The sequence below is a fragment of the Porphyromonas gulae DSM 15663 genome (genome assembly GCF_000378065.1).
GTDB lineage: Bacteria > Bacteroidota > Bacteroidia > Bacteroidales > Porphyromonadaceae > Porphyromonas > Porphyromonas gulae.
In genome coordinates, this window is record NZ_KB899148.1 from 1 (window position 1) to 57,671 (window position 57,671).

General features: G+C 48.3%; 40 protein-coding genes, 2 tRNA genes and 1 pseudogene (1 of these 43 running past the window's edge). 19 read left to right on the plus strand and 24 right to left on the minus strand.

Annotated features, from left to right (window positions below; all coding sequences use genetic code 11):
• Nucleotides 1-197 precede the first annotated feature (197 nt).
• From cbiB to F452_RS0100690, 6 genes are all read right to left on the minus strand, one after another.
• Nucleotides 198-1,211 carry an adenosylcobinamide-phosphate synthase CbiB gene (cbiB, locus tag F452_RS0100665; RefSeq protein ID WP_018964340.1) on the minus strand — a complete coding sequence of 338 codons (1,014 nt, stop codon included), beginning with the start codon at nucleotides 1,209-1,211 and terminating at the stop codon, nucleotides 198-200.
• Between the two features lie 19 nt (nucleotides 1,212-1,230).
• On the minus strand, nucleotides 1,231-2,238 hold the full coding sequence (gene cobD / locus F452_RS0100670; protein ID WP_018964341.1) for a threonine-phosphate decarboxylase CobD: 1,008 nt from the start codon (nucleotides 2,236-2,238) through the stop codon (nucleotides 1,231-1,233).
• The gene (locus F452_RS0100675) at nucleotides 2,231-3,727 is read right to left on the minus strand and encodes a cobyric acid synthase (RefSeq protein ID WP_018964342.1); all 1,497 of its coding nucleotides are present in this window, start codon (nucleotides 3,725-3,727) and stop codon (nucleotides 2,231-2,233) included. Before F452_RS0100675 ends, cobD begins: the two co-directional genes overlap by 8 nt.
• Nucleotides 3,724-4,290, minus strand: coding sequence for a cob(I)yrinic acid a,c-diamide adenosyltransferase (locus tag F452_RS0100680; protein WP_018964343.1), 567 nt, complete (start codon nucleotides 4,288-4,290; stop codon nucleotides 3,724-3,726). Before F452_RS0100680 ends, F452_RS0100675 begins: the two co-directional genes overlap by 4 nt.
• Nucleotides 4,291-4,312: 22 nt before the next feature.
• The gene (locus tag F452_RS0100685; protein WP_018964344.1) at nucleotides 4,313-5,632 is read right to left on the minus strand and encodes a cobyrinate a,c-diamide synthase; all 1,320 of its coding nucleotides are present in this window, start codon (nucleotides 5,630-5,632) and stop codon (nucleotides 4,313-4,315) included.
• Between the two features lie 249 nt (nucleotides 5,633-5,881).
• On the minus strand, nucleotides 5,882-7,228 hold the full coding sequence (locus F452_RS0100690; protein ID WP_026292069.1) for an ATP-binding protein: 1,347 nt from the start codon (nucleotides 7,226-7,228) through the stop codon (nucleotides 5,882-5,884).
• A gap of 919 nt (nucleotides 7,229-8,147) precedes the next feature.
• Between F452_RS0100690 and serB the strand changes: the two genes are divergently transcribed.
• The 4 genes from serB to F452_RS0100725 all read left to right on the plus strand — a co-directional run bounded on the left by serB (nucleotide 8,148) and on the right by F452_RS0100725 (nucleotide 12,009).
• Nucleotides 8,148-8,993, plus strand: coding sequence for a phosphoserine phosphatase SerB (gene serB, locus F452_RS0100710; RefSeq protein WP_235290085.1), 846 nt, complete (start codon nucleotides 8,148-8,150; stop codon nucleotides 8,991-8,993).
• A 321-nt stretch (nucleotides 8,994-9,314) separates the two neighbouring features.
• Nucleotides 9,315-10,055 (plus strand): (Fe-S)-binding protein, encoded by a 741-nt coding sequence (locus F452_RS0100715; protein ID WP_026292070.1) that lies wholly within the window; start codon nucleotides 9,315-9,317, stop codon nucleotides 10,053-10,055.
• Nucleotides 10,052-11,419, plus strand: coding sequence for a lactate utilization protein B (locus tag F452_RS0100720; RefSeq protein ID WP_018964349.1), 1,368 nt, complete (start codon nucleotides 10,052-10,054; stop codon nucleotides 11,417-11,419). The genes F452_RS0100715 and F452_RS0100720 overlap by 4 nt, the downstream gene beginning before the upstream one ends.
• Nucleotides 11,420-11,424: 5 nt before the next feature.
• The gene (locus F452_RS0100725; RefSeq protein WP_026292071.1) at nucleotides 11,425-12,009 is read left to right on the plus strand and encodes a LutC/YkgG family protein; all 585 of its coding nucleotides are present in this window, start codon (nucleotides 11,425-11,427) and stop codon (nucleotides 12,007-12,009) included.
• 110 nt (nucleotides 12,010-12,119) lie between these two features.
• Here the strand turns inward: F452_RS0100725 and F452_RS0100730 are convergent, their stop codons facing one another.
• From F452_RS0100730 to F452_RS0100745, 4 genes are all read right to left on the minus strand, one after another.
• Nucleotides 12,120-12,593: a PaaI family thioesterase gene (locus F452_RS0100730; RefSeq protein ID WP_018964351.1), complete on the minus strand. Its 474-nt coding sequence runs from the start codon at nucleotides 12,591-12,593 to the stop codon at nucleotides 12,120-12,122.
• A 268-nt stretch (nucleotides 12,594-12,861) separates the two neighbouring features.
• Nucleotides 12,862-14,880: a PorE family type IX secretion system protein gene (porE, locus tag F452_RS0100735; protein ID WP_018964352.1), complete on the minus strand. Its 2,019-nt coding sequence runs from the start codon at nucleotides 14,878-14,880 to the stop codon at nucleotides 12,862-12,864.
• A 21-nt stretch (nucleotides 14,881-14,901) separates the two neighbouring features.
• Complete coding sequence (locus tag F452_RS0100740) at nucleotides 14,902-15,495, minus strand: 7-carboxy-7-deazaguanine synthase QueE (RefSeq protein ID WP_018964353.1); 594 nt, start codon at nucleotides 15,493-15,495, stop codon at nucleotides 14,902-14,904.
• Nucleotides 15,496-15,519: 24 nt separating this feature from the next.
• Nucleotides 15,520-15,939 carry a 6-pyruvoyl trahydropterin synthase family protein gene (locus F452_RS0100745; RefSeq protein WP_018964354.1) on the minus strand — a complete coding sequence of 140 codons (420 nt, stop codon included), beginning with the start codon at nucleotides 15,937-15,939 and terminating at the stop codon, nucleotides 15,520-15,522.
• Nucleotides 15,940-16,473: 534 nt separating this feature from the next.
• Between F452_RS0100745 and F452_RS0100750 the strand changes: the two genes are divergently transcribed.
• From F452_RS0100750 to F452_RS0100770, 4 genes are all read left to right on the plus strand, one after another.
• Complete coding sequence (locus tag F452_RS0100750; RefSeq protein ID WP_018964355.1) at nucleotides 16,474-18,126, plus strand: S8 family peptidase; 1,653 nt, start codon at nucleotides 16,474-16,476, stop codon at nucleotides 18,124-18,126.
• A 93-nt stretch (nucleotides 18,127-18,219) separates the two neighbouring features.
• On the plus strand, nucleotides 18,220-18,456 hold the full coding sequence (locus F452_RS0100755; protein WP_018964356.1) for a protease inhibitor I9 family protein: 237 nt from the start codon (nucleotides 18,220-18,222) through the stop codon (nucleotides 18,454-18,456).
• A gap of 613 nt (nucleotides 18,457-19,069) precedes the next feature.
• Nucleotides 19,070-20,530: a C2 family cysteine protease gene (locus F452_RS0100765; RefSeq protein ID WP_018964358.1), complete on the plus strand. Its 1,461-nt coding sequence runs from the start codon at nucleotides 19,070-19,072 to the stop codon at nucleotides 20,528-20,530.
• A 579-nt stretch (nucleotides 20,531-21,109) separates the two neighbouring features.
• Nucleotides 21,110-21,529 (plus strand): HU family DNA-binding protein, encoded by a 420-nt coding sequence (locus F452_RS0100770; RefSeq protein ID WP_018964359.1) that lies wholly within the window; start codon nucleotides 21,110-21,112, stop codon nucleotides 21,527-21,529.
• Between the two features lie 41 nt (nucleotides 21,530-21,570).
• On the opposite strand, the gene F452_RS0100775 is transcribed toward F452_RS0100770, so the two are convergent.
• Together F452_RS0100775 and F452_RS0100780 are read right to left on the minus strand one after the other, a co-directional pair.
• The gene (locus F452_RS0100775) at nucleotides 21,571-24,777 is read right to left on the minus strand and encodes a glycoside hydrolase family 2 TIM barrel-domain containing protein (RefSeq protein WP_018964360.1); all 3,207 of its coding nucleotides are present in this window, start codon (nucleotides 24,775-24,777) and stop codon (nucleotides 21,571-21,573) included.
• 126 nt (nucleotides 24,778-24,903) lie between these two features.
• Nucleotides 24,904-24,977 (minus strand) — tRNA-Ile (locus F452_RS0100780).
• A gap of 176 nt (nucleotides 24,978-25,153) precedes the next feature.
• Here F452_RS0100780 and radC point away from each other — a divergent pair.
• The gene (radC, locus tag F452_RS0100785; RefSeq protein ID WP_018964361.1) at nucleotides 25,154-25,846 is read left to right on the plus strand and encodes a RadC family protein; all 693 of its coding nucleotides are present in this window, start codon (nucleotides 25,154-25,156) and stop codon (nucleotides 25,844-25,846) included.
• Nucleotides 25,847-26,015: 169 nt separating this feature from the next.
• Here radC and F452_RS0100790 read toward each other — a convergent pair whose 3' ends face one another.
• Nucleotides 26,016-26,534 (minus strand): hypothetical protein, encoded by a 519-nt coding sequence (locus F452_RS0100790; protein ID WP_018964362.1) that lies wholly within the window; start codon nucleotides 26,532-26,534, stop codon nucleotides 26,016-26,018.
• Nucleotides 26,535-26,902: 368 nt separating this feature from the next.
• Here F452_RS0100790 and F452_RS13140 point away from each other — a divergent pair.
• The 5 genes and pseudogenes from F452_RS13140 to rlmD form a co-directional block, all read left to right on the plus strand.
• Nucleotides 26,903-27,117, plus strand: a pseudogene (locus F452_RS13140) (hypothetical protein); the annotation flags it as partial.
• A 207-nt stretch (nucleotides 27,118-27,324) separates the two neighbouring features.
• Complete coding sequence (locus F452_RS0100800; RefSeq protein ID WP_033317098.1) at nucleotides 27,325-28,368, plus strand: DHH family phosphoesterase; 1,044 nt, start codon at nucleotides 27,325-27,327, stop codon at nucleotides 28,366-28,368.
• 83 nt (nucleotides 28,369-28,451) lie between these two features.
• Nucleotides 28,452-29,048, plus strand: coding sequence for a DUF4827 domain-containing protein (locus F452_RS0100805; protein ID WP_018964366.1), 597 nt, complete (start codon nucleotides 28,452-28,454; stop codon nucleotides 29,046-29,048).
• 53 nt (nucleotides 29,049-29,101) lie between these two features.
• Nucleotides 29,102-30,490 carry a phosphoglucosamine mutase gene (gene glmM, locus F452_RS0100810; RefSeq protein WP_018964367.1) on the plus strand — a complete coding sequence of 463 codons (1,389 nt, stop codon included), beginning with the start codon at nucleotides 29,102-29,104 and terminating at the stop codon, nucleotides 30,488-30,490.
• A gap of 46 nt (nucleotides 30,491-30,536) precedes the next feature.
• Nucleotides 30,537-31,973: a 23S rRNA (uracil(1939)-C(5))-methyltransferase RlmD gene (rlmD, locus tag F452_RS0100815; protein ID WP_018964368.1), complete on the plus strand. Its 1,437-nt coding sequence runs from the start codon at nucleotides 30,537-30,539 to the stop codon at nucleotides 31,971-31,973.
• Nucleotides 31,974-32,221: 248 nt separating this feature from the next.
• On the opposite strand, the gene tamL is transcribed toward rlmD, so the two are convergent.
• The 6 genes from tamL to F452_RS0100845 all read right to left on the minus strand — a co-directional run bounded on the left by tamL (nucleotide 32,222) and on the right by F452_RS0100845 (nucleotide 41,225).
• The gene (gene tamL, locus F452_RS0100820; RefSeq protein WP_033317099.1) at nucleotides 32,222-34,546 is read right to left on the minus strand and encodes a translocation and assembly module lipoprotein TamL; all 2,325 of its coding nucleotides are present in this window, start codon (nucleotides 34,544-34,546) and stop codon (nucleotides 32,222-32,224) included.
• A 25-nt stretch (nucleotides 34,547-34,571) separates the two neighbouring features.
• Nucleotides 34,572-35,321, minus strand: a complete 750-nt coding sequence (locus tag F452_RS0100825) for a shikimate dehydrogenase family protein (protein WP_018964370.1) — start codon at nucleotides 35,319-35,321, stop codon at nucleotides 34,572-34,574.
• Entirely contained in the window at nucleotides 35,318-36,055 is a 738-nt protein-coding gene (ubiE, locus tag F452_RS0100830) for a bifunctional demethylmenaquinone methyltransferase/2-methoxy-6-polyprenyl-1,4-benzoquinol methylase UbiE (protein WP_018964371.1), read from the minus strand. The genes F452_RS0100825 and ubiE overlap by 4 nt, the downstream gene beginning before the upstream one ends.
• Nucleotides 36,056-36,086: 31 nt before the next feature.
• On the minus strand, nucleotides 36,087-37,028 hold the full coding sequence (locus F452_RS0100835; protein ID WP_018964372.1) for a phosphoribosylaminoimidazolesuccinocarboxamide synthase: 942 nt from the start codon (nucleotides 37,026-37,028) through the stop codon (nucleotides 36,087-36,089).
• Nucleotides 37,029-37,077: 49 nt separating this feature from the next.
• The gene (locus F452_RS0100840; protein ID WP_018964373.1) at nucleotides 37,078-38,070 is read right to left on the minus strand and encodes a PhoH family protein; all 993 of its coding nucleotides are present in this window, start codon (nucleotides 38,068-38,070) and stop codon (nucleotides 37,078-37,080) included.
• Between the two features lie 839 nt (nucleotides 38,071-38,909).
• A complete protein-coding gene (locus F452_RS0100845; protein WP_018964374.1) occupies nucleotides 38,910-41,225 on the minus strand; it encodes a GH92 family glycosyl hydrolase in 2,316 nt (771 codons plus the stop codon).
• A 137-nt stretch (nucleotides 41,226-41,362) separates the two neighbouring features.
• Between F452_RS0100845 and F452_RS0100850 the strand changes: the two genes are divergently transcribed.
• The gene (locus F452_RS0100850) at nucleotides 41,363-42,580 is read left to right on the plus strand and encodes an S-adenosylmethionine:tRNA ribosyltransferase-isomerase (RefSeq protein WP_018964375.1); all 1,218 of its coding nucleotides are present in this window, start codon (nucleotides 41,363-41,365) and stop codon (nucleotides 42,578-42,580) included.
• 185 nt (nucleotides 42,581-42,765) lie between these two features.
• Here F452_RS0100850 and F452_RS0100855 read toward each other — a convergent pair.
• The 5 genes from F452_RS0100855 to F452_RS13150 all read right to left on the minus strand — a co-directional run bounded on the left by F452_RS0100855 (nucleotide 42,766) and on the right by F452_RS13150 (nucleotide 46,806).
• A tRNA-Leu gene (locus F452_RS0100855) sits at nucleotides 42,766-42,847 on the minus strand.
• Nucleotides 42,848-43,108: 261 nt separating this feature from the next.
• Complete coding sequence (locus tag F452_RS0100860; RefSeq protein ID WP_018964376.1) at nucleotides 43,109-43,777, minus strand: hypothetical protein; 669 nt, start codon at nucleotides 43,775-43,777, stop codon at nucleotides 43,109-43,111.
• 2 nt (nucleotides 43,778-43,779) lie between these two features.
• The gene (locus F452_RS0100865; protein WP_018964377.1) at nucleotides 43,780-44,904 is read right to left on the minus strand and encodes an AAA family ATPase; all 1,125 of its coding nucleotides are present in this window, start codon (nucleotides 44,902-44,904) and stop codon (nucleotides 43,780-43,782) included.
• A gap of 1,490 nt (nucleotides 44,905-46,394) precedes the next feature.
• Entirely contained in the window at nucleotides 46,395-46,700 is a 306-nt protein-coding gene (locus F452_RS13145) for an IS30 family transposase (protein WP_155259033.1), read from the minus strand.
• Nucleotides 46,633-46,806, minus strand: a complete 174-nt coding sequence (locus F452_RS13150; protein ID WP_018964381.1) for a helix-turn-helix domain-containing protein — start codon at nucleotides 46,804-46,806, stop codon at nucleotides 46,633-46,635. Before F452_RS13150 ends, F452_RS13145 begins: the two co-directional genes overlap by 68 nt.
• A 147-nt stretch (nucleotides 46,807-46,953) precedes the next feature.
• On the opposite strand from F452_RS13150, the gene F452_RS0100895 reads away from it, so the two are divergent.
• The 4 genes from F452_RS0100895 to nusB form a co-directional block, all read left to right on the plus strand.
• Nucleotides 46,954-47,469, plus strand: coding sequence for a pyridoxamine 5'-phosphate oxidase family protein (locus F452_RS0100895; protein ID WP_230587233.1), 516 nt, complete (start codon nucleotides 46,954-46,956; stop codon nucleotides 47,467-47,469).
• 369 nt (nucleotides 47,470-47,838) lie between these two features.
• Entirely contained in the window at nucleotides 47,839-48,447 is a 609-nt protein-coding gene (gene ruvA / locus F452_RS0100900; RefSeq protein ID WP_018964383.1) for a Holliday junction branch migration protein RuvA, read from the plus strand.
• A gap of 39 nt (nucleotides 48,448-48,486) precedes the next feature.
• The gene (gene sov, locus F452_RS0100905; RefSeq protein ID WP_018964384.1) at nucleotides 48,487-55,986 is read left to right on the plus strand and encodes a T9SS outer membrane translocon Sov/SprA; all 7,500 of its coding nucleotides are present in this window, start codon (nucleotides 48,487-48,489) and stop codon (nucleotides 55,984-55,986) included.
• Nucleotides 55,987-56,698: 712 nt separating this feature from the next.
• Nucleotides 56,699-57,671 carry the 5' portion of a transcription antitermination factor NusB gene (gene nusB, locus F452_RS0100910; RefSeq protein WP_235317515.1) on the plus strand. Its footprint extends 41 nt past the window's final position, so 973 of the gene's 1,014 nt are visible here — the first part of the coding sequence; its start codon is at nucleotides 56,699-56,701; its stop codon lies off the right edge, out of view.

Below are 57,671 nucleotides of genomic sequence, written 5' to 3' on the forward strand. Positions count from 1 at the left end.
GTCAGCTGATTCTTGCTTCCTGCACGATGCAGGACGCGATTGTCGGCTGATTCTTGCTTCCTGCACGATGCAGGACGCGATTGTCAGCTGATTCTGCTCCCATCAATGCGCTAACTATCAGCTATTTGTGTCCGTTTTATGGGATTTTCGTTGAAGTCTTTCGCTGCAGAGCTTATTCTTAGTTTTTTTTTCAGAGATCAGGCAAAAAGAAAGAGCGAGGAGGTAATCCAACTCACTACGAGTGTCATCAACAGCATCACCAGCTCTACGCGCCGATTGATACGAATAGCAATCTGCATATCTGCCGTTGTCAGTTCACGTTCGTTATGGCCGATATAAGGCTTGCTGATGCTTTCTCCAAAATAATCGTGTGTGCCACCGAAACGGCAATTCAATATACCTGCAAGAGCTGCCTCGGGATAACCGGAGTTAGGACTTGCATGTTGCCGACCATAACGACGAACAAAAGAGAACAGGTGGAGCTTCCCACTCACGAGAATCATCAGCCAAGCCGTAAGCCTTGCAGGAATATAGTTGGCGACATCGTCGATTTTGGCAGCTATCCGCCCGAAAAGAAGATACCGCTCCGTCTTATAGCCAATCATCGAATCAAGGGTATTGACCATCTTATAGGCCATCATCCCCGGCAATCCCAGCCACATATACCAGAACATAGGAGCTACAACTCCATCGCTCAGATTCTCCGACAAAGTCTCCAGAGCTGCCGTCCTGACTTCCTGCGCCGACAGAGCTACCGTATCGCGTCCTACGATGCGGGCCACTTGCCTGCGCCCCTCTTCAAGCGAACGATCGACTGCTTGGAATACCATACGTACCTCACGAATAAGGGTAGTGCCGGCCAAACAGAAGAAAATGCCGACAGCCGAAATAAGAGAAGCCACAGCAAATGCCAGAGCAATCCACAAAGAATCGTCCATCAAAATGGCATAGATACAGACAAAAGCAAGCCCCAAGAGGATCAATAGGGTCAAAAGAAAAACGGCTATGATATAGACCACCGACATCAAGCCGCCTTTCGCCTTGCGGTAGTTGCCTCTATTAAACCTTTTCTCTCCGAATGCAATCATACGACCGAAGCCGACTACAGGATGCGGAAGAGAAAGAGGATCTCCTAAAAAATAGTCTGCCAACCATCCCAGCAACAGTGGCAATAAAAAAAGAAGAAGAATGATTAAAACAGATTCCTGCATACCGAACAGAAAAAAGGAATTAGAAAGAAATCGATCGAAGTGCATCGATCAGCCAATCGTTCTGCTCGCGCGTCTGTGTAGCTATACGAATGCAATGGGCATCCAAGCCCTCGAAGTTGGAGGCATCCCGAATCAGCAGACCGTATTGATCGGCCAAAACAGCTTTCAGGTCGGCAGCCGAATGATGACGACAGCGAACCAGCATAAAATGGGTATCAGTCGGCTCCACCTCATAACCGGCGATTGAGCCGATAGCCATGCGTAGCCGTTCGGTTTCCGCATGCAACTCGGCCAAAGGTACAGAAGCAGGAAATCCCTGCTGCACCAAATACTCACCGGCGGCAATGGCCAGGGCATTCACCGACCACGGCATGCGGCAAGCTCTGATCCTTTCGGTCAGAGAAACGTGGGCTGCCAGGTATCCGAGGCGTAAGCCCGGTATGGCAAAACGCTTGGTAAGCGAATGCAGCAGCAAAAGATTGGGGAGAGAAACCGCCTCTTTCGTATCGAGTACTTCGGCCGTGGAAAAGTATTCGTAAGACTGATCCACAATGAAAATCGTGGACGGATACTCTCGAACGATACGATACAATTCGCTTGCCTTCCAAACGCGCCCCGTCGGATTGTTCGGATTACAGAGCCAGACCATATCATATCGAGAAGAAGCCTCTTCGGGCTTGGAAATGAAATCCACACGATGGCCATGTAGCCGGCAAGCATCGGCATATTCGCTGAAAGTGGGAGCCACCACGGCCGAAGAAGATCCACGGAAAGCCTGTGCTATGAGATAAATAGCTTCCGTGGCACCAGCGGTCACACTGATAGAGTCGGCAGCTATGCCGTGATAATCGGCCAAACCTTTCTCCAAAGAATAAGGTTCCGGTTCCGGATAAGAGCCGATGCTATCCAGTCTCTGATGAAGGTAATCCAGCAGACCCTGACGCTCGGTGGCGTTATATACATTCGAACTGAAATTAGCCCGAATGGGTCCATGACGATAGAGATCGTCTCCGTGTCCTTTAATCATCGTTTTTCATCAGTTGGTAAATCAGCGGAACATCGGCATATCGACGCAGATGGTCAGCCAATTTATCGTATTGCTCATCCTTATAGCGGGCATAGTCGAAGCTCTTCCGTTCTTCCATTTTGTCTGCATACGGCGAGAGCAGATAGTCTATTACGGTCGGATTGTCGAGGATACCATGCACATAAGTACCCATACAAGTAGCATCCACGAAATATCCGTCCTCTGTTCCATCCGAGAGTCGATTCAGTGGAGAAGATGCTGCACCTTCGACAGGCATCGTCCGTCCCATATGAATCTCATATCCCTCGCACTCATCCGTATGATCCAGAAAGCGAAATGCCGTACGACGCGTAACCTTCTCGCCCGTCATCACAGTCGTTACAGGCAGCAGGCCGAGACCGGGCAGGCGTTCTATATCGCCCTCTATATGGTCGGGATCGCACACTTCCATGCCCATGAGTTGGAATCCGCCACATATCCCCAATACCGTTGTCCCGTCGCGATGTGCCTGCACGATAGCCTGTGCCGCACCATTGCGCCGCAACTCATAGAGATCGGCCAAAGTACTCTTGCTGCCGGGTAGAATGATAATATCGGCCTTGCGCAGCTCTTCCGTATTGTTCGTATAGTAAAGGTGTACGCGAGGATCGCGTTCCAAAATGTTGAAGTCCGTATAGTTCGACAAGTATCGCAGCAGGACTACAGCCACATTCACCCGTCCCTGTCCGGCAGCATACTGCTTGACCGACAGTGCTACGGAGTCTTCCTCCTCGATATGAATATCCTTATAATAAGGTATTACTCCCACAACGGGAATGCCGCACAATTCCTCAAGGATCTTTTTCCCTTCATCGAAAAGGCGAAGATCGCCCCGAAACTTATTGATCATGATGCCTCGCACATGCTTTCGCTCCTCGGCCGAGAGCAGCATGATAGAACCATAGACCGAAGCGAACACGCCTCCACGGTCGATGTCGGCCACAAGGATCACACATGCACCTGCATGGATAGCCATCGGCATATTGACTATATCGGTATCGCGCAGATTCAATTCGGATATACTACCCGCCCCTTCCATGACGATGGGGCTGAAACGAGAAGCCAAGCGATCGAAAGCGGCGTACACCTCCGTACGCAGTTCGTCCCTTCCCTCTCGTCGAAAGTATTCGTAAGCATCCCGATTGCCTATCGGACGGCCGTTGAGTACGACCTGTGAAGTACGATCCGAACTCGGCTTGAGCAGCACGGGATTCATATCCGTATGGCACGGAATGCCCGCAGCTTCGGCCTGCACGGCCTGCGCTCGTCCGATCTCCAAACCTTCGGGCGTGACGAACGAATTCAAAGCCATATTCTGGGCTTTGAATGGGGCCGGATGATAGCCGTCCTGCCGAAAAATGCGACAGAAGCCCGTAGCGATGATACTCTTGCCTACATCGCTGCCTGTGCCGACAAACATAATCGGCCGTAGCTTTCCGCCTTCCGTCATTTCTTCTTTCTCTTATAGGCGAATCTATGCCACTTCTCCTCGCTCCAACCCTGCTGCTGCATTTCGTGCCGAGCCATCACGAAGAAAAGATCAGACAGGCGATTCATCCACTTCAAGATTGCATCCGGAACTTCATCGGACCGGTGTAATGTCCACAACCTTCTTTCCGCTCGGCGTGCTATCGTACGAGCCAACTGCAAATGAGCGGAAAGCGGCGTACCACCCGGAAGGATGAAATAGCCGTTGTCGGCTGTCTCGGCCAAAAGCTTGTCGATAAAAGCCTCGCAGTCGGCTGCGGCATCTTCGGGGAAATGATTGGGATTCTGCTCACGCTTGCCGGCAGGAGTAGCCACGATACTCATCGCTGCCATCATCCGCATCTGCATGTCGTACAGCATGGTCTGACGCTCATCTTCCTCCGGCAGGAATGTCCGAATAATGCCGATGGCAGCATTCAGCTCATCCATCGTGCCGTAGGCTTCCACCCGTATATCATCTTTGGGGACGCGCTCCCCACCGAATATGCCGGTCGTTCCTTTGTCTCCTGTCTTCGTATATATCATAGATTACATCGTTTCGCTTCCATCAGTCGAACCACGTCCACAGATCGTCATGCTCACCCCAGTAGAGATGCGTGTATCCGGCCAAGAGATTCTTGTATCGGTATAGCGGAGTCTCCACGGCTTCGCCTCGCACATTGTACTGCTGTGCCACGGATGGCGTAGAGCCGATAGTCGAAGAGTAGTGAAATTCATGTCCGCGTAGCTCTTTCCCCTTGTACACCATCCACCTGTAGCCGAGGTGCAGGCGCATTCCTTCCATCGTAGCCGCTTCAGGCAATACGCCACACATGGGATAGTCCCGTCCGTCCATGCCCCGTATCGTATCGCAAAGGTACATCATACCGCCACACTCGGCCAGAGCATGACCTCCCGACTCGATATAGTCCCGTACCGACCGCTTCATGGATTCGTTGGCACTCAATGCCGGCAGGTAAAACTCCGGATAACCACCGGGCAGATACAGGAAATTGCAATCATCGGGCAGACGATTGTCCCACAAAGGACTGAATCGAACAACCCTTCCCCGGCTTTCGAGCCGACGAATATTCTCCCGATAGGTGAAGTTAAATGCTTCGTCATCCGCCACCGCAATGCATTTCCTCCCGTGCAAAGAAGATTCCGTAAAGCTCTCTTCTTCGATAACCGGATCGACATCGGAGGCCATCAGACCAAGCAATCTCTCCACATCCACATACTTCTCGATGGCATCTGCCACCCTGTCCGGCAAATAATCATAACGGGCTAAATCCTCCACAGACAAACCCAAATGCCGCGACGGTACTTCCAAATCTTTCATTTTCGGCAAGTAACCGAGGCTGACCACACCGGCATCCGCAGCCGCTTCCTCCAGATAGCGATAATGCGAAGCGGAGCCAACCTTATTGAAAACGACACCCACCGGAGCCACACCCGGGCGGAAGTGTTTGAAGCCATACAGTATCGGAGCCACAGAATAGGCCGTGCTGCCTGCATGGATCAGAAGCAATACGGGAATGCGCAGATTTTCGGCCAAAAGGGCACTGCTACCCGTCATACGGTCGTACCCGTCGAAGAAACCCATCACCCCCTCCACAATAGAAACATCGGCTTCACTGCCGTAGCGATCATAGAGTCGGGCGATATGCTCCCGACTCATCATGAAAGCATCCAGATTCACCGTTTCCGTGCCACATGCAAGGCGGTGATACTTAGGATCGATATAGTCGGGACCGCATTTGAAAGGCTGCACTTTGAGACCGCGCCTTCGAAGCAATCGTAGCAATCCGAGCGTGAAAGTAGTCTTTCCACCACCCGATGAAGCAGCACTGATAAGGAGATGAGAGCGTTTGATAGGAACAGACAATTATATGAGTTAAGGAAATCGGGATTTACAGACAAAAGCCAAAGAAGAGAACGAAAGGCCTCCCGATCGAATGGATAACTGCACACAAACACTGTCGGCTACAACCCTCCCCTCCGAACACGATCCTCCTATCCATCTTCCATCACTTTAGCGATCGCTAATTTAGGAATACTTCCCCATCAACGGCACAACCTCCGCTCTTTCTCCTTTCGGAATACATCTGCCAATATGAAATATAGCCTGATGACTTTATTGCAAAGCCGATAGGTCCACTTTATAGTAAGTAGGGGCAGTATTGTCTTTCTGTAGAAACATCACCATATAAATGGGGGCATAAATAAGTTGTCCATCCACTTTTAGGGTGTCATTGTTCAAAATCAGAGCACGTGGCAATCGGTACTCCTTGTCTGCCATGATATTAGCTAAGGCACGATGCGTCTGGTAGTCCTTGCCCGATTTCACTTCGATGGGAAGCACCCGTCCCTCTGTTTCGATGACAAAATCCAATTCGCCTCGCTTCTTATTATTGTAATAATAGGGCGTAAATCCATGAGCCGCCAATTCTTGTGCGACTGCATTTTCGTATATGGAACCGAAATTAATATCCTTATCGCCCTTGATTATCCGCAGCTGGATACCCTCTGCATACTGGGCTGCAAGTAAGCCAATATCACTCTGGAAGAGTTTGAACAAATTTCGCGAACGAGCAAGTAGCAAAGGCGTCTTAGGCTCCTCTACATTGTAGACAGGCAAAGCCACTCCTGCATTCTTCAACCAAAGAAAGCTGTTCTGATAATGCTCAAACTTGGCATTCTCATTTAGTCGTTTTAGGATAAAGCGTTTATTCTTTGCATTGAGTTCGGGAGGAATCAGATCGAAAATCTCTTCTATGTATAGCTTGTTGTTCGGATCATACTGTGCAATATCACGCTTATAGAGACGAATAATGTCTTGCTGTATGGTCATAACTTCTTGAAGGTTATTGCTTTCGATATAGCTGCTGACAGCTGCAGGCATGCCGCCAACGACAAGATAGAGACGAAACAATTCCATCATTTTGGAATGAATAAACTCATCGACAACAGTATGGTTTTGCCAAGCATTGCGCAAATACCCTATTATATCTTCACTGATACCCACGCACAAAACAAACTCTTCGAAGTCAAGCGGATACATGTCTTTGACACCCATATACCCGACAGGTTCGGAGCGTAGATCTTTCAGCTCCACCCCCAACAACGAACCACTCAATATATAGCGATACGAACCTTCGTCCACTAAAAATTTGATAGCCGTTACGATCTCAGGACACCTCTGTACTTCGTCAAAGAAGATAAGCGTATCGCCTTTGATTAGGGGAACAGTCGTCATCAGAGACAAGCGAAGCAAAATCTCCGAACTGCTTTTGGCATCTTTGAAAACATCGACAGCCTCCGGAGTATCCACAAAGTTTATCTCCACAAAACTTTTAAAGGATTTTCCAAACTCACGGATGGAATATGTCTTACCGATTTGCCTCGCTCCCGTAAGAAGCAAAGCATTACGAGAACTTTCGTAATAATCCTTGAGGTACTTGTCTATCTTCCTTCTCAACATGGCTACTTCCATTTATGCAAGACAAACATAACCGTAATTTTCCGTTTTTCCAAGGTGTAAAGAGGGTATTTATTCCACTTTTCCATAATGAAAATGACCTTTTCGTTCCGCTTTTCCAAGATTTTGCCTGAAATGAGGGACAGAATGTATAGCTGAAAAAGCTGTATTTCGGATCGGATCGGAGAAAAGCAGAGCATGCCATTCGGGTTATTTTTTTCGCGCGAAAAAAGTTTTCAACAACGAAGACGAGTTTGGAATGATTCTAAATAAGGGGGTAAAAAGAAGTAGATTATGAAGTCCAGAAGATGAAAAAACGAACTTTTTCGGATCAAAACATGCTTTTCAGAAGAGAAGATAACGATCTGTATATAAACCGTTTTCGATCTATATATAGATTGTTTTCATTTTATATATAAATCGTTTTCCATTTATATATAGATCGGAACTCGTTTCTATATAAATCGCAGGCTGAAAAAGGCTCTCTCAGGAGCTGAAATAAAAGAGGCACCCACACGATTCGTGGCCGAACCGTACGGGTGCCTTGTACCTTTAGGGGAGTATAAGAGGGGTTATTCCTACTTATTCGTCATAGAGGTTTATACTGTTTGCTGAATATCGAAATGGCATGATAGGCTATGGGCGCGAAAGAATCGGCCGGAAAGATCGGGGTATAAAGGTATTCGGTGTGCATATTCTGTCATCGTTAAGTCTATAGTATCCATGTATTTCTATTCAAGCAATCGGCTCTCTCGGCAGCGACATCCAACTTCCGACAGAGAGCTTCATCAGGCTGGCAAAGGTAACGAAAATGCTGAAGTCGAATGAATCGTAACAGCCACCGAATGTTTTACTATAAAACATTTCATCGGCAAGGGTTTATCTTTGTGGCGGAATGAACGGTGACTATCGGATATATATCATGGCTGCAAGGGCAGATCTGCTGCATGTGGCAGCGGTTTGTCGTGCTGTGGAAGCTATCGGCGCACGGGTAGTCCAATTCGTGCGTGAGGCTGATACATACGATCCTTGTGTGCGGCTATCGGTAGCCTACAAAGGAGCCAAATCTCTGTTGATAAAGGCTCTGATGCCTATGGCCCGGACGTATCCGATTATGCTCGGTATTCGCAGAGAGGATACACCTGTTGGGCGCATCGGACTCGTAGCTTTCGATCTGGATTCGACGCTTGTGCGCACGGAGATCATGAATGAATTGGCCACCGCACACGGATGCCTCGATGAGATGGGTGAACTGACGGAGGCTGCCATGTCGGGGAGAGAGGAGTTTCCGGACAATTTCAGCAGGCGCGTATCCATGCTACGAGGCTTGCCTTTGGCGAAGCTGGAGGAGCTATCTGCATCTCTCCCGATCGTTGAGGGACTGCCTTCGTTGATGCGCAAATTCAAGGAGCAAGGCATTCGCTCCGCTATCATTTCGGGAGGATTCCGACTTTATTCGCACTACATCAAAGAACGGTACGGCTTCGACTACATCTGCACATCGGAGGCAGAGGTCAAAGATGGCCTGCTGACAGGCCGTCTATCGGGTACCATAGTGGATGCGAAGGTCAAAGCCGAATTTCTCCGCTCCCTGGCCAAGGAGCTATCCCTCACCCCTGCCGAAATAGTTGCCGTAGGCGATGGTGCCAATGATGTACCCATGCTCGACTTCTCGGCCGGCAGCATCATATTCAACAGCTCGGCACATCCACCTTCCACGCCCCAACTGCGCATAGAAGCCATCCTCCAAATCATGGGCTGCCGATAGTAGCCGACCTGATCCGTAGAGGATAAGAACCTCCGCGCCAAGAGACATTTATCGGACGGAGGTATGCTTTTTGGCGGAAATATATTTACTTTGGGATAGAAGAGTAGACCCATAAGGAGCTTGAATACGATGCGATCGTATCCGGAGGGCATGCGAAATATAGATAGGGAAAGGTGCCCGTATTCTTTGGTTTTGCGAGCTTCTTTTTTAGACTTTCCCGTGGAGTTTTCCCCCTGACGTATGGCCGAAGAGGAAGCATTTGCACCTCTTCAGGGCATAGGGACAAAAGTTTTTAAGAATACAATTATCAGATTTATCACAATGAAAGTAGGTTTGTTCATCCCCTGTTATGTCAATGCAGTGTATCCGGAAGTGGGTATCGCCACGTACAAACTGCTGAAGAGTTTGGGCATAGATGTCGACTACCCGATGGATCAGACATGTTGCGGCCAGCCTATGGCCAATGCCGGATTCGAACAGAAAGCACAAAAGCTGGCTTTGCGATTCGAAGAGCTGTTCGAATCGTATGATGTGGTCGTAGGGCCATCGGCCAGTTGCGTTGCTTTCGTGAAGGAAAACTACGATCACATCCTCAGACCGACAGGACATGTCTGCAAGTCGGCAGCCAAGGTGCGCGACATATGCGAGTTCTTGCACGATGATCTGAAGATCACGAGCCTCCCCTCTCGATTTGCCCACAAGGTGAGCCTGCACAACAGCTGCCACGGCGTACGCGAACTGCATCTATCCACCCCCAGCGAAGTGCACCGTCCGTACCACAACAAGGTGCGCCAGCTATTGGAGATGGTGCAGGGCATAGAGGTATTCGAGCCGAAGCGAATAGACGAATGCTGTGGTTTCGGTGGTATGTACTCGGTGGAGGAGCCGGAGGTATCCACCTGTATGGGGCATGACAAGGTGCTAGACCACATCTCCACGGGTGCGGAGTACATCACAGGGCCGGACAGTTCGTGCCTGATGCATATGCAAGGGGTGATAGACAGAGAGAAATTGCCGATCAAGACAATTCATGCAGTAGAAATTTTAGCAGCAAACTTATGAGTACGAAGCATAGCGAAGCGGCTGCCCGCTTTTTGGAGAATAAGGCCGGAGCCAAGTGGCATGACGAGACGCTCTGGATGGTACGCCACAAACGGGACATCCAACGTGATACGGTACCGGAATGGGAAGACCTGCGCCAACTGGCTCACGACATCAAACGCTACAATGTGACGCACCTCGATGAGCTGCTGCTTCGATTCGAAGAGAATGCTCGCCGCAACGGTGTCATCGTCCATTGGGCTAAGGACGCCAAGGAGCACAACGAGATCCTGTATGGTATCCTGCGTGATCATGGCGTCAAAAAGTTCGTGAAGAGCAAATCCATGCTTACCGAGGAGTGCCACCTGAACGAATATCTTATCGAAAAGGGTATAAACGTGATCGAGACAGACCTCGGCGAACGTATCCTCCAGCTTATGGAAGAGCCACCGAGCCACATCGTGATGCCGGCCATCCATATCAAGCGCGAGGCTGTAAGCGATCTGTTCCACGACAAGCTGGGTACGGAGAAGGGCAATTACGACCCTACGTATCTGACTCGTGCAGCACGCAAAAGCCTGCGCGAAGACTTTATCAGCGCGGATGCAGCAATGACGGGTGGCAACTTTGCCGTTGCCTCTACGGGCGAAGTCGTCGTTTGCACCAATGAGGGCAATGCCGATATGGGTATGGCTTGTCAGAAATTGAACATTTGCTCTTTCGGGTTGGAGAAGTTGGTGCCCGACTTGGATGCCGTGGGGGTATTCACCCGACTTCTGGCACGTTCGGGTACGGGACAGCCCTCTACGACCTATACGGCACACTATCGCAAACCTCATGAAGGAGGAGAGCTACACTATATCATCGTAGACAACGGAAGGACGGACATCATCGAAAACGAGGAGCACGTGAGAACGCTCAACTGCATCAGATGCGGTGCATGTATGAATACGTGTCCCGTCTATCGTCGCTCCGGCGGTTATTCATACACTTATTTCATCCCCGGGCCTATCGGGATCAATCTGGGTATGCTCAAGGATCCGCGCCGGTATAGCGACAATGTATCGGCCTGCTCGCTCTGTCTCTCCTGTTCGAGCGTGTGCCCTGTGAAAATCGACCTCGGTGAGCAGATCTATCGTTGGCGTCAGGATTTGGATCATTTGGGGCGTGCCAGCCAAGAGAAAAAGCTGATGTCGGCCGGTATGAAATACCTGATGGACAGCCCGTGGCGTTTCAATGCGGCTCTGAAGATGGCTCCCATAGCCAACAGTCTGCCTCGGTTCCTGCTGTACAACAGCCTGAACGCATGGGGCAAGGGGCGCGAATTGCCTCGCTTTGCCTCTACTTCGTTCAATAATTGGTGGAAGAAGAATATCAAGAAGTAATCATCATGGACAGCAGACAAATCATATTAGACAGAATCAAACAGCACACCAAGCAGCGTGAACCGAAACCGGAGATGAACTTTACTCCCATTACCTTTCCGGACAAGGTGGCTCGCTTCATCGAAATATCGCGTGCAGTGGGCGGCGATGCCATAGAGCTTCAGCCCGGACAGGACATTAACGAAGTGATCAGAGCCGCATATCCGGACGCCAAACGGATCGGATCAGCCCTTCCATACATTCATATAGCTACCTACAAACCGGACGAAGTAGAGAATCCGGGCGACATGAACGGTACGGACTTGGCTATTATCGAAGGTGAAATAGGGGTGTGCGAGAACGGATGTGTATGGGTGGATCAGACGATACAGAAGCGAGCCATGTTTTTCATCTCGGAGTATCTGGTCATCGTCTTGGACAAGACGAAGCTCGTACACAACATGCACGAGGCTTATAAACGTGTGGCCGAAATAGACTCGCAGTCTCCATACTCCTGCTTTATCAGTGGGCCATCCAAGACTGCCGATATAGAGCAGTCTCTGGTAATCGGGGCGCATGGTGCCCGCGGAGGCATCGTGATATTGAAATAAGAATCGAACAAAAAAAACGCGCTTTGCGACTCTTTCATATTCGGCCGACTGTGCCGTCTATGCCTGAGTCGCAAAGCGCGTTTTTATCCTACCCTCTCCGTTTGCTTGCTCTACTTCTTTTCGGGTAGCAGAACGGATAGCATGCTTCCTTCTACCGTTACCTGCCCTTCTGCGATGAGCGACAGCTCCATCAGCACTTTCCGGTCCGTTACCTCTTTGATGTGGGCACGTAGCTCCAAGTCCACTCCCATCGGGGTAGGACGACGATAGTTGAGATTCAGATTAGCCGTCACGTATCTCAGATTCGGCTCCGAATCCATCGGGCGACTTTGAGAACGATAACCGGCTGCGGCTGCGGTGCCATTGCCATGGCAGTCGAGGATGGCGGCAATGAGTCCTCCATAGACAAAGCTGGGGAACCCTCCCGTATGATGTGAATCGGGACGGAAATGCGCTACCGTCTCATCCGGATGCTCTTCCGCCCAATAACTCTTTACATGCAGACCATGCTCGTTCGATGTGCCACAACCGTAGCAATGGCTAAAGCCGGTGGCATAATACTCCTGAAAAGATTTCTTATCCATATTGTTCGTGCTGTATTGCCGCAAAAGTACGCATTAGCAGCCGGATAGTATCTGTTAGAAAACGTTTTATTTACGAACGAGAACTCGATCCAAGAGTTTGGAAAAGTGTGATCAACATTACTCTCATTCTACACCTATGGAGCTTCTCTCCAAAACTTATATTAGTTTCAGCCAAAACTAATATTAGATTCGACACGCTGAAAAATAAGTCTTGTCAAAGACCACTCGGTACGGCTTTCTACGTCCTACTTTTTTATCCCAAGAGTGATTAACGCGACTCTTCCTCGATGACACGGAACTCGGTACGACGGTTCAGTTGGTCGCAGATTGACTGCTGCTCCTCGGTCAAAGGTGTGATGAATTCCTCGGTGAGTACATCGCCTTCCTTCAGGAAATCGTGCCGTTCGGCCATCTTAGCCGTCACCGTCTTGGGGACAGACTTACCGTAGCCTTTCCACGTAAGCCTGTCAGCTGCTATGCCGCGACTCGTGAGGTAGTCCACCACGGATTTGGCTCTACGGTCGGATAGTCCGAGGTTGTAAGCATCGGGGCCTTTCCTGTCGGCATGCGAACCCAACTCGATCCGAATATCCGGATTGTCCGTAAGGATACGAATCAGTTCGTCCAGGCTCTTCATACTTTCGGGTCGAAGGGTGGCTTTATCGAAATCATAGAAAATATTTTGCAAGCCTTCGGCCTTCTCACGCGATGCAAGGAAAAAATCCACGTAGTAGGTCTCGCTCTGCTTGGCAGTATCGGTCTTGAGCTCTACATACTGATTCAAATAGCCGGATGCTCCTGCAAGCATCACATAGCGGGTATCGCCCTGCACGGTCATCTTATAGGAGCCATCGTCACGAGTGGTCACGAATCCCTGTCCTACGGGGCCGCGTTCGCCTACGATCCTGACAGTCGCTCCGGCTATGGGATTTTCTTCTCTGTCCATTACATAACCTTGAATCTCGGTGTAGATAGCCGGCAATTCGAAATGGAAGAGGTGCGGCCATCCGCGTGCATCGCCTCGGTTGGAACAGAATACGCCATTGACACCGTTGTCCGGCAAAGCTCCTTCTTCGTTTTTGCCTTTAGGCTCCACAGCCAAACCGAAATCATCGGCAGAGGAATTGACCGGTTGTCCCATATTGACTACATGCCATCGGCCGGTAGAGTCCAGTACGGCTTTGAAAATATCCAGTCCTCCCAAACCGGCGTGTCCGTCCGAAGCGAAGAAAAGGGTACTATCCCCATCTATGAAGGGAAACATTTCGTCCCCCGGCGTATTGATGTCAGGACCCAAATTCTCCGGTGAACGATAAGAACGATCCGACACCTTGACACGATAAATATCCTTGCCGCCATAGCTACCGCCTATGTTGCTGACGAAATACAGGTAATTGCCGGATGCCGACATAGAGGGATGAGCAGCCATACGGAGCGAATCGCGCATAATGTCCACGAGCGAACCGTTGCTCCAGCCGCCTTCTCCGCTCCGAGTGGCAGAATAGATCTGTACCGTACGGTCGTAATCGGCTCCTTGCTGCGCCAACGTATAATATATGGTACTGCCATCGGGAGTGATCGTCGGCACGCCTTCATCCCAAGAAGTATTGATCCCTCCGGACACGCTATCGGGACGTCCCCATCGTCCCTGTGCATCACGTTTGATGATATAAATATCATTGGGTTTCAGTCCCGTTATGCTGCTATTATCCAAACCGTCGTCTTTGCTTCTGCTCGAGGTGAAATAGAGAGCCGAAGCATCGGGTGCATAGGCCGGGCCGAAGTCGCCCCGTGCCGAATTCCACTCGGCGGCTCGTCGTATCCGGTAACGTGTAGGATATTCCTTCTGTTGGAGGGCGAAGAGACACCCCTCCAAACCGATAGCTGCAAAATAACTTGTCGGATAAGCTTCCAAATATTCACGGAAGAGGGCCTCGGCTTCCTTATAGTTACCTCCTTGCTGATAGGTCTGTGCCAAACGGAGCAGTACCACAGAATCCGGATACCCGTAGCGTCTGGCATTCAGATAGCCACGCAGAGCTTTGGCTTGTCTGCCGGCGGCACGATAGTTTTCACCGGATCGGAAAGCCGTATAAGCTTTCATCTCCATCTGCTTTCGTGGTGTACGCCTGTATAGCGTATTGTACATATCGGCAGCCTTGGTGTACTCTTGGCGATCGTGTGCCTTCTCCGCATCTTTCAGCTTCACGCTCTTGCAGGCAGCAAAAGCAAGGCATACCAACAGGATAAGAAAAGGATAATGGATTTTATGTTGTCCGTTGTGCATATTAAGAAGAAAAGGAATAGGCTATGGGATATGAATCAGTTTGTGCATCTGTATGCTCAGACGCCAAGCAGGAAAAGCCTTGACGAACTCGACGCAGCGAGTAATGGCAGAAGGATCGGGTTCCATGGCATCGTCCCCCGTGAAGATAGGGCTGACAAGATAATACAGAGCAGTGGGCAATTCATCGATCGGTGGAGGCAGAGGGGTATCGGATCCCAGCGGAAAACGAAACTCCCCCACTCCATCCGGGAAATTTTCTTTCAGCTTTCCTATGGCTTCGGGTTTGGGACTACAGGAAATGTAGTCTATACCTTTGGGTACGGGGCGAGTTCCGTTGGTCTCTATGGCCTGATAGTAACCAAGCCGGTGAAAATAAGCCGTAGCTTCTTCTGTAAGTTGCAGTGTCGGTTCTCCACCAGTCCAAATGAGAAAGCGTGTGGGATAATGTTCGATACTGTGGGCAATCTCTTCCAGTGACATTTTTTCCCCTTGGATGAAATCGGTATCACAATAGGGACATGCCAAATTGCAGCCTGCGAGTCTGACAAAGACAGCAGCTCGTCCGGTATTGGCTCCTTCACCCTGAAGGCTGTGAAAGATTTCGTTTACGAGCATTGCTCCGTATTATCCTGTACTATATTATAATGTATAGGAGGCCGAGCACTTGCGAGTCTCGTCCACCCGACAACCGATCAGTGTCACTCCCGTGCCGGCCAGCTGCATCGGCCCTATCACTTCTGTCAGATAAACAGCCATATTCTCAGCTGTAGGATTGAATGGTACCACGACCAGATCGTCCGGCACAGTCTCACGCAAAGCAGGAAGCAACGGATCCTGCTCCCATAGCATCATCTTGTGATCCCAATGATCTTCAAGCCACTGGCATAGCAGCTCCTTGATAACGCCAAAATCGACTACACGCCCGATCGAATCAAGAGCCGGTGCACTGCATATAAAGTGGATACGATAGTTGTGTCCATGCAGATGTCTGCACTTGTGATCGTGCCCCACTACGCGGTGTCCCATGCTAATGTCGTGATAACGTTCGGCTGTAATCATATATTGTTGAGCTAAGTTTCTGCTGTTCAAAGGTAATGAAATAATCCCCTTCTTCACGTATTCTGCTGCTGAGGTGCCTTGTCTGAAAAAACACCTTTGTAATTTTTCGAAACACTTTTCGTGCACATTTCATGTAAAAATCACCTGTTTTTGCTCTTGTACTCGTAAGTGATTGAAATAATGTGCATTAACCACTTTTGCATGCGTGATTTGTCCAAATTGCACCTTGATTCGTTAGTTTTTTTGTACACAAATGCGTGATTTGTCCAAGAAAATGCGTGATTTGTACAAGACCTTTCCTTAATATATTCTTTCATTTGTGTGACTCTTAAAGTGTAAGAGCTAAAAGTCACAGTTTAATCAATCTAAAATTTTTCAATTATCACAGAAAAGTAGTATAATAATCAAAACACAAAAAGAAGTCTAAAGGAAGGGTTAACTACCCGGTTTGACAAAAGAAATGGAGCCAGAAACCATTAAAAACGGGGCGGATTCGAAAAGCCATACGAGTAGTAAATTTAATAAATAACAACTATGCCTAACAAAAACAACAAAAGATTCTTAGTAACCTATGCAGATCAAGAAATTAGCAAAGCCTCTGTATCAAAACTGTTAAAAGTAAACCAATCAAATGTAAAGGAAGGGGTATCTTTCATGTCTGCCGAAAGAGCCGCTTTGGAAGATAATGTCTTGCATTTTGAAAACCTTGGTATTTCAGTGCTTGAACTTACATCGGAAGGAGCAAAGAAACTTGCAACTCAGAAAGGTGTCTTGGCAGTAGAAGAAGATACAAAGGTATTTGCCTTGGGTTTGGGCATGGAGCCAAAAGGGTTCGACCATAACTATCAGCCAGAGGTTTACATCAATCAGGAGGAAATGGCGAAGTTAGAAGCAAGCAAGAGCAAAGGAGCTGCAAGAGTTAAAGGCGATCTTCGCACAAAAGAAGCCTTTACTGAAACCGTTGTGCCGTTTAAAGTTCAGAGCGAAGGCACGATAGTGGGAGACAAAACAGTTCCCGAAGAAGAATCTAAGCCTTTTAGCCTTCAAAGATGTTCCGGTCAAAGCAATTTAGTTGCCGACAAGTCATTGGAAACCGATAAGCAAACTCAAACGCAAGAAGGTGGTTTTGCTGATGGATACAAGAAGGCAATGGTCGATATGTTCTCGTCAATGTTAGATGCAAATCTCAAGAAAGACGCTTCAAAATCTTGTGATGTTGCAGCTGCATCGGCACAAACACTCGACTCTACTATGGATATAAATGCTTCGTACATTCCTTGGAATATCAAAATGGTAAAAGCGCCTGGAGCATGGGCAAGGGGCTATGATGGCTGGAATGTAAAAGTTGCCGTATTGGATACCGGTATTGATTATAACCACCCTGATTTATGGATTTATGGTGGTGTTGACTTCTCTGGTTCAGGAAGTTATATGGATTATTGTGGACACGGTACGCATTGTGCTGGTATTATTGCAGCAAGAGAGTATCGGGGGCAAACTGTAGGCGTTGCTCCTCGCGCCAGACTTTATGCCGTAAAGGTTCTGGGTGATGATGGATTCGGATATGTAAGTGATATAATTGCAGGAATGGATTGGTGTGTGGGGAATGGCATTAAGGTGGCAAGTATGAGTTTAGGTGGTTCCTACGCTCCGACTGAAGCTTATAAAAACGCTGTTTCAAGATGCCAGCTAAATGGAGTTCTTGTTGTTGCAGCGGCAGGCAATGGTGGGGACGGATACTTCCCATGGGTAGGTGCTCCCGCTAATTCAGCCAGAGATAATTGGTGGAGTACAAGTCCGATAGCAGTTGGTGCTGTTGATTGGAATAATAATCTTGCTTCTTTCTCATCAAGAGGACGACAATATTTGCCATGGAATCCTGTCGGTTGTGTTGCTCCTGGAGTAAGCATCACATCAACCTATTTAAATAACGGTTATGCGTATATGGACGGTACAAGTATGGCTTGTCCACATGTTGCAGGACTTGCAGCTTTACTATGGGAAAGATGGGGCCATAGTGTGAATACATACTGGATTAAGAAGCAAATATTGATAGGTTCTTACTACGGGCATCCATATCCAAAAAGCGTGGAAAAGGGATTTGGTCTTATCAATTGTGATAGGGTAGTTTCAACCGATGAAACCGTCTTCTATGACAGTTGGAAAGAATGGTATCTATTTTGGTAAATGTAGTACGAAGCAACACACAAAAGGCATCAGCTTAGTGTGAAGATTTCGTTGTAGCTTTGACATTGATGTGAAACATTAAAATTGAATGTTATGGACAAAATTAGTTTTGAACTTCAAAGAGAGATAAACTCGAAACCGTTCGGAGAATTTGATGTTATTATCACATTGATGGAAGGCGTGAATGCAGAATCTCTCAACTTGAAAAACTATCGGGTGTTGATGAGCAACATCTTGGCTGCCAGACTGACTGCAAAAGAATTGCAGGCATTGGCACAGAACGAAGGTGTAAAAGCCATAGAGCCTGATGTTCAAGTAGGGATACTGTAATTCGATAACATTAATACAAAAGGGGCTGTGTCAAAATTCATTTTTGGCGCAGCCCCCTTTATTTTCTCGTCAGTTCGATCTAAGCCCGACTTCCCTATTCAGGGCTGACGCATTAAAAACAGCTTTCTAAGTACTTTTATAGTCATTAAAGCCCCGTTAGTTGTGTATCATTCTCTATTTGAAAGCCTCTGCATGGTTCCGGACCCACGGATAGAGCGTAAAAAATTTATCCTCTTGACTTTTTACTCCTGATCGTTTTCCTCTCAATACAATTTTAATGTGTCGCCCCTGCTGCTGAGGTGCCTTGTCTGAAAAAACACCTTTGTATTTTTTCAAAACACTTTTCGTGCACATTTCATGTAAAAATTACCTGTTTTTGCTCTTGTACTCGTAAGCGATTGAAATAATGCGTATTAAACTCTTTTGCATGCGTGATTTGTCCAAATTGCACTCAAGATTCGTCAGTTTTTTTGTAGACAAATGCGTGATTTGTCCAAGGGAATGCGTGATTTGTCCAAGTCTTTCCCACAATATGTTACTTCATTTGTGCGACTCTTAAAGTACAAGAAAAGAGTCAAAAGTCACAGTTTAATCGACCTAAAGTTTTTCAATTATGGCGAAAAAATTAGTACCACAACTAATTTCAAAAGAAAGATTGCAGAAATTAGAAGCAAAAGCAACTCTTACTCCTCAACAAGAGGAAGCGAAAGCTCGTAAAATCGAAAGGGAGGAAGCCAAGCTTAAAGAACTGAACATTCCTGTCGAATCTAAAGAATGTAAAGATTGCAGCCCTACAGGGATGATCAATCCGTATGCACTTACAGAAGTTGTTTTAGAGAGACCATTGGATTGGAGCAACCCACGGACTACCGATATAGTAGAACGTGTGTTGGGCTCAAGCATGCAAGATCTATCCAAAGGTGACTCTATATTAGGAGCCGGAAGAGACCGGGATGCTGAGGTCAAAATCGTGGATTCGGCTTTGACTAAGACCCAAAGAGGGCAGGACGGTCTGGAGAGAATCCTTGAATCGTTCAACGATTATGACATGCCTCCCGAAGAAAAAGAAGAAGCTGCCTCAAAGGCAAGAAAAGAAGCCAAAAAACTTGACATCAACGACCTCAGAGAGCAAGCACTGTCATCCACTACTATCACAAAGGAGATCAGCAAAATCATCCTTCCGACAAAAAATTTAAGAGATGATCATAATACAGTGCATCAGTACAGAGAAGTCGGCTTCCAGAGCAATGGAGCACATAATCTGTGGGACACAGTAGTCCAAGGAGCCGTTGGCGATTGTTACATGCTTGCAGCTTTGTCGGCTATAGCCTGGGTACATCCCGCTCTATTGAATATGGATGTGGACATCATGTCGAATCAAGATGAATGGCGACTCTATCGCTACTTCATAGGGCGTTCAGGACAGTCAATACCATGCTCATCGGGAGCAGGAATTTCCACCAATGAAATTCTTCAGAGAGGATATTACAAAGTTCCGATCTATGCAAGAAGCCGCTATTGGTTCAACGGAGAATACTGGCCCGCTCTTTTCGAACAAGCGTATGCGAACTGGAAATTTCCTAATGCATCTAAAGAGAACGCAATCAAACAAATTGCAGGAGGCTTTCCCCACGAAGCACTTTGTGAACTGAGTGGAGATAGCTGGTTTGTCAGCAATTATCATATGCTTTCTTCTTTCACAGATGAGACATTACTAAATTTCATGAAAAATAATTGCCAGGATTATAAGACGACAAAACCGATGACAATTTCAACTGGAGGCATAGATGAAGATGAGCGTGTATTCGATCCTGTTCCAAATATGAATGGGATTGTGCAGCTGCATGCTTATACAGTTTTGGGATATACAGTTTCCAATGATGGCTATTACCTGATTATCCGCAATCCATGGGGAGTGGTTGAGCCAACAGGAGATGGAGTACTAAGTAAAAGAGACTGGGTTACTCACTTCGAAAACAAAAAGTACTTCAATCTATCCAAAGACGATGGCATTTTCGCACTCCGACTTGACAAAGTGAGAGAGAACTTCAGCTACATCGGATATATGTATTAATATCAGATATATTACGGTTTGAGAACGATGGAGGCTGCCCGGTAGAGCGGGCAGCCTCTTCTTTTTCCTGTACACGTCACACATCACCGAAAGTGTGGTGCGTAAACTTTTTTGTTTTGGCTCGGGAAATAGAAAACTCTCACGCCACAAAACAAAAAGGTTTTCGCGCTGCTCTTTCCAGAAACATGCACTACGATCAGATCTTTTCCGGTTCGGTAACAGGTTCTTAGCCGTGGATCTGTCTGCTCAATTCCGAATCGACAAAGCTCCATACCCAAGTATATACTATAGGATCGACAAGATTCTTCTATTATATCTCATTGCAACTATTGAGAGTATTGTCTGAAAGCTTAGGAGTTTTTGATAGAATACTTAGAACTATTTGATAGAAAGCTTAAGAGCTTTTTGAAAAAAGCTTAGGAGCTTTTAATAGAATACTTAGAACTATTCGACAGAAAACTTAGGAGTATTTTGAATAGTTTTCAATACCTTTGCCCCTATACATCAAGAAGATTCGGGAATAAACCGCTGCTATTCCGGATTTTACCTAAAGACAATAAAGGAAAAAACGATTGAGATATGTCCAATAAACCTCTACAATTCGTCCTCGTGGAACGCAAATTGAACGTCGGTGCAAATGCAGGAAAAGTCGTGCAGATTGCCCAGCCGACGGGCAGACATCGAGTAAGTTTTCGCAGTTTCTGCGAGCGTGTGGCAAAGTCCACTTCCTTCAATCGTCAGGAAGTGGAAGCGGTTTTGAATTACGCCACCGAAATTGCCCGAGACATCGTAGCAAACGGAGACATCGTAGAGTTTGGTGATTTGGGTACGCTCAAGCCTTCGTTCAAGAGCAAAGCCGTTCCGAAAGGGGAGGTTTTCAGCATACAGAAGCATATCGAAAAACCCATCGTACGCCTCAATCCATCGAAGAAATACTTTACGCTTACCGATGTGTGCTACGAACGAATGCCTGCCAAGCCCAAGGGAAATACAAAATAATGTCCCGCTCTCTTCGTATTCGGAGTAGCTGCGGACATATATCAGTGAGGACGAAAACGAAGTTCGAAGGAGTATGTGCCCGATGAAGGGCAAAGGTATGCCGGAGCAGTACCGGGGCCGCAGCTACCATTGCCCAATCCGCGCTGCATATAGTCGAAGCGCAAAATATGATGCGTGGGCGCGGATAACTCCCATCGGTGGCGAGTCTGTGCAAGAACCTCGTCGTCATAGGGAAGAATGGAGAAATCGACCTGCCCCGATACTTCCACCCTGATACCCCTACCGGATTCATCCGTCAGGGTCAGAGCTCTAAGGCCGGTCCTATTGCCCATACTCTGGGGGCGTACATAGGATTCGACCATATGGCTCACGCGGTCGGAATACAATCCGAAGAAAGCACTCTGCCTGCGATCCACATAATTCTCATGAGGGCCTCGTGCCAGATATTCGATTCGATCCATCTGCAAGGGCAGGTACATTTTTATCCCAAGTCTACGCAACTTATCTGCCTGTTCCTTTTCGGGCGTGAAGTCTGCCCGAATATCCACCGTACCGTCTCCATATATATAATAGGTAAGGCGATAAGGGCAGAGGGCATGATGCGATGCCGTGAGGGTCACCCGTGTGGAATCGGCATTGACCTCGTAGGAAGGAACAGCGGGCTGTACCTGACTTGCCGGTGCTCCGGGGGGAATACTTCCGTAGGGGGAGTCGTTCTCCACCCAGCGGAAATTGTCATAGACAGGGCCTCCCTTCGGGACGATCACAGAGCAGTCGCCATAGTTCCAACGAATAAGCTCTGCCGTATGAAGATCGAATACGAGCTGCACTCTGTCATTAGCGATACGAAGGTGATCCCCTTCCGTCGTCACTTGCAGCGTGGGCATCCGCTCGGGCAGGAGGGAAGCAAAACCTTCTCTTTGTGCAAGTGTAAACTGTTCGGATGCTACCGTGTGTCCCTTATCAGCCCAAGTGGTGGCTTCACGAAGGAAGAGTTCGAAATTGATATGGTAGTCGCGAGTCGAATACATTGGAATATCGGCGACGGGTATTCTCAACGCTGTTTTTTCTCCAGCCGGCAGTTCGGGTAAATCCATTTCTCCGCTTTCGATCACACAGCCGTCGGAGAGGAGCTTGAAACGAAGCCCGAAGCGATTCAAGTCCGTAAAGGAGTAGGCATTTCGCAGAGAGAGCAGTTTGCTTTTACTGTCGTATGCGTCGAATTTCACATGCTGATACACTTTCTTCACTTCGTACAACTTCGGAGTCCATGAGCGGTCAGCCGTCACAAGCCCGTTGTTCACGAAATTTCCCTGATGAGGTCCCGGATAGTCGTATCCGGTATGCAGGCGATAGAGTCCACGTTTGATTTCGGAAGGATCGTAGATGGCCTGATCCACCCAGTCCCATATACAACCGCCTATACCGGCACTGCTCCGTTCTATTATATCCCAATAGTCCTGCAAATTGCCGACACCGTTGCCCATGGCATGCGCATATTCGCACATGAAATAGGGCTTTCCCTCCGTCCCCCGACCATTGGCTCCGGCCTGTACCTGAGCAAGGGAAGGATACATAACGGAATGCAGATCGGTATATTCCGTTCCGCCACGGGTGGCACCCTCGTAGTGAATGATGCGCGAATCGAGTGCACGAACCGCCGCATAGGTATGTCGGAAGTTTTCTCCCCCACCCGATTCATTGCCGAGCGACCAGAACAAAACCGAGGGATGATTCCGATCCCGACAGACCATACGGACGGTGCGATCCACGTACTGCGCCCGCCACGATTCGGCATTGGTGATACCGCCTTTCTCCCCATGGTCATCCCAGTTCTTATGACACTCCAGATCGGCTTCGTCCATGACATAGAGGCCGTAGTAATCACATAGTGCATACATCTTGGGCTGCCGTGGATAATGGCTCGTACGAAGGGTATTGATGTTGGCCTGCTTCATCATCGTTATGTCCTTGATCATTGTAGGCAAGTCGATGCTGCGGCCGTGAAGCGGATGCGTATCCTGCGTATTGACTCCCTTGAACAGTACTTTACGACCATTCAGATACACCGATTGATCGCGAATTTCCGACTGACGGAATCCATACTTGGTGGCAAAGGCCAATTCTTCGCGCCCCTTTTCATCCCACTGGGTAATAATAAGAGTATAGAGCGTAGGTATCTCGGCTGTCCACAGAGATAGATTGCGAAGATCGGCTTTCCGGAAGTGAAGGCTTTGTTTCTGTTCTCCCACAGACAGTCGGGTTTGCTTCCGTTCCTCCCAGAGCATTCTCCCTTGGGGATCCATGAGACGTATTCCGACAGTCTTACGTGTGGGCGATCCGTCTCTGTTGTCCATATCTACGGCTACGGATATTTCCCCTGTAGTATAGTCGGATTCGGGATGCAGCTTGCTCGTAATGTAATGATCCCGAATGGAAGTACGAGGCGTGGCGTACAGATAGACATCCCGATGCAATCCGCTCATATGGAACATATCCTGTCCCTCCAAATAGGAAGCATCCGTCCAGCGGACTACTTGTATGCTCACATTGTTCTGTCCCGTACGAACTGCCGCACTGATGTCGAACTCGGCATCGTTATTGCCCCCTTGGGTATAGCCGACATAACGCCCGTTTACCCACACATAAGCCCCACTATAGAGGCCATCGAAATGGAGATAAACGCGCTTCTTTTCCCAGCCTGTCGGAAGGATAAAGTCACGCCGATAGGAACCTGTCGGATTGGGATCCACTGCCGAAGCATAAGCCTTCTGAATCCGAATAAATGGAGGATTGTCCTCGAAGATGTGATTTACATTGATATATAAAGGTGTATCCCAACCTTTCATCTGCCAGCACGATGGTACTGTGATGGTATCCCATGCAGACACATCGAACAGATCCTCGACAAAATCGGTACGGGCAGTACGGGTATCGGGAGAATAACGAAAATGCCACAAGCCGTTCAGTGATAAAAATTCTGCCTGCGAAGGAGTGAGCCAAGGTTTCTGATACCGCTCATCAGCCTGCAACAAGGCCGTTGTAGCATAGGGCATAAAGGTGGCGTGGCCGTCTTCTTTGTTTTCGCCAAACACCGTTTCATCTTCCCAATACGGCCTCTTCCCAGAAATAAGACTGTCGGACGACATGGATAAAGCTCCGTTTCCGTATAATACGGTAGCCCATGAGATACTGCAAACAGAGGAAAACAGTATGAAAATCGAAAGGATTCGCCGGCTTATCTTCATAAATACTTGGTTGTTTAGTGAAGCAAAGATAAACGGAGTTTGCTCCGCATAATATAAAAGCCATCCTTCTAAGCGTTACTATCGCAGGGAAACGAAAAAAGGGATACTCTCGTACCCCTTTCATCGTGGTCCCACTTGGGCTTGAACCAAGGACTCCCTGATTATGAGTCAGGTGCTCTAACCAACTGAGCTATAGGACCTGCATTGCCTGTATAGACCTGCAATTGCGGTGCAAAGATAAGTTTTTTCCTCAATATGCAATAGTCATCAAAAAAATCTTTGTGGTTGAAAAACAAGAGAATTTCCACTCCAAGCCTTTCCTTAACCTCCAAATCGGACTACCTTTATCGCCCCGAATAACCCCACACGTACTGCAATGGAGAAAATGACTATCAAGCAGCTGCACGAATCCGATCGCCCCCGAGAGAAAATGATCCGATTCGGTGCTCGCTGCCTGACTGATGCCGAGCTGCTGGCCATCCTCATCGGATCGGGTAATGACCGGCAGACAGCCGTCCAACTGGCTCAAGAGATTCTGTCCAAGATGGATAACAGCCTGCCACGTCTGGCCAAATCCGACATACAAGAGCTGACCGGTAAATTCCGAGGTATGGGACCGGCAAAAGCAGTCACCGTGATGGCAGCAATGGAACTATCCCGACGTATTCCTTCGCAAGAGATGCCTCGTAGAGAATCCATCACCGACAGCCGGATGGCCTATCGCGCTATAAGTCCATTCCTCACAGACCTACCACAAGAAGAAATGTGGGTGTTACTCCTCAACCAAAGCGGAAAGATAATCGCCACGGAGAACCTTAGCCGAGGAGGCATATCGGAGACTTCGGCCGATGTCCGTCTGATCATGCACAAAGCCGTCTCCCATCTTGCCTCAGCAATTATTCTGGCACACAATCATCCTTCGGGAACGGTACGACCAAGCGAACAGGATATTCAGCTTACCCAAAGGGTACAGAAGGCTGCCACATTGCTGGGATTTCGGCTAAACGACCATTTGATCATCGGTGACGATGGGGCGTATTTCAGTTTCGCCGACGAAGGCCTTCTCTAATGTTTCACTGAATTCATACAAGCAAATGGTGCGAAAAGGAATATGCTATAAGAACAGAGGGTATTGATTCTGACATTGCCTAAAGATAACCCATCAAAAACCAAGCCGGCACCCCTGCTAATGCAGAAATGCCGGCTTCATATTATTTTTTCCGAAAAAGGATGGATGCTTATTTTTTGTACAACACGAACTGCATGTTTTGATCGGTATCCGTCACGCTCAGTGTAATCGTATTCTTCTCCCAGTCCAAGAGGCCATCGATAACACCGGTATTGTTGAGTCCGATTTCTATTTCACCAACAAGCTCGAGAAGTGTAGCATGAGCTGTATCAAGAACAACCTTTTTCGTAGCCATGTCATACTTATAAGACACTTTGTGCTTTATATATGCCTCCATGAGGTTTGCTTCCGTTCCATAGGCTTGTGACATAATAGCTTCAGTCTTGGACACAAAGGATACCGACATTGTGATCCGTCCGTCTTCGTCCGGATCAACCAAATCTTCCGTATCGGTTATGGCAGCCATTTCTGCCTCCGTGTACACACGCTCCCAGATGGTGCCTTCGATCACTTTTTCCTGATTGTCCTGATTATCCGGTTTCGGCTCATTCTCCTTCTTACATGAAGCCAATGAGAAAACAGCCACCAGAGCAAAAAGCAGTGTCATCCATTTCATTTTGAGTTGCATCTTCTTGTTTTTTACATTTTATTACGAGGCAATATCGCCAAATGGCGGCAAATATAGCCACAATTTATCTCTCAGGCAAAGTCCTGCGGATTCTATGGTTATCCACACCCAAATGCATCTATGGCTTTGGGTAGAAGGGGCAATTCTCAGACCGAAAAAACCAGAAAAGCCAAACCGAAAATCTGAAAAAATCAGACCAAAAAGTTTTCGTTTTGGCTTGACTTTTTTTCTTTTTACGCTCGGGAACGAAAACTTTTACGCGCCACGTTTTTCAGAACGGAAAATACCGGAAAAAACAGCCATAAACCGGAAATGCAACTTTATCGGATTGCTTTACCTTTGGCTCCCCGATAAAAAGCAATAAAAACATGTGTGGAATAGTAGGATACATAGGGAGCCGTGAGGTATATCCCATTCTGATAAAAGGATTGAAAAGGCTCGAATATCGTGGATACGACAGTACCCCTCTTCCGGAAATATTGCCTTGGTGCACAAAGGCATTATCGAAAACTACTCCACCCTCAAAGCCAAACTACAGGCGCAAGGGGATAGCATTCCGCAGCAATACGATTGCAAAGGTTTGGACGTGGATCAGCCACGCAATTTGGCTAAGTCAGTCATGGTAGAATGACCCTCTATGGACGCCCTAACAGGAATAGACCTACCCTTTTTCCATCGGTAATATCTGTCGGTTTATATCAGTGCGCATTGCAGGGCTTAAGCATTTCTATCTTATCTTTGTACGAATCTCTGAGAAACAAAGCGAAGAAAAGGCTAAAGAGGAAAAGCTATGGCAGGAATAAAAATCGATCCGGCTCCGGTAGCAGCTTTGCGTAAAATGATAGAGGAGGCGGAGCGGATCGCTCTGATCTCGCATACGGCTCCGGACGGCGACTCGGTAGGAAGCAGCATCGGTTTTGCTGCCATGCTGAGAGAAAAAGGCAAGTCCCACATCAGTGTAATCGTACCCGACGATATTCCCCGATACCTGTACTGCATTCCCGGAGCGGACAAAGTAATAGTACACGAGACCCATCCTTCGGAAGCGGAGAAGGCATTGGCAGAAGCCGATCTGGTCTTCTGCATGGATTTCAACGCTCCTCACCGAGTAGCAGGACTGCAAAGCGCATTGGAAAGTTCGTCAGCCCCCAAAGTGCTTATCGATCATCATCTCTATCCGGCGGATATATTCACTCTCAGCTTCAGCTACCCTCCCCTGTCTTCTACTTCGGAGTTGGTCTTGCGTTTGGCCAAGGCCATGGGCATGGCATCCTGCCTGACCCAAGATGCAGCCACGGCTTTGATGACAGGGATACTGACGGATACGGGTGTATTTTCCTACAGCTCTTCCGATCCGGATCTTTATCTGCTTGTAGCAGATCTTATGCGAGCCGGTGCGGACAAAGACACGATCATCCACAACACTTTTCAGCAAAATTCTGAAGGCAAAATGAGGATGCAGGGCTATGTGCTGTACGAGAAAATGACCTTACTGCCGGAAATGGGCGTAGCCTACTTCACGCTGTCAGCCGAGGAGCTGATACGATTCCACAACCGGACAGGCGATACCGACGGACTGGCCAATCTGCCCCTTGATATTGCAGGGATAGAGGCTGTATGCTTCCTGCGAGAGGACAAGAATCAGATCAAGCTCTCATTCCGCTCCACGGGCAACTATCCGGTGAACACCCTTGCCGAGAACTTCGGTGGTGGTGGGCACAAGAATGCTGCCGGCGGCGAATTCCAAGGCAGTCTGGAGGAAGCCACAGAGAAGCTGCTGAAGATTTGGAAAGACTTCAACCCCAAGAATTACAACAATAAAAATCAACAATAATCATCTCTCTTCCCTCTCTTTTTTCCCTGTCGAAAAGGCCGTAGAGGTGGAGAATATTTCTGACCAAGATGAAAAGGATAATAATGATCTTGCTGCCGGTTTTGGCCATAGGTATGGCTGTTTTGACATTGGGCAGCTGTAAGAAAAGCGACATCAAATCGCTCAAAGAAATGAAGAAGGACGAACGCAAAGCCATCGAATCCTTCATCAACAGGATGGGTTTTACCATCAAAGAAGGGCATGAGGGACAAAGCGAATTCGATCCCAATATCATGTACCACTTCGACAACGATCTTTATATGCAGGTGATAGACAAGGGCAAAGAAGCTCCTGTGCTGAACAAGACCAAGATCAACGTCAGGATGGAGGGCTTCATGTTCAATCGTGAGAGGGACTCCATCTATGCCTTTAACAGCCTCACTTCAGGCGGCTTTCAGGAGAGCGTGTTCCGCTATATATATAAGTACAACGATGGGGATATTCACTTCGAGCTGATCAAGTGCACGACCGGTGCCAACTTGGATATGTTTGTCTGCGAAGGAGTCGCTTTCCCCATGACCATGCTTGGCAATGGTGCCCGTGTGCGCCTGATCGTACCTTTCCGAATCGGCCCGGAATCACTCTATTCGCGAGGCCTGACCGGATACTACAAGGAAGTGGAATACGTATTTCGGGACTGACCTCCCCCGACCTCTAATCTTAGGAATCTATTCATCTAACATCACACAATATCATGACGTTGATCAAATCAATCTCCGGCATACGAGGCACGATAGGCGGTATGGCCGATGAGGGCTTGAACCCTATCAGCATAGCCCAATTCACAGCCGCTTATGCTCATTTCATCAAAAAGTTAACCAAAGCTACACGCCCTCGCATCGTAGTCGGCAGGGATGCCCGTCCGTCCGGACTCATGGTCAAGAATGTCGTCTTCGGCTCTCTTATGGGCATGGGATGCGATGTAGTAGATATAGATTTGGCTACGACTCCCACTACCGAGATGGCCGTCACGGGCTGTGGAGCGGATGGCGGTATCATCATTACGGCCAGCCACAATCCGGTACAGTGGAATGCGCTGAAGCTCTTAGGCCCTTCCGGTGAGTTTCTGAACGATGCGGAAGGGAAAGAAATCCTTAGGATAGCAGATGCCGGCGAAGCGGAGTTCGCTCCGGTGGAGAAGATGGGGCGCATCGCCGATACGCTGGACTACACACCGGCACATATCAAAGCCGTATTGGCATTGCCGTCGGTCGATGTGGCTGCCATCCGCGCAGCCAAATTCAAGGTAGCTATCGACTGTGTCAATTCCGTAGGAGGAATAGCGATACCGGCCCTATTGACTGCTTTGGGAGTGGAGAACGTCTTCCCTCTTTACTGCACACCGGACGGACAGTTTCCTCACAATCCCGAACCTCTGCCGCAGAATCTGACCGAAATATGCAAGGTAGTCAAGGAGAAGAAAGCCAATGTGGGCTTCGTGGTCGATCCCGATGTGGATCGCTTGGCTATCGTAGACGAGAACGGAGAGTTTTTCGGAGAAGAATATACTCTCGTGGCCATAGCCGATTATCTGCTGGGACTCAACGGTGGCGGCAATACGGTATCGAACCTCAGCTCCACTCGTGCCCTTCGCGATGTAACGACCCGACATGGTGGGAAATACGAAGCAGCAGCCGTCGGAGAGGTGAACGTAGTGACGAAGATGAAAGAAATCGGTGCCCTCATCGGAGGAGAAGGCAACGGCGGAGTAATCCTGCCGGAGCTTCACTATGGACGCGATGCATTGGTGGGAATAGCCCTATTCCTCACATACATGGCCAAGCGCAAGGAGACGGTGAGCCGAATTCGAGCCGAATACCCTGCATATTTTATGAGCAAGCAGCGAGTGGACACCCCTGTGGGTACCGATACACAGCGTCTGCTTCAGACCATGTTCGAAAGGTATAAGAACGAGCAGATCAGTACCGTGGACGGCGTGAAGATCGATTTTCCCGATAGCTGGGTACATATGCGCAGGAGCAATACCGAGCCTATCGTCAGGATCTACACCGAAGCCCGGACGGAAAAGGAAGCACAGGACTTGGCCGATCGTTTCCGTTCGGAGATAGAGCGAGAGCTGTAAGCCGGCTCTTTCAAAATCAAGACAACAGCTTATAACAGATCATTCATTGGCAAGAAAGAAAAAAGAGCTTCCCCTCATTACAGGGGTGGAAATAACGGATCTGGCGGCAGAGGGCAATGCTCTCTGCCGCATTGATGATCTGGTGATGTTCGTGCCTTTCGCCGCACCGGGCGACCGCTGCACCGTTCAGGTGGTAAAGAAAAAGCGCAACTTCATGCAGGGGCGAATCGTCTCGATCGAAAGCCCCTCGCCGATCAGGAAAGAGCCTTTCTGTACGCACTTCGCCGTCTGTGGCGGATGCAAATGGCAGCACATCCCATACGAAGTACAGCTCCGAGCCAAGGAGCAGCAAGTGACCGATGCACTCGTGCGTCTGGGCAAGGTGGAAGTGGAGGAGATGCAGCCGATCCTCGGATCGGAACAGACGGAATATTACCGCAATAAGCTCGAATTTACATTCAGCAACAAACGTTGGCTACTGCCCGAAGAGGTACAGGAAGTCGATGGCGACTTCTCTCCCGAAGTGCGATACGGACTCGGATTCCATATCCCCGGCATGTTCGACAAGGTATTGGACATTCGCGAATGCCATTTGGGGGCTAAGGTATCGGACGAAATACGTCTCTTCATCCGCGAATATTGCATGCAGGATCCGGAGCGTTATCCCTTCTTCGACCTGAGAAATCAGGAGGGTCTGATGCGAACGCTGATGATCCGGACTACATCCACAGGAGAGCTGATGGTGGTCGTGGTCTTCTTCCGTGACGATGTTGCTGCTCGCGAAGCTCTGCTTGCGGCCGTAGCAGAGCGTTTCCCTCAGATCACCTCGCTCCTCTACGTGATCAATACCAAGTGCAACGACACGATAGGCGATCAGGAAGTGCTCCTGTACTATGGCAGGGAGTATATCGAAGAGGAAATGGAGGGACTGAAGTTCAAGATCGGGGCTAAATCTTTCTACCAGACCAATAGCCGGCAGGCCTACCAACTCTATCGGATAGCGCGCGAATTTGCCGGTCTCACGGGGGACGAACTGGTTTACGACCTCTATACCGGCACAGGGACGATTGCCAACTTCGTAGCCCGACAAGCCCGTCGGGTAATCGGTATCGAATACGTGCCCGAAGCCATCAAGGACGCCCGTACGAACAGCTGTTTGAACGGGATCGAGAATACTCTCTTCTATGCAGGAGATATGAAAGACATCCTGACCAGTGACTTCATCGAACAGCATGGACGTCCGGATGTCATCATTACGGATCCGCCCCGAGCCGGCATGCACGAGAGTGTGATCGATGCTATCCTCTTTGCTGCGCCCAAGAAGATAGTCTATGTCAGTTGCAATCCTGCCACACAAGCTCGCGATTTGGCTCTGCTGATGGCAGACGGCAGATACCGAGCCGTAAAATCCCGTCCGGTAGATATGTTTCCCCACACGCACCATGTAGAGAATGTGGTACTCCTCGTTCGAAATGCCGGATAGAGGCTTCGTATTGTGAAATCCTCCGACCTGTAAATATCGAGCCGACGGACTTAATAGTATAAACCTTTCCGACTTTATACTATACCCCTCTACCCCTTTATACTATAAACCCTCCATACTTTATACTGTAACCCCTACCCCCCTTTATACTATAAAGCCTCCACACTTTATAGTATAAAGTCTGCGGGCTTTATAGTCGGAGGTAGTAAAGGGATGATTGCGGAGCCAAGCTTGTGCAAGAAAAAGGATCAGAACGGATACCCTACCGCAATGTGCCAAGCGAAGTTGGAAGAAAAGTTCGGGCGCGTGATAGCCCATTTGTAACGCCCCGTTTGCTGAGGGTCATAGGCCTTCAGGCCGGCATCCAGCCGTACAAGGAAATAATCGAAGTCGAGACGAAGCCCCAGACCGTAGGCCAAAGCGATTTCCTTATAGAAGCGATCGAAACGGAAGAGACCGCCCTCCTGATTCTCATACTCCTTTATCGTCCATACATTGCCGGCATCGACAAAAGCTGCTGCGCGAAACTTCCAGAACAACTTTGTCCTGTATTCGACATTCAGGTCTAGACGAATATCTCCCATCTGATCGAAGAAGGTCTTGTCCGGAGTCAGCTTCATGCTACCCGGCCCCAGCGTACGGACACTCCAGCCACGAACGCTGTTCGATCCTCCGGCAAAGTAACGTAACTCAAAGGGTATATGGCGGGCATTGCCATAAGGGAAAGCCAAACCGAAGCCCAGATGCAGTGCCAAAGTATTGTCCTTTTCGAGAAGAACGGTTTTGGCCAGATCGAGATCGAGCTTGACGAACTGAGCATAGTGCAGCCCGAACATTTCATACGACCCATGCTCGTCCTTCGGAGAATCGGACAGATAAGAAATGGCTTGCAGCAGGTTGCCGGCTGTTTGGATACTGAATCGCGCCGTAAAAGGATTGGCTACGGTACGCTCCATGGACGAAGCCGTAGTATAGTTCAGTATATATGCCGAACCGAGAATGAACTGCTCCGTGTAGTTATACAAGGCAGTCGTAGGAGGAAGGGATTGGGCGAAGTCGGGATCGATATACGGGAGATGGAGATAATCGACATCCAGCAGGCGGATCGTATGACGCAAACGATTGTGCAGATAGGTCTGCCATGAATAGTTGAGCTGAGCGGAGAGAATTACCCGATCGAACTCCGGACGGGTCTGGTAATTGTATCCGATTTTCCATTCCGTGGATGCCCGTAGCCGCCTGCGTGTCTGGTCAGATATAAAGGGGAAGAGGAGACGGGGAAAACGGAGGGAGCTTTCCGCACCGTATTCCATGAAGCTGTGCGAACCTTTGCGAATGGCTTCGTACGCACCCTTGAGTTTGACATTCAACATTTCCCCTCCGCGAAACAAATTCCGATCGGTAAAACCGAGAGACAAGGCTGCCCCGAAGTCTCCTGCCGAATTGGTGCCGAGCACCTCGGCTTCGAACGATTTGCTCTTGGCCGGAACGGTAAGAATATAGCAATCCACAAGTCGCGAGCTATCCGCCGGAGCAATCTCATCATTACCATTGTACTCCACAAATCGGATATTCACGTTCCGAATGATGGGGAGCGCATTCAGCTTGATATAAGAGCGTTCCACATCATCCTCACAGAACAAAGCTCCCGGAGTAACCGACACCGACCGCGCGAGAGCCGATGCCCGAATATAACGTCCCCTGCCCCCATAGTAAACAGTGTAATCGCCACGCGAAACCGAATCAATACGTGGCAGTTCCTGAACTCTGAAATCCGATTCGAGAGGATCATAATCGGCATGGAAGAATACCCTGCCGATCCGATATGGATAACGCCCGATACCATTGACCACCAATTTCAGATCGGCAGATTTCGTACCCGATCCTGCTGAAACGGTAGTGTCAGCTTCATAATAAATGTCCTCAGCGGAAAACCTCCAGAAACCATTGTTACGCATATAGCGAGCTATCGCTTTTCTTTCTTCATCGAGTACGATGGGCGACAAGGGAGAGCCTTCGCTGATCCCGACCTTGTATGCCGAAGGAAGCGAATCGACAAGCGTAATGGCAGGAAGAAGCGGATTCCTCACTTCCATATCCATATTCCGTATATAGTAGCGACTTCCTGGCTGAATCAGATAAGTAATGCGTGCTTTCTTGTACAGGCCGGTATCTACCATGGTACGAGCAGTGGCGTCGAGAAAGCCATCGCCGGCCATCGCCTTTGCCAGACGGTTGGCAGTACGCTCGGTGAGGACGGAATCGATGAGGACAGGTGGTTCACCCATTTTCCGGAGCGAACGGTTCCACCAGCTGTTGCTGTTCGGGTTCGAGCTACTATAGACGCGCAGTAGCCAGCGAGTCATCCCGAAGAGTCTGTAATTGGGCTGCTGGAGGGTATAGTCCCGTATATCTTCCGGCAGAGCGATGCTGTCCGTTTCGCTTACGATCGTTACCCTGTCCAGCAGTCTGCCGCCGTCCGGCACATAACGGGTGACCGAGCAGGAGGAAGCAAGCATGATAAGCAAGCAGCCGGCAATGCCGATTAGATACCGAACAGAACACGAGGACATAGAAGAACAGATATACGGAGAGAGACTATTGTTCGTTCCAGATACGCCAACTACACAACGCCTGTATGAGCAGCATCTCCAATCCATTCTGTACAGAAGCACCCTGTGCTTGAGCGCGATGCATGAAGATCGTTTCCTGCGGATTATAGATCAGATCATAACAGAGATGCTCTGCACCTATACCTTCGAACGGAATAGGCGGACATTGGTCTATATGTGGATACATACCCACCGGAGTGGCATTGACAATCAACTTGTGCCGTTCGATAATCTCCGGCGTCAGATCCGAATATGCATACACACCGATAGCCGAAGGCGTGCGACTGACCTGTCGATGTACTATTCCCATCTTTTTCAAAGCTCGCATCACAGCCAGTGCTGCCCCACCCGATCCCAAGACAAGAGCTTGCGTATGCCACGGCTTTCGGATCAGCTCCAGACTATCGGCAAAGCCTTTCACATCGGTATTATAACCGACGAGACGAGGACGGCGAAAACGCGCACGTTCTATCCGAATCGTATTGACGGCTCCGGTCAATTCCGCTTCCTCGTCTATCCGATCCAGATAGCGCATCACCTCCACTTTGTAGGGCGATGTCACGTTGAACCCCTGAAGAGAGGGATGGAGTGAAAGCAGACTCTTCAGTTGGGCGAGCGATTCCAGTGGGAAAAGTTCGTAGACGGCATTGATTCCCTCCATCTTGAATTTGGAGTTGAAGAATTCGGCAGACAGCGAATGAGCCAGCGGATAGCCGATCAGACCGTACTTTTTCATTTCAGTCCCATATAAACGGTTGCCGCCTCCAGCGAAAGGGTACGATAATACGCTTCCCGAAATCCGACGGAGAGCATCAGATCCGTCAGTTCCTCTCGTTGGGGCATGACGGCTATCGATTCGGGAAGATAGGTATAGGCCTCCGCATCCTGCGACAAGAAACGACCGACAACAGGTATCACATGCGAAGCATAGAAATTATATCCCTGCTTCCATGGGAAACTCACCGGACGGGAAAGCTCCAGTATCATCAGGGGAGCACCCTCGTTGAGCACACGATACATTTCCTCCAAGCCGAGCTTGATATTCACAAAGTTGCGCACGCCGAAAGCCACTGTAACCGCATCGAAACTATGATCTGCGAAGGGAAGATCGAGGCAATCTTTCTGCATGAAAGTAATCCGATCATCCAAATTCTCCGAACGCACCTTCTGCTCCCCTATCCTCATCATTTCCAACGAAAGATCGACACCCGTCACCTGCTTGACGGAAGGGATATGCCTGCATATCTCGATGGCCAAATCACCCGTTCCGGTAGCCACATCCAGCACCGTACGCGGAGCAAAAGGTTCGATCATACGGATAGCCTTCTGCCGCCATACACGATCCATCCCCCAAGAAAAGAGGTGATTGAGCCGATCGTAATGTCCGGCAATATGGTTGAACATGGCCTCCACCTGTTCATCCTTGGGTCGTTCGGTATCGTAGGGTGTTATTCTTTCAGGACTTTGCATGGCACATGATTATTCGGCTATCGGCCGAATGTTATCGCAGATAGTCTGTTATGTTCTTTTCTATTCTTTCTGCCAAATTGCTCAGGTCTGCCTTTTCGAAGGGCTTGCCCACTACCCGCTCGTACAATTCGATATAGCGTTCCGACACGCTGTCGCAATATGCTTCCGTCATTTCCGGTATTTGCTGACCGGGCTTACCTTGAAAACCGTTTTCGATCAGCCACTGACGGACAAACTCCTTGGAGAGTTGCTTTTGTGCTTCACCTCGTTCGAATCGCTCCTGATAGCCCTCAGCATAGAAGTAGCGAGAAGAGTCCGGCGTATGTATCTCATCGATCAGATAGATCTTACCATCTTTTTTGCCGAATTCGTATTTGGTATCCACCAGAATAAGTCCTTTCTCCGCAGCCATCTGAGTACCGCGCTCGAAAAGTGCGTAGGTATAGCGTTCTATCTGCTCGTAGTCCTCTTTAGACACCAGCCCCTGAGCAATGATTTCCTGACGAGAGATATTCTCATCGTGACCCTCATCGGCCTTGGTCGTAGGGGTGATAATGGGATGTTCGAAACGCTGGTTTTCGCGCATGCCCTCGGGAAGAGGCAGACCGCAAAGCACTCGCTCGCCGGCAGCATAGGCACGCCATGCACTTCCTGTGATGTAGCCGCGGATGACCATCTCCACCTTGAACGGTTCGCAACGGTGTCCGACAGTAACCATCGGGTCGGGCGTAGCTATCTTCCAGTTCGGAACTATATCGCGAGTGGCATCGAGGTAGTGTGCCGCTATCTGATTGAGTACCTGACCCTTGTAAGGGATACCGGCCGGAAGGACTACGTCGAAAGCCGATATGCGATCCGTGGCTATCATGACCAGAAGATCGTTCTCCAGCGTATATACGTCGCGCACCTTGCCGTGATACACGGCTTTCTGTCCCGGCAGTCTGAAGTCGGTACGAGCTAATGTTTCTTTCATCGTGAATTGTATGCTTAGTGATTCGTAATAATATCGGTATCGCCTGATTCTATATGGTTTGCGCAACGACAGCTGCAGCTTCGGCCTCCTTTTTCCGTTCGGCATCGTACCGGTCGTAGGCATCCACCACACGCTGTACGAGCGGATGGCGCACTATATCAGCGCGTTGGAATGCAATATAGCCTATCCCTCTCGTTCCTTGGAGGATATTCAGAGCCTGACGCAGACCGGAGTGCACACCTCTGGGAAGATCGGTCTGCGTAATGTCGCCGGTGACGATCATCTTGGCATTGGCACCAAGGCGGGTCAGGAACATTTTCATCTGCAACTCGGTCGTATTCTGAGCTTCGTCCAGAATGACCACGGCATCGTTGAGCGTACGTCCTCTCATATAGGCCAATGGTGCTATCTGGATGATGTTGTTTTCGATGTACTCTTTTAGCTTCACGGCAGGGATCATCTCCTCCAGCGCATCATACAGAGGCTGCAAGTAGGGATCGAGCTTATCTTTCATCTCACCGGGCAGAAATCCCAGCTTCTCGCCGGCTTCCACAGCAGGACGTGAGAGAATGATACGGCGCACCTGCTTACTTTTCAGGGCACGGACAGCCAGACTGATGGCTACGAAGGTCTTGCCTGTTCCGGCAGGGCCGATGGCAAAAACGAGATCGTTGGCCTCGAAAGCCTCCACGAGCTTCTGCTGATTATCGCCTCTGGCAACGATGCTCTTGCCTCCTGTTCCGTGCAGGATGAGATGCTTGGGTATATCGTCGGCAGGTAACTTGGCTCCCTGAGCAATGCGCAGGATCACATCTTCGGGCAGGAGGTTGTACTCACGGCAGTATGCCACCATCGGCTCCAAGACATCGAGGAAACGATCCGTCTCGCGCGAATCGCCCATGATCTTGAGCACATTGTGGTGTGCCACCAGGCGCAGCTTCGGGAAGAGCGTACGCAGGAGCATAAGATTGCTGTTATTTACACCGAGGAAAGCCTGTACATCGACATCTTCCAATACGTAAATTCTCTCTGTAATCAGCATATGTATCCAATAACAACGGTGCAAATGTAGTCTTTTTCATTCCATTTAGGTTCGCAAAAAAACATAGAATGAGACTGTTGCACAATAACCTCCCCCCCTCATATCGATCAAGACAGATACATGCATTGATTTGACGAAGAAAGGAGAGCTTCATGCGATCTCTCTGCAAACCTCAAGTAATCTGAAAAACACTTAAGAATCAGCTCTGCGGCAAAAGACTTCAATGAAAGTCCTATAAAATAGTTGCAAACAGCTGATAGTTAGCGTATTGATGGGAGCAGAGTCAGCTGACAATCGCGTCCTGCATCGTGCAGGAAGCAAGAATCAACTGACAATCGCGTCCTGCATCGTGCAGGGAGCAAGAATCAGCTGACAATCGCGTCCTGCATCGTGCAGGAAGCAAGAATCAACTGACAATCGCGTCCTGCATCGTGCAGGAAGCAAGAATCAACTGACAATCGCGTCCTGCATCGTGCAGGAAGCAAGAATCAGCTGACAATCGCGTCCTGCATCGTGCAGGGAGCAAGAATCAGCTGACAATCGCGTCCTGCATCGTGCAGGAAGCAAGAAACAGCCGACAATCATTCCTTATTTCTCGCCTATCGGCACAAGCATTGATTTGACGAGGAAAGGAGTACTTCTCTAATGGAAACTTGATGAAATTTCTGTTTGCTTGCTGTGTCCATATACCGAAGGTTTGACCTTTCCCGAAGACACTAAGAATCAGCTCTGCAGCAAAAGAGCTCGATGAAACTCCCATGCAACAGTCTCAGGATGCAGTTGCAACCTTCTGTATCAAAAACTCAGGTATATGCTTGTAATCCTAAGCAACTTCGGCTTTATCGAGGACGATTGCTTAGTTCGTAACGGAGGTGACCGCAGCGCACCAAATCGGCATGGCTGATATGCCTTGTTCCATGCGGAAGTGTTTTATTGCCAAGAGAAACCGTATGGATGTAAATGGAATCTGTCGGTTGATTCTCTGTATTGGTCGTAATGACCAACTCCCCCTGAGGATAATACTGCGGATTGAGCCGAATCCTAACTCGGGGGAATACCGGCGAGGTCAGTGTATAGGTGGGGCTGCCCGGACAGTCGGGGTAGAATCCCAGCATGGAATAGACAAGCCAAGCACTCATCGTACCGGCATCGTCATTGCCGGGCAAGCCGTTAGGAGCATTGCGGAAATGTTTGGCTATCAACTCTCGGGTCAATTTCTGCGTTCGCCATGCTTCCTTGGGGAAATAGGAGAAGAGGTAAGGATAGGCGATGTCCGGCTCATTGGTCGGATCGTAATGTCCTTCGTCGAAAATTTTCTGCAACCTCTCCGAAAAAATCTTTGCTCCTCCCATCAGGCGGGCAAGCCCTTGTATATCGTGGGGGACGAAAAAGGCATAGTTATAAGCACTGCCCTCATGGAAACCCGGGTTAGGCTCGAAGTTTTCGCCCTGTTTGGGATCGAAAGGAGTAAGGAATGATCCATCCGGCAGCAACGGACGCAGCATACCGTACTCCTTATTATAATAGTGTCTGTAGCCCAACGAGCGTTTTCCGAATAGAGCTGCGTCTTCTTTATGCCCAAGTGCGTGGGCAAACCGGGACAGATTCCAGTCGGCCAGATAGTATTCCAGCGCATGCGATACGGAATTGTCGTACTGTTCGCGAAGCGGTACGAAGCCGAGGGTGAGATAGTCGTCGTTGTCGGGACGGATCGGATGGGTCGCTCCTGCCGAAGAAGCATTTTTTTTCATGGCTTCATAGGCCGTTGCCGTATCGAAAGCACGAAGGCCCCTTTGCCAAGTGTCATTGATGACGATGAGCGAGGGGTCGCCCTCCATCGTCAGGGTCTCCTGTCCATACAGCTCCCATCTCGGCAACCAACCGCTCTCTCGGTACATATCGATCAGTGTCCGTACCATGTCCAACTGCTTCTCCGGATAGAGGAGGCAGAGCAGCGGATGTACATTGCGGTACGTGTCCCAAAGAGAGAATACGGTGTAGCGGTCATGATCCGTAGTGCCCGTTTTGCCACTGCCCATCATTGGATATTCCCCATTGGCATCCTGTAAGATATTCGGATGTATCAGCAGGTGATAGAGTGCGGTATAGAATATCGTCCTTTCATCCGGTGTGCCTCCTTCCACTTCCACCGTACCGAGAGCTTCCTCCCAATGTTCTATGGCACGGGAGCGTATAGCGGAGAAAGCCTTGGCCGGATTCCCTCCGGCATTTTTGAATACCTCCCCTTGTTCCGCTTCCAGATTATAGAGCGCATTGGCTTCGCTGACGAATGAAACAGCCGATCGTACATAGATCTTTTCCCCCTGATCGCAGTTGAACGAGAATCGGACACCGATGTCATCACCGCTCATCTCACGCCTGTAGCTATCGTACAGCTTATATTTTCCTGCTGTCGAATCCCATTGGGCTTCCACCGTCATAGACGGCTGCTTCTTCCAATAGCCGGCAGAGATCGGTCGCCGACTCACCTGAAAGACGAAATACTGACGAAAAACCGCCTGCGGATTGTAGCAGAACGTCCCCATCATCCTGCTGCCGACCACCGTAGAGTCGTTTAAGAATCGAACAGAGGCTCCCGATTCATTGCTTAGGGCCTGTCCCAGATTCAGCAGGATATGGCCTTTTCCTTCGGGAAAAGCAAATTCGGTCAAAGCAGTCCGCTCGGTTACGGTCACGGCTGCATCTATACCGTATTTGTCCAGCACCGCCTTGTATTCTCCCGGTCGGGCATATTCTCGGCTAAGCGAAGAGCCGTAGTGGCGGTAGTCAGGATCGAACGTACCGGAAGTGGCCATCAGCAGCATTCCGCTCAGTTCGGGACAGCCTACTCCACTCAGATTCACATGGCTGAAACCGATGCAGTAACTATTGTCGGCCGAATAAGGTGCACTCCACCAACGCGAATCTTTGTCGAAGCGATTCTTTGTCGATCCGCTGACATTGAAAGGGGTAACGCTCATCAACCCATTGGGCAATACTGCTCCCGGATTCGTGGTGCCGTAATTAGCCGTTCCGATAAAGGGATTGACATATTCTGTCAGTCGTCTACCCGAAGAGACAGAGCTTTGTGCATCGGCAGCAAATACTATCAGCGACAGACAGCAATAGAGGAGGAAGTTTCGGATCGTCAGCATGGTTCTTGATCGTCTGTAGTTCATACAGTGACAAAGGTAAACGATCTGTGATATGTAAGAACCGACTTAACCATTGGGAAAAGAGAATGTTCGGCCGTAGTATTTGCTAATTTTGCCGCGCAAAATATCATACCACGATGATTACAACCACGGATATTTCCATTGCCGACTACGACTATCCCCTGCCCGAAGAACGGATTGCCAAACATGCTTTGCCACAGCGCGATGCTTGTAAACTACTCGTTTATGACAAGGGTGAGATAAAGGATGCCGTATTTTCCCAACTATCGGAAGTGCTGCCATCGGGCAGTATGCTGGTCAGGAATAATACCCGTGTCATTCGTGCCCGTTTGCTTTTTCGCAAGTCCACGGGAGCAAGCATCGAGGTATTCTGCCTCGAACCTGTCAGCCCTGCACAGTACGAACTCTCGCTCACAGCTCGTGGCTCCTGCGTCTGGCACTGTATGGTAGGCAATGCCAAAAGATGGCGGTCAGGCGACTTGCAGATGGAGATCTCTTCTCCGCATGGCGATAGCATCTTATTGACAGCCTCTCACGATCCTGCGGCAGATGGATATATCCGTTTCAGCTGGGAAAATGATCACTACACCTTTGGCGAAATCCTCGAAATGGCCGGTATCCTCCCTATTCCCCCCTATCTCAATCGGGATACCGAAGAGGAAGACTTGGAAACCTACCAAACTGTCTATGCCAAAAATCAGGGTTCGGTGGCAGCACCTACGGCCGGGCTGCATTTCACGGAGGAGGAGTTCGAACGGCTAAGAGCACAAGGCACGCCGGTTGTGGATGTTACCCTGCATGTCGGAGCCGGCACTTTCCGTCCCGTCAAAAGCGAGACTATCGGTGAACACCGGATGCACCGCGAGCTGATAGTCATCGAACGTTCATCGCTGGAAGCCCTGCGTGATTGGCAGGGTAGCATCGTTGCTGTCGGAACAACCTCCGTACGAACACTCGAAAGCCTCTATTGGCTGGGGAGAAGCCTCTCGATCGGACCGCATACACCGCAAGAGTCCTTAAAGGTCAATCAGTGGGAAGCCTATGAGAATGAAGATGCAACCCTGTCTCGTAGTGAGACCATCCGCATAATACTCGATTGGATGGACGAGCAAGGAGTCGAAACGCTGATCTTCCCAACCGAGATTCTTATTGCTCCGGGCTATCGCTATCGGATGGTCGATGCCATGATTACCAATTTTCATCAACCGCGCAGTACCCTCTTGCTGCTTGTCTCTGCTTTCATCGGAGAGGATTGGAAGGCTGTTTACCACCATGCCCTCGAATCGGGCTATCGCTTCCTGAGCTATGGCGATGGTTCATTGCTGATCCCCTAAGCCGGTTTCCCAATCTTTCAAAAGCTATTTCCGCGCTGTTTTCTCGGCCATGCGTGGATATATAGCATCCCTTCCGGCCTGAACACGGACCTTTATTCTTTGTAATATCTCCAATAAAACAGGAAGAGAGTGTGTTTAAATCGCTTCGAAATAGCGATTTATGGACACACTCTCTTCTTTTTACGTGCGGCTGGCGAGACTCGAACTCGCACGCCGTGAAGCACCAGATCCTAAGTCTGGCGTGGCTACCAATTACACCACAGCCGCATACCACACCTGCTCGACAGGCTTAGCGGGCACAAATATACACGAATCTTTTGGATTTTTGGTTTTCCCATAACCGTTCAAGAAGAACACACCGAGTAATATGATCGGCAGATTTGCCAACTGTTCCTTTCTTTCGTGAGTTTCGGGCGGACAAAGAAAGGAGAAAAGAAATCCCGATGAAAAACACCTCGTTACATTAGGTCGGCTGTACTCTTCTGTCTCAGTTGATCTATGCTATAATATTTTACTACATTAAAGCGACTATTTTACTAGCTCTACATAACTTGTTTCAAAGGCCAAGAAACCATAGGTTCCAATTTGGCCCCAGTTAAACTGAGAAGGTTCTGGTAATACAGTGTATATTTGGGTAAAACCATCTGCCATTCCTGCTGTTGAAACAATTCTTCGATTATCCCTAGCAGAAAGGTAACATTTCTTTTCTCTAAAACTATCAATGAAATTGCCTATTACTTTAGACTTGTATAGTTGATTTAATGTGTCTGATAGCTGCTTTTTTGCAGTTTTTATCTTTGTTGATGACTTCTCATCAGACACCTCCTGAACAATAAATATTGCTTTAGATCCAGATTGTTCATAAATAAGGAAATCCGCTACCTTTACACCATCTTTTAATCTACTTACTTGGGTATGTCCTTTCTTATCATCGAATGTAAATTGATGAATAAAGTCATCGTAGCAGATGATCTTTAGATTATAAGTATTATTCACTTGACCATTTGTGTAATGTGCTGTTCCTGTTCCAAAAGCTTTGATGGGAGTCCTCCCATTCTTCGAATCTACAAGATCAAACTTATGAGCAGATTGTACAACATAAGCAGGAACAATCCCATTATTGACTAGCTGAGGAGCATCCCTACGCTGAATCTTATTTAGTATATCAACAATTTCAGTCTTTAATATTTGTTCCATACTTACAAGGAGTTGAATTCTGTGTACATATCTGTTATAGGCTCAGACATAGAACGAGTATCAATAATAGGTCTCTCGTCAAGAATTTTTAGTTGTCCAGCACAACCTTCATATATTTCATAGACGTTCACATTTTCAGGTTTAATGAATGTTTGACCACAATCTTGAGATCTTCGAATTAATACATTTATATAGTTTACTATATAAGGGCTATGCGTAGCTATCATGAGAGTCATATTATGTGGATGTTTAGTCATAAAACATCTATCAACCAGAAAATCCATCAGACGGCTTTGGCTTTCCGGGTAAAGGCTTAATTCAGGTTCTTCTATAAACAAATGAACATTTTGTTGTTCTATTGCACCAATATTTTTTGTAGTGTTAAAGACATCAAGTTTGTCATTATCTTGCAAGTAACTGAATAAAGACTCATTCATAGATCTCTGCGAGTCGAACTTCTTAGCAAAATACTCAACAATCAAACTTAGAGATGTTACTGTCTGTGTGCCAGAAGATGCATTACGCAGTTGTATAGAGCAAGGTCTGTCATTTTCACCTTTAATCATATATTTATCGCCCTTGCTACTTTTCTCTATTTTAAATTCTACATTGAGATAATCCAAAGGCAATTGGCGTATTTTATCAGCCGCACGCAGAAAATTATCTAATGTATCTTGTAGATGATAGTTTGCATTTTTTCTCTCGATCTTATTCTCTAAGAAGTCAGGTATTATGGAACGCTTGTCAGAGATATAGCATATTTTTTCCAAGCTAAGCTTGTCTGCTGGTATATCTGCCTGGGCGTTCAATTTGCCATTCATATAGGAAATAGTATAATCTCCTCTGCGATATATTATCTCTGTTTCAGACTTTATGTATTCATTCAGTTGGGATGTTTTTAAAAGAGTTCTCATCTGAATGCCAATACCTGTTTTTTTAATTTTTGCTTGTCTGACATATGATCGCAATACAATACGTTTATATATCCATCTGAACATAGAAAGAGTTTTCATGATAGTACTTTTTCCACTACCAGATTCACCAATTAAGATGGTTAAAGGTGTGATATGGTCTAATTCTATATCATCAATCGGACCAAAGTTTTGTATTCTTAAATACTCGTTCATATTTCATCGTTTTTAATTATCCTTCAATTTATCCACTCATCAATTTCAGGAACAAGCGGTCTCGAGCTTCAGAGAGGAGGTGGAGCTGGGATTGGAGGGGTTCCTTTCTACTTTGAATTCGTTATTCTTTATTATTGAAAGCTTCAAGTATCTCATCTGTTAGAATCAATATGTTTATGCTGTCAGTCATTCCTTTTGTAAAAACTTAATTGTTGATCCTCTTGAATCTGCAGCCATCTTTGCCATATTTGAAGATACTGCAAAGCAAAGCAGATAGAGGAGATTCTTATTTTTATTGATAATCAATATTTTGAATAGCCAAAGGACATCCACTATTTCATCTGCAAAGATAACCCTTTGCGATGAGAAGTAAGCACTTTTTCGTGTTTTGTTCTTATCCGTGAAAGAAAAAACAAATAGTCGTTGTGTGAGATTGCGATGAAAGAACTGTCGCCATTTCTTTTTACACATAGAAAATCTAACTGTAAATTGACCCTTTCCCAATTTTTATCGGACACCAATAAAATAAATTCAGCTGTTCTTTTGGTTGGGGGATCGGAATAAGATACCTTTACAGAGAGCCAGTAAGGTGTTCTTTGAGTAGTAGCAAGACGTAGATAGAAAGTACAGTTTCCGTTCCCAAATCATCCCCCTTAGACTAATTGACAGTTGTCTAAACGCTTGTAATCAGTAGATTAAGTCCAATGAATATACTTCTAGGAGGGGAACGAAAAATGTACCATTGTTTTCGTTTATCATTTTAAGTGACTTCTCCACCTCTACCTTGTGTCTCTCTTTTCTAAGCATGTTTACCGTACTAAAAACACACACAAAAAAAGTTTTCAACAACGAAGATGAGTTTGGAATGATTCTAAATAAGCATCTGAAAGAAAGCGGATTTTGAAGTAAAAAAGGAGAGAAGAGGATGTTTTTCAAGTCGAAACATAACTTTTGGAAGATAAGATAACGATCTATATACAAATCATTTACGATAAATATATAGATCGTTTTCAATTTGTATATAAATCGTTTTCAATTTATATATAGATCAAAAGCCATTTCTATATAAATCGCAGGCTGAAAAAGGTTGGTTTGGGCAGTGATAAAACAAAGGCACCCACCAAATTCTACAGGGAACTCGGTGGGTGCCTTATATGTTTGAGGGGACTATGGAAGCCTTATTCCTCTTTATGCGTCATAGAGATATTCTTGCTTAGTCCGAATAGTGCAGTGGTATGACTGACACGGATGGGGTAAAATCGGCCTGATGAAATAGGGAATGCTGTATGAAGCAGCGTGCATATTTGTTGTTATTTAGCCGTAAACTGTTTGTCAATAATGTTCTATATCAAGCAGATAAGCTTTTCCTTCGAAGAACTATATCCTCTTGCTGGGTGCTTTGTCGACCGGCAAATATAGCAAAAACCTCCAACCATGGGGAATCGAATTTCGCATGGGCACATTCCCCCTTCCAGCGCAACCTTGTTGATCTAAGTTAGTCCTAAAACTTGGCTTGGCGTTAGGTATCCTAGCCCTTTTCTGGGTCTTCGATTAATTTTGTGTTGTATTTTGATACACATATCTTGACTTATTTGCCTGAAATCCATCTTCTTAGGGATGTATTGTCTTACGAGTTTATTGAATAATTCGACATGAGGTTTATCTGTAGAGCAGTAGGGGGGGGCAAAGTACACAGGTACTTTGAGTGCCTTCTCAGTGATTTCATAACTAGAGAATTCGGTCCCGTTGTCCGTGGTAATGGTCTTCAGCAGCCCTCTTCTTGCTATCCCCTTCATTTCTTGGGGCAACGCCGATCATTGCGGCGATCTTCCTGATGGACACGTTCTCTTTGAGTAGGCAGGCAATTGTGTACCTTTGCTCCGAGGTTAGTTGTTTATGCATTGCAACACGAATTTAAACGATTGGCTTCACACCCCGAACGATTATCCCTCGGCGTGTTTTTGTTTATAGGGTGTTGCATTTACTATTGGAAAATACAAAGTGTAACCCTTGTTTTAGGCATTCATCATGCGACGTAAAGATCGAGAAATGAGCCAAGAATTCGGTTTGGAAGTGATTGATCGGGCAGCCTATGGTGTCCTTTCGGTCTTGGATACTGACCATACGCCCTATACCTTGCCACTTTCCATCGTACGCGATGGGGAGAATTTATACTTCCATTCGGCACGTGCCGGACACAAAGTCGAATTATTCACCCATGAGCCTTCGGCCACCATTGTATTTGTAGGCCGAGTGGAGGTACCCGATGTATATGGTACGGAAACGCTGGAAGCACTGAAAGAGGGAAGCGCTCCCTTATCCGGCTCTATGCTGAGTCGAATTTTCACCACCGAATTCGAGAGTGCTATAGTCAGGGGGCGAGTCGTTCGTGTAGAAGATCGTAAGGAGTGCGTGCATGCCTTACGATTGATCTGTGAGAAGTACACGGCGGAGAAAATGGATTTGTTCGATAAGGCCGTTGAAAGCGGTATGCCCCATACCGCCATCTATCGTATCCGAATAGATACGATCACAGCCAAACGAAAACTTGTTCTCCCAGACTAACCGCATCAATATCTCCCCATTCAAATCCGATGCAAGCCTAACGGACTTTTCGTTGCGAGAAAAAGCAATATTCTTTTCCCGCCGTTCGATTGCCTCAACAGTGAATTCGGCTACTCATTATATTATTGTGCTCTCGCGTATCCTTGAGGAATAAAATAGATGCCTCTACCCCTCGTATATACTACTACAAACGGACTTGATACAACATTTTCCCTACTTTTGCGTTAGTTTCCTGTAGTATAAACAACAACACTATGTGGCTTTTGGAAAAAAAGTCATGTAAAAGTAATTTGACCGGAGACTTTGTGGAATGTTTCGCCGAGTGATCCAAGAAGCCACACATAAAGCCCTCGGTCTGTGTAGCATGCAATGATAGAGTATCTCAAGGGAGCAATAGTCGGTTTGACGCCAACGAACCTCGTGATCGAGTGTGCGGGAGTGGGTTATGATGTGAATGTCTCGCTCACCACTTATTCTGCCTATCAGGGGAAGAAAGAGGGACTCATCTGGATCACACAACTGATCCGAGAAGATGCCCATTTATTGTATGGCTTTTCTACGAAAGAAGAACGCACACTCTTCGGCCAACTGACTTCCGTCAGCGGTGTCGGTCCTACGACGGCACGGCTCATCCTATCCTCCTATGCTCCTCAAGAACTGGCCGCACTCATCACCACAGGACAGGCCGATGCGCTGAAAGCGGTGAAGGGCATCGGCCTGAAAACGGCTCAGCGTATCATCGTGGATCTGAAAGGTAAGATCCAGCTGGAGACCTCCTCTGACGAGATCCAGTCTGCACGGACGGCTGTAGGCGGTGCCGCTCTGAATACCATAGCTTCGGGAGAAGAGGCCATCAGTGCCCTGAAGATGCTTGGCTTTGCCGATCCGGCTATACGCAAAGCGGTCAAGTCCATTCTCTCCGAGGATTCATCTTTGGCTGTCGAAGATATTATCAAGCGAGCATTACGAATGTTATAGCCTTTTCTCAAACAAAGAAGGATCACGGGTGTCTTGATAATGGAAAAGAAAAACAAACCCATTCGGCTACTTGCAGCTCTACTGCCCATAATCGCCGGCCTTGCTTTGGCCACATGGCGTCCGGCGAATGGCTCCGTACCTGCCCGGACAGCTATCGGCAATCACTATGCAACTCCCGCTCCGGCCGATACGACTCGTTTCCCCGTCAAGAAGACCCAAGCCAAAGACTACCGCTATCTGGATGGTAACTATCCACTCGACCTGAAGACTCCGGATAACATCCGCACCGAATTTATTTACGACGAGAAGACCAATACATATCTGCTTGTGACCAAGCTTGGGGATAAACCTCTGGGCAGTCCCATCCCCTTCACACCCGAAGAATACCTGCGCTATATGCAGCGCGATTCCATCCGCCGTTACTTCATGGAAAAAGAACGACTTGAAGCTCAACAGGAGGGAAAGAAGCGGTTCAATCCTTTGGAAATGACATTCGACCTCGGTCCGGCCGAGAAACTCTTCGGCCCTGGCGGAGTCAAACTCCGTACCCAAGGATCGGCCGAGGTGGCCATGGGGGCTAAGAGCAATGCCACGAACAACCCGTCTCTGCCCGAAAATGCACGCAAGCATTCCTATTTCGACTTCAGCGAAAAGATCCAGACCAACGTGCAGGCTTCAGTGGGTACGAAGCTCAACTTCGGGATGAACTATAATACGGAGAGTACGTTCGACTTCGATGCAAAGAAGCTGAAGTTGGCTTTCGAAGGAGAGGAAGACGACATCATCAAGCTGATCGAAGCCGGCAATGTATCCATGAATACGCGCAACACTCTGATTCGAGGTGGAGCGAGCCTGTTCGGGATACACACGAAGATGCAGTTCGGCAAATTGGACGTGGATATGGTGGTCAGTCAGCAGGAAGCTGAGACCAAGAGGGTCAGCACGAAAGGTGGTGCGCAGACTACCCCGTTCGAATTATCGGCAGGCCAATACGATGAGAATCGGCACTTCTTCTTCGGCCACTACTTCCGTGATCGTTATGATGGTGCCATGAAGACACTGCCCTTTATCAGCTCAGGTGTCAAAATCAATCGTGTGGAAGTGTGGGTAACCAACAAGAAAGGCAATTTCGACAACACCCAGACGCGTAACATAGTAGCCTTTACCGATTTGGGAGAACCGGAAAAGATAGCTTTGCCATCCGTTTCTCCCTCCATGAGTACTAACGGCCTACCGGCCAATCAGGCCAATTCGCTCTATCCGATGCTACTATCGATGCCGAACTTGCGCTTTATCGACCAGGTAACGCAGGAGTTGGGCGGAATCATGCAAGGAGGGCGAGACTACGAAAAAGTAGAGAGTGCTCGCCTATTGAACCCTGCGGACTACACAGTCAATAGCATTCTCGGCTATATCAGTTTGAATATGCGCCTCTCTGCCGATGAGGTGTTGGGGATAGCATTCGAATATACGTACAATGGTCAGGTGTATCAGGTCGGAGAGTTTTCTACAGACCGGCCGGACAATTCCACTGAGAACCTCTACGTTAAGCTGCTCAAAGGAACGGCGATGAGTTCGACCTCGCCGTATTGGCACTTCATGATGAAGAATGCCTATCAGTTGGGAGGCGGTGTTTATAATGTGCAGAAAGAGAAGTTCAAGCTGAATGTTTTCTACCAGAGTGATAGCGCAGGCGTCTACCAGCCATATATCAGCGAAGGCAAGATCAAGGGACAGCTGCTTCTGCGCGTGTTGGGCATGGATAGACTGGACGCCAAGCAAGAACCTTACCCCGACGGCACATATGACTTTGTCGATGGCTATACGATCCTTCCTCAAAAAGGAGTTGTGATCCTTCCTACCGTGGAGCCATTCGGAAAGACTCTTGCCGATGCGTTTGGCGATCCTGTATTGGCGAAAAAGTACTGCTTCCAAGAGCTGTACGATACGACGGCAGTGGCTGCGCAGCAAGTAGCAGAGAAAAACAAATTTATCTTCAGAGGCGAATACAAAGCTTCTTCGGGTGGAGATATTTCTTTGGGGGCTATCAACGTAACGCCCGGATCCGTCGTAGTGACGGCCGGCGGTGTCAAGCTGACGGAGAATGTGGATTATACGGTAGACTACCTCTCCGGCAACGTATCGATCATCAATGAAGCGATTCTCTCTTCGGGAACTCCCATCAATGTGTCGCTGGAGAACCGAGGGCTGATGAATATGCAGCGCAAAACGATGTTCGGTATAGATCTGAACTACAACTTTTCCAAAGACTTCACCCTCGGCGGTACCTTCATGCACCTGAGCGAAATGCCACTGACAACCAAATCCGTGATTGGAGACGAGTCGCTCAAGAATACGCTTTGGGGACTTAACCTGAACTACCGCACTCAAGCTCAATGGCTGACGAATGCACTCGATCTTTTGCCTTTCGTGGAGCTGACAAAACCCAGTGAGATCACGATAAACGCTGAGTTTGCTCATTTGATCCCCGGACATTATCAAAGTAAATATGCCCAAGGCAATAGCTATCTGGACGACTTCGAAAGTTCGCAGAGCTATATCGATCTGATGAATCCATATTCGTGGATGCTCTCCAGTACTCCGTTTCAAGATGGAGCAGGGCCGGTGTTTTTCCCGGAAGCATCATTGACGAACGATATTGACTATGGCAAGCATAGAGCCAAACTATCGTGGTTCTACATTGATCCGATATTCACAAGAGAGAATTCCGCAGGTATGCCCGCCCACTTGAAGAATGACCTCGAACAGCTCTCCAACCATTATGTCCGCGAAGTGAAGACCTCCGAGCTTTTCCCTTATCGCGATCAGACGTACAATATGAATAGCTATCTGCACACGCTGCTGATGTCCTATTATCCGTCTGAGCGTGGCCCATACAACCTCAATACGGTGGATATGCAGTCGGACGGTCGTTTAGCCAATCCTCAATCCAACTGGGGCGGTATCATGCGCAAGATAGATCAGAGCGACTTCGAAGCATCCAATATCGAGTACGTAGAGTTTTGGCTTCTCGATCCTTTCATCTACAACAAAGAAACTGCCAAGGGAGGGTCAATGTATATCAACTTGGGTGAAATATCCGAGGAAGTTCTGAAAGACGAAAAGAAGTTTTTCGAGAACGGTATGCCCATCAACGATGATCCCGCTGCCATAGAGACCACAGTATGGGGTAAGGTGCCGAAGCGTCAGGGAACGGGCTATGCTTTCGACAATACAGCCGGAGCACGTCCGAAACAGGATGTCGGCTTCAACGGGCTTACGACGGAGGAGGAAAAAGAATTCCCGGCATATGCCGAGTATATATCCCGTCTGACGTCTATCGTATCTCCCGATGTTCTGGGTCAATGGAGTGCAGATCCATTCAGCCCGATCAACGATCCGGGTGGGGACAACTTTCACCACTATCGGGGGGCCGATTACGATGACGCACGCAAGTCGATCCTCGATCGTTATAAGCAATACAACGGAGTGGAAGGCAACTCGGCCGAAGCCACCAACGATATTACCGGATACAACGTATCCAGCCGCTTGGTACCCGATGTGGAAGACATCAATCAGGACAATACGCTCAACGAGATAGAGAAGTATTTCCAGTACCGTGTGGAGCTGCATCCCTCTAAAATGGTTGTGGGGCAAAACTATATTGTCGATTCTCGTACCAAGGAGGTAGAGCTGCGCAACGGCAAAAAGGAGACTATAACCTGGTATCAGTTCAAAGTCCCGGTACGGGAGTTCGAGAGAAAGATCGGAGGCATTACGGACTTCAAGACCATCCGCTTCATGCGTGTCTACTTGACGAACTTTTCTGAAGAGGTCATTCTACGATTCGGGACTTTCAAATTGGTGCGTGGCGATTGGCGACAGTACGAACGCGAACTGCATCCGGCCAACCTGACACCGATCTCGAATGCAAAACTGGAAGTAAGTACCGTAAACATAGAGGAGAATGGTGACCGTAAGCCTGTGAACTATGTGCTCCCTCCGGGCGTATTGCGTTCGCTCGATCCCCAGCAAGCACAGAGCACGCAGCAAAACGAACAGTCCATGAGCCTGAAAGTCCGAACACTGGCACCGGGCGATGCACGTGCCGTATATAAGAATACGGGCTATGATCTGCGGCGTTATAAGCGTTTGCAGATGTTTACGCATGCCGAACGCCTTCAGGATGAAGACGCCACGCATACAGGCAATGGAGATCTGTCCGTCTTCATCCGGTTAGGGACGGATTACCGGAACAATTATTACGAATACTCCATACCGTTGCGCCTGACTCCTTTCGGTACCTATTCGACCAATAGCGAGAACGACAGGGAAACTGTTTGGCCTAAGGAAAATATGTTCGACTTCAAACTGTCTGCCCTCACCGATATTAAGACGAAACGCAACAGGGAGAAAGCCGCAGGCAATCCTGCCGCTGACTTCTATCGCCTTTTCTCCGAACCCGACCCCGAAAACACCGGCAATACCGTTAGCGTTATGGGAAATCCGACACTGAGTGAAGTCAAGACTATCATGATCGGTATTCGCAATAACAGTACTGACATCAAGAGTGCCGAGATATGGGTCAATGAACTCAGGCTCACGGACTACGATGAGAAAGGCGGATGGGCTGCCAATACCACCATCAATATGCAGCTTAGCGACTTGGGATCGGTGAATATGCGCGGACAGATGATAACCGCCGGATTCGGTGCTTTGGACGAGTCTCTCACGCAGCGGGCCATAGAAGATACGCGCACACTCAACTTTTCCACCAATTTGGAACTTGGCAAGTTCTTCCCCGAAAAGGCTCAGATCAGCATACCTTTCTATTACTCGGTATCGGATGAGAAAATATCTCCACAATACAATCCCTATGATCAAGACATCCTTCTGAAAGATGCTTTGGACGCTCTGCCCGACAAAAATTCTCGCGACTCTCTGAGGAGGCTAAGCGAAAACCGTATGACAACGCACAGTTTGGCACTGAACAATATCAGAGTCAATGTCAAGAGCAAACACCCGATGCCTTACGATCCGGCGAACTTCTCGTTCAATTACTCCTATAATAAAAGCGAACGACACAATCCCGATATGGAGTACAATACGAATTTGAATTGGAGTGCCGGTATGGTATATGATTATTCGCCTCTGCTCAAACCGATCAAGCCGTTTGCGAAAATCCAAAAAGCCGGAGCTTATCTGAAAGGTTTTGCCATCAATCCGCTTCCTGCGAAGATCACCTTCCAGACCAATATGATCCGTTCCTATTCGGAGGAACAGGTGCGCAACTTCAGTTATGGAGTGGGTCAGGCCGAAAAGCTACCCGTGACGTTCATGCAGAATTTCGTTTGGGATCGTGCCATAGCTGTCAACTGGAATCCCCTCAACAGTCTGAGGATCAACTTCCGCAGCGGCACCAATGCCCGTATCGAAGAGCCGCATGTACAAGTGAACAAAAAGCTCGCTCCCGATGAGTATAAGATATGGCGCGACTCCGTCCGCCGGAGTATTGCCGAATTGGGAACTCCTATCGCATACGACCAAACATTCAATGTATCGTATACCCTGCCTACAACCCAAATATCCGCCTTGAATTGGGTGAACGGTTCATTGACCTATAATGCCGTGTATAACTGGGATCGTGGAGCCAAAACCTCCACCGAACAGATCATCGGGAATACGATCCGCAATCAGGCGACGCTGGAACTTCCCCTGCAACTCAATCTGACATCGCTGTATCGCAAATCCGCTTTCCTCAAGAGAATAGAGCAGCATATCACGAATCCGGACAAAAAGGATCCTGTAAAAAAAGCAGCTCAGCCATTGACCAAGAAAATCCGGTTGCTCCCCGATTCTACGGTAACGCTGACGCACACCTTTGCTTCCAAGAAAGTGAGAGTGTCCGCCCTCGGCCCGGATGGCAAGATGTATCCGCTGAAGACAAAAATCAAGGATAAGAATACAATCGTCATTCTGAACAATGACAGCATAGAGATCAATGTAACGGTAGCCCCCCCGAGGCAGAGCAGTTCCACTCCTGCATTCGGTGCGATAGGCGAAAGGATGGTATACGCCCTGATGATGCTCAAGAGCATCAACCTTAACTACCGGCAATCGTCCGGCCTGCATCTGCCCGGATTCTTACCCAACATCAAAGCTGCCGGCGGACAAGGCTCCGTGGATGGCATTTTGGCACCGGGATGGGACTTTGCATTCGGCCTTACCGGAGAAGATTTCGTGGACAAAGCTGCGCAGAAAGGTTGGCTTATCGGTGGGCAGCAAAACGTATCACCCTCCGTCTACTCGGAGAGCAATTCGTTCGAGATCAAGATGACGCTCGAACCGATTCGCGAGCTGCGCATCAACCTCACAGCCAACAGAACCGATACCCGACAAACGCAGACCCAATACGTCTATGCCGGTATGCCGCGCACTTATGGAGGTAACTTCGTGATGACGACCATCGGACTGAAAGGCATGTTCAGCAGTTCGTCCGGAGCAACGGGCTATGCCTCGGAGGCCTTCAATGAGTTCCTGCGAAATCGGGAGATAATCGCAGGGCGTATCATGGCCCAATATCATGGAGCCACTTATCCCTCTTCCGGATTCATGGAAGGAAGCAGTCTGGCCGGTCAGCCGGTTTCTCTGGAAAACAGTGCCGTATCCCTCAACTCGGCCGACGTGCTTATTCCGGCTTTCCTCAGTGCTTATACCCAGAGGTCGGTGGGAAAAATCGGCCTGTCGGCATTCCCCTCATTGTCTTCCATTCTCCCCAACTGGAATGTCAGCTACACGGGCTTGAGCAAAACCGAACTGCTCAAGAAGTACTTCCGAAATGTGCGTATCAACCATGCCTACCGTGGTATATACAACGTAGATAGCTATAGCTCTTACCTCGGTTGGGTGGGTTTGGCCGATGGTAGCAATCTGGGTTTTATCCAAGACTCATCGGATCCCACGATGCTGACCCCCGTTGCATCCATGCCTTTCGATATTCCATTTGTCCGTCTCGAAGATAGTTTTGCTCCCCTCCTCGGTGTGGAAGTTACGTTTATGAGTGGGTTGGGGATCAATACGGACTACAGAAAGACTCGCCGTCTGAATCTGAATCTATCGGCTTATCAGCTCGTGGAGTCGAACGAAGATCAGATAACCGTAGGGATGAGCTATAAGGCAGATAATTTTGCCAAACTCATCGGCCTGCAACGGACAAGACCTGCAAGAAAGGCCAAAGGCGGACGAAACAACAATGAGACCGCAACACCGCGTACCGGAGGCGCGCTGACCGTCCGAGTGAACTATGCTTACAGCCGTACACTGACCCTGATTCGCAAGATCCAAGATGCTTACACACAAGCTACGAATGGCAATATCAGCCACAAGATCAACGTCAGTGCGGACTACGACATCAGCCGTATGCTTACCCTACGCGCCTATTACGATTGGGATATGAACCATCCGCTTGTCAGCTCGGCTTCCTTCCCTATCACGAACAGCAATTTCGGCGTCAGCTTCCGCTTCAATCTGACGCAGTAGTCAGTGCCCACACTCCTCGCACCGCATTTCAGCGAAGGCCGTTTCCCTCATCGCACCAATTCATGCTCGTCAATCTCATTGATTGAGGTGCCACAAAACGTGGCGCAAGAAAATTTCTCTTTCGGTTCGAGAAGTGAAAAATTCATGAGCCAAAACGAAAAGTTTTACGCGCGTCTTTTGTTGGAGAACGCGAACCACTGTTCTTGCTTTTGTGGTTCGTATTCTCCGAAACAGCTCCTCGGATGAACAGCAGCATCGACCGAAACGAGCCACCTCCCATCTCCGGGACAATTGCATCCACGGTATTCGGATATTCATTGTGAGATCCATATCGTGAATAAAGTATGACCGACAGGGAAAGGATACTATGGTCTCATATGAGAGGATACTATGGTCTAACATGAGAGGATACTATGGTCTCATACGAGAGGATACTATGGTCTCATGCGAGAGGATACTATGGTCTCATGCGAGAGGATACTATGGTCTTATAAAAGTTAGAAATAAAGAAGAGAATATGCCGGATCCCTACCCTGCCACGAACGTTAGATGGATCTGATACGATAATCATACTTCAGAGATGAGTCCCATCGCCCTTTTCAAGCCGAAAGCCAATATGTTGTGGGTTTGAGTACGTCTGATTACCTTTGCCAGACATTACTTTTCAAGGATTATAAGAATGATCAATCGAGCACTTGTCCGATCCCGAGTTTTGCAACAAGCATATGTGTATTACCATCGAGATGATGCTGAAATACAATCTGCCGAAAAAGAGTTGCTCAACAGTCTGGAGCGGACATACGACCTATACCTATACTACCTCCTCTTAGTTCCGGAACTGACAAGACTGCATGCGGAAATCCTCGAAGCCAATAAGAACAAGCGTTTAGCGACAGAGAAGGACAAAAACCCCAATCTGCGCATGGTACACAACCGGCTTGCCGAAAAGATCGAAAGCTGCAGACCTTTGTGGGTAAGAGCCGAACAGAACGCTCTGAACTGGCGTTCCGAAGAAGCTTTTCTGCGACGCCTGCTGAAAAAAATCCATTCGTCCGAGACTTTCGCCCGCTACATGGGTTCCGATGCCAACGACGACTTCGAAGCCGACCGTTCGTTCTGGAATGAGCTGATGCGCGACATCGTCCTTCCCGACGAAGAGCTGGCAGAAGTAATGGAAGAGCATAGTATCTTCTGGGACAATCAAATACAACTTATCGAGAAAATCGAGACAGAGGAGACTCCCGACATAGAAGAGGTGGAACAGTCGGTACGGCAGGCAGTTGCCGATGGCAACTACCAAACGATCCGACAGGAAAATGCACCTATCGAAATCGTGAAGGAGTTCGTCCTCAAGACGATCCGACGGATCGACCAAGATACCGATCCATCGGCTATCCTGCTTCCTGCGTATAAGGAGAAAGACGATGCCGTATTCGGCACCACCCTACTGCGCAATGCCATCATCAACGGAGAGGAATATCGCCGTATCATCCGTGAAAATCTGATCAACTGGGAAGTGGATCGCATAGCGGACATGGATATGCTGATCATGCAACTGGCCATTGCCGAGTTGCTCAACTTCCCGAATATTCCGGCTTTGGTAACAATCAATGAATACATCGACCTCTCCAAGCTGTTCAGTACCCCGAAGAGCGGAACGTTCGTAAACGGTCTGCTCGATGCCG

What these genes read in the sequence shown, in the direction of transcription:
- F452_RS0100895 (WP_230587233.1), top strand. Translation starts at nt 46,954, where the DNA reads ATGAGCCAAGAATTCGGTTTGGAAGTGATTGATCGGGCAGCCTATGGT.
- F452_RS0100720 (WP_018964349.1), top strand. Translation starts at nt 10,052, where the DNA reads ATGAGTACGAAGCATAGCGAAGCGGCTGCCCGCTTTTTGGAGAATAAG.
- F452_RS0100805 (WP_018964366.1), top strand. Translation starts at nt 28,452, where the DNA reads ATGATCTTGCTGCCGGTTTTGGCCATAGGTATGGCTGTTTTGACATTG.
- F452_RS0100725 (WP_026292071.1), top strand. Translation starts at nt 11,425, where the DNA reads ATGGACAGCAGACAAATCATATTAGACAGAATCAAACAGCACACCAAG.
- F452_RS0100715 (WP_026292070.1), top strand. Translation starts at nt 9,315, where the DNA reads ATGAAAGTAGGTTTGTTCATCCCCTGTTATGTCAATGCAGTGTATCCG.
- cobD (WP_018964341.1), bottom strand. Translation starts at nt 2,238, where the DNA reads ATGATTAAAGGACACGGAGACGATCTCTATCGTCATGGACCCATTCGG.
- radC (WP_018964361.1), top strand. Translation starts at nt 25,154, where the DNA reads ATGGAGAAAATGACTATCAAGCAGCTGCACGAATCCGATCGCCCCCGA.
- F452_RS0100865 (WP_018964377.1), bottom strand. Translation starts at nt 44,904, where the DNA reads ATGAACGAGTATTTAAGAATACAAAACTTTGGTCCGATTGATGATATA.
- F452_RS0100730 (WP_018964351.1), bottom strand. Translation starts at nt 12,593, where the DNA reads ATGGATAAGAAATCTTTTCAGGAGTATTATGCCACCGGCTTTAGCCAT.
- F452_RS13145 (WP_155259033.1), bottom strand. Translation starts at nt 46,700, where the DNA reads ATGAAGGGGATAGCAAGAAGAGGGCTGCTGAAGACCATTACCACGGAC.
- F452_RS0100750 (WP_018964355.1), top strand. Translation starts at nt 16,474, where the DNA reads ATGCCTAACAAAAACAACAAAAGATTCTTAGTAACCTATGCAGATCAA.
- F452_RS13150 (WP_018964381.1), bottom strand. Translation starts at nt 46,806, where the DNA reads ATGCATAAACAACTAACCTCGGAGCAAAGGTACACAATTGCCTGCCTA.
- F452_RS0100680 (WP_018964343.1), bottom strand. Translation starts at nt 4,290, where the DNA reads ATGATATATACGAAGACAGGAGACAAAGGAACGACCGGCATATTCGGT.
- F452_RS0100740 (WP_018964353.1), bottom strand. Translation starts at nt 15,495, where the DNA reads ATGCTCGTAAACGAAATCTTTCACAGCCTTCAGGGTGAAGGAGCCAAT.
- F452_RS0100825 (WP_018964370.1), bottom strand. Translation starts at nt 35,321, where the DNA reads ATGAAAAAGTACGGTCTGATCGGCTATCCGCTGGCTCATTCGCTGTCT.
- F452_RS0100860 (WP_018964376.1), bottom strand. Translation starts at nt 43,777, where the DNA reads ATGGAACAAATATTAAAGACTGAAATTGTTGATATACTAAATAAGATT.
- F452_RS0100840 (WP_018964373.1), bottom strand. Translation starts at nt 38,070, where the DNA reads ATGCTGATTACAGAGAGAATTTACGTATTGGAAGATGTCGATGTACAG.
- tamL (WP_033317099.1), bottom strand. Translation starts at nt 34,546, where the DNA reads ATGTCCTCGTGTTCTGTTCGGTATCTAATCGGCATTGCCGGCTGCTTG.
- serB (WP_235290085.1), top strand. Translation starts at nt 8,148, where the DNA reads ATGGCTGCAAGGGCAGATCTGCTGCATGTGGCAGCGGTTTGTCGTGCT.
- F452_RS0100770 (WP_018964359.1), top strand. Translation starts at nt 21,110, where the DNA reads ATGTCCAATAAACCTCTACAATTCGTCCTCGTGGAACGCAAATTGAAC.
- ruvA (WP_018964383.1), top strand. Translation starts at nt 47,839, where the DNA reads ATGATAGAGTATCTCAAGGGAGCAATAGTCGGTTTGACGCCAACGAAC.
- F452_RS0100675 (WP_018964342.1), bottom strand. Translation starts at nt 3,727, where the DNA reads ATGACGGAAGGCGGAAAGCTACGGCCGATTATGTTTGTCGGCACAGGC.
- F452_RS0100800 (WP_033317098.1), top strand. Translation starts at nt 27,325, where the DNA reads ATGGCAGGAATAAAAATCGATCCGGCTCCGGTAGCAGCTTTGCGTAAA.
- F452_RS0100835 (WP_018964372.1), bottom strand. Translation starts at nt 37,028, where the DNA reads ATGAAAGAAACATTAGCTCGTACCGACTTCAGACTGCCGGGACAGAAA.
- porE (WP_018964352.1), bottom strand. Translation starts at nt 14,880, where the DNA reads ATGCACAACGGACAACATAAAATCCATTATCCTTTTCTTATCCTGTTG.
- F452_RS0100850 (WP_018964375.1), top strand. Translation starts at nt 41,363, where the DNA reads ATGATTACAACCACGGATATTTCCATTGCCGACTACGACTATCCCCTG.
- F452_RS0100765 (WP_018964358.1), top strand. Translation starts at nt 19,070, where the DNA reads ATGGCGAAAAAATTAGTACCACAACTAATTTCAAAAGAAAGATTGCAG.
- F452_RS0100755 (WP_018964356.1), top strand. Translation starts at nt 18,220, where the DNA reads ATGGACAAAATTAGTTTTGAACTTCAAAGAGAGATAAACTCGAAACCG.
- sov (WP_018964384.1), top strand. Translation starts at nt 48,487, where the DNA reads ATGGAAAAGAAAAACAAACCCATTCGGCTACTTGCAGCTCTACTGCCC.
- F452_RS0100690 (WP_026292069.1), bottom strand. Translation starts at nt 7,228, where the DNA reads ATGTTGAGAAGGAAGATAGACAAGTACCTCAAGGATTATTACGAAAGT.
- ubiE (WP_018964371.1), bottom strand. Translation starts at nt 36,055, where the DNA reads ATGCAAAGTCCTGAAAGAATAACACCCTACGATACCGAACGACCCAAG.
- glmM (WP_018964367.1), top strand. Translation starts at nt 29,102, where the DNA reads ATGACGTTGATCAAATCAATCTCCGGCATACGAGGCACGATAGGCGGT.
- F452_RS0100775 (WP_018964360.1), bottom strand. Translation starts at nt 24,777, where the DNA reads ATGAAGATAAGCCGGCGAATCCTTTCGATTTTCATACTGTTTTCCTCT.
- F452_RS0100745 (WP_018964354.1), bottom strand. Translation starts at nt 15,939, where the DNA reads ATGATTACAGCCGAACGTTATCACGACATTAGCATGGGACACCGCGTA.
- cbiB (WP_018964340.1), bottom strand. Translation starts at nt 1,211, where the DNA reads ATGCAGGAATCTGTTTTAATCATTCTTCTTCTTTTTTTATTGCCACTG.
- F452_RS0100790 (WP_018964362.1), bottom strand. Translation starts at nt 26,534, where the DNA reads ATGCAACTCAAAATGAAATGGATGACACTGCTTTTTGCTCTGGTGGCT.
- F452_RS0100845 (WP_018964374.1), bottom strand. Translation starts at nt 41,225, where the DNA reads ATGCTGACGATCCGAAACTTCCTCCTCTATTGCTGTCTGTCGCTGATA.